This window comes from Vibrio sp. B181a, assembly GCF_030248375.1.
In the GTDB taxonomy this organism is placed as follows: Bacteria; Pseudomonadota; Gammaproteobacteria; order Enterobacterales; family Vibrionaceae; genus Vibrio; species Vibrio campbellii.
In genome coordinates this window covers 57,672-115,342 of record NZ_JAHGAD010000008.1, presented here as the reverse complement: position 1 = coordinate 115,342, position 57,671 = coordinate 57,672, and the positions used below count along the sequence as shown (strand labels likewise).

Here is a 57,671-nt window from a genome sequence, read left to right as displayed (position 1 = left end):
GATGAACAGCCATGTATTTTTTCTCCTGCCCGAAGTGACTTAATCACGAAGTCGCATAACTGACGCATAACCAAGATTAAGTGACGGATTCCATTTTTTTGCTGAGCTGCTCACGTTTTCATCGCTTTAGTTGTGTGGAGATTTTGGCTTTTTATGTATGCAGACTATTTTGTTAGTAGCATTTTATGTCGAACATTACCAATGAGAACGGAGTATTGTTTGGTAAATGTTAATGGTATTACGTGAATAATAGGGATACTGTCAATAGTGGCTTTATGCGTTAACTTAGAGCATTTTTCTGTTTTTATTGGTGCATAGCGCACAAAAGTGGTGTGTTATGAAAATGGTTAAATACTTGTTAATGCATTTTTATTCGATAATAGTGCGTGTAAATAATGTTTTTCCGGCGAAATATACTTTAATTGTTGCTTTTTTGTGTAATTTTTGCCAAATTGTCTCCGCATTAAGATTTCAGAGTATTATTCTGAATTTGAACGGATTCATTCAGGTGATGAATGGCGCTTTTGTTGCGCGATTCGATACCACAGACAAGGCAGTAGAGGTCTGAAATGTCACTATTAGAGGTGAAAAACCTTCGTATTGAATATCCATCCCGTCACGGTGTCCATGCGGCCGTGAAATCGCTTTCTTTTCATATTGATCGTGGCGAAATTGTGGGTGTTGTTGGCGAATCAGGTGCGGGTAAATCCACCGTTGGTAACGCCGTTATTGATTTGCTTAGCCCTCCGGGTCGTGTTGCCAGTGGCGATGTGTACCTTGATGGCGAAAAAATATCTGGTTTAACACCAGAAGCGATGCGTAAGGTTCGCGGCTCTAAGATTGGCTTTATCTTCCAAGACCCAATGACCTCGCTTAACCCTCTGTTTACGGTTGAGCAGCAACTAAAAGAGACCATCCACGCCAATATGAAGGTGTCGGATGAAGAGGCGTATCAACGCGCGCTTTCTCTTATGCAGCAGGTTGGTATTCCTCAACCTGAAAACCGTCTTAAACAGTACCCACACCAATTCTCTGGCGGTATGCGTCAGCGTGTGGTTATTGCTATCGCACTGGCTGGGGAGCCAGACCTGATCATTGCTGATGAGCCCACTACGGCACTCGACGTATCAATCCAAGACCAAATCCTAAACCTTATCCGTGAACTGTGTATCAAGAACAACGTAGGTTGTATGTTGGTGACGCACGACATGGGTGTGGTTTCAAACGTGACTGACCGTGTGGCAGTTATGTACCGCGGTGATTTGGTGGAGTTTGGTCCAACCGCTAAGGTGTTGGGCGATCCTGATCACCCATACACACGCAGCCTAATTTCAGCCGTTCCTCGTTCTGATGTAAAACTCGATCGCTTCCCGTTGGTCAGCTATATCGAAGAAGCGACAGAGCTACAAGAACTGGACATTAAGAACCACTGGCTAGGTCAAAGCCAAGATCAGCGTGAGTACACGGGCCCACTTTTGGACGTGAAGAACGTGAATCTGCGCTTTGTGACCAAAGATTCACTGTTTGAAAGCCGCCGTGAATACGTGCAGGCCTCGAACAATGTCAGCTTTGAAGTGCACGAAGGCGAGACGTTTGGCTTGGTGGGTGAATCTGGCTCAGGTAAATCGACCATCGCACGCGTGATTGCTGGCCTGTATGAACCAAACTCAGGGCAAGTCAGCTTTGAAGGCATTGACCTAACAGCGCTGAAATCAGAAAAAGAGCGTCGTCCACTGCGTCGTCAAATGCAGATGGTCTTCCAAAACCCATACACGTCAATGAACCCGCGTATGAAGATTTTTGACATCATCGCGGAGCCAATTCGTTTCCATAAACTGACCAAGAATGAAGCGGAAACGCGTCAGATTGTGAATGACCTACTTGATCACGTCGGTTTGGGCAAAATGGCGGGCGTGAAATACCCTCATGAATTCTCCGGTGGTCAGCGTCAGCGTATTTCTATTGCGCGAGCACTGGCGACACGCCCTCGACTACTGATTTGTGATGAACCGACATCAGCGTTGGATGTATCGGTACAGGCACAAATTCTGAACTTGCTAAAAGATCTGCAAAGTGAGCTCAACCTCACCATGCTGTTTATCAGCCACGACTTACCAGTTATTCGCCAAATGTGCGACCGAGTGGGTGTGATGCAGATGGGTACGCTACTGGAAGTGGCGCCAACTGAGCAGCTATTTACCGCTCCTCAGCATGAATACAGCAAGAAACTGATTTCTCTGATGCCTGAATTCACAGGTTTGAGAGAAGAAATCAAAACGGCATAAACCAAGTTTTTCGCTTGGCTGACCATCAAGGTCAACAAACTTTAGTCATAACAAAGACGTAAACACAACAAGGGATTCGAATTCCCGCATGAAGGAGTTATGCAAATGAAAACCATGAAAAGCAAATTAGCAGTGGCGCTAATGGCAGCGGGCCTAAGCTTTAACGCATTGGCAGCAGATATCAAAGTTGGCTACGCAGCTGACCCAGTATCGCTAGACCCGCATGAGCAGCTATCAGGCGGTACGCTGCAAATGTCACACATGGTATTTGATCCACTAGTTCGTTTCACACAAGACATGGACTTTGAACCTCGTCTAGCAGAAAGCTGGGAACGTGTGAACGATACAACGGTACGTTTCAAGCTACGCCAAGGTGTTAAGTTCCACTCTGGTAATGACATGACGGCAGACGACGTAGTATGGACTTTCGAACGTCTACAAAGCTCTCCAGATTTCAAAGCTATCTTCGACCCGTATGAAAAAATCGTGAAGGTTGACGACTATACAGTGGATCTCGTGACTAAAGGTCCTTACCCACTTGTGCTACAAACGGCGACTTACATCTTCCCAATGGACAGCAAGTTCTACTCTGGTAAGACAGAAGACGGCAAAGACAAGTCTGAGCTAGTGAAGCACGGTAACTCATTTGCATCGACTAACGTATCTGGCACGGGTCCATTCATTGTGACTTCACGTGAACAGGGCGTAAAAGTGGAATTCGAACGCTTTAAAGATTACTGGGACAAAGAGTCGAAAGGTAACGTTGATAAGCTAACGCTTGTACCAATCAAAGAAGACGCGACTCGTGTAGCTGCACTACTTTCTGGCGGCGTTGACATGATTCACCCTGTTGCGCCAAACGATCATAAACGTGTGAAAGATGCAGACGGTATCGACCTAGTAACGCTACCAGGTACCCGTATCATCACGTTCCAACTAAACCAAAACAGCAATGAAGCATTGAAAGATGTTCGCGTTCGCCAAGCGATTGTTCACGCAATCAATAATGAAGGCATCGTGAAGAAAATCATGAAAGGCTTTGCAACGGCAGCTGGTCAACAAAGCCCTTCAGGTTACGCGGGCCATGATGACAAGCTGGTTCCTCGCTACGATCTGAAAAAAGCGAAAGCGCTGATGAAAGAAGCGGGTTATGAAGATGGCCTAACGCTTACAATGATTGCGCCAAACAACCGTTACGTGAACGATGCGAAAGTCGCGCAAGCGGCGGCGGCAATGTTGTCTAAGATCGGCATCAAGGTTGATCTGAAGACGATGCCTAAAGCGCAATACTGGCCAGAGTTCGACAAATGTGCAGCAGACATGCTGATGATCGGTTGGCACTCAGATACAGAAGATTCTGCGAACTTCAACGAGTTCCTAACTATGACTCGTAACGAAGAAACGGGCCGTGGTCAGTACAACTGTGGTTACTACTCAAACCCAGAAATGGACAAAGTGGTTGAAGCAGCGAACGTAGAAACGGATCCAGCGAAACGTGCAGCAATGCTGAAAGGTGTAGAAGCAACGCTATACAACGACGCAGCATTCGTACCGCTACACTGGCAAAGTGAAGCGTGGGGCGCGAAGTCTAACGTGAAAGCGGCAGACATCGTTAACCCAATGGTAATGCCTTACTTCGGCGACCTAGTGGTTGAATAATCACGGTTAGTCGATTTTGAGGAGGGATGGATGTCCCTCCTCAACTTAAAGCACACGACTCAGTTTTGTTTCAGTCGGACTGAGTTGGTTTTACAGACTGAATTTTCTCTCTGAATAGAGATCTATGGATAGTTAAGGGGCAAGGAATGTTTTCGTTTCTGGTCAAGCGCCTGTTTCAGGCACTGATAGTGATGTTTGTGATCAGTTTGGTGGCGTTTGCCATTCAGGATAACCTGGGTGACCCGCTGCGTGAGCTTGTAGGTCAGTCGGTTTCAGAATCGGAGCGTCAAGCGCTGCGTGACGAACTGGGCCTGAACGATCCCTTTATCACAAAGTACACTCGCTTTGTGGGCAATGCGCTACAAGGTGATTTAGGTACATCTTACTTCTTCAAGCGACCTGCGGTTGAGGTGATTCTCGATAAGCTGGTGGCTACGCTAGAGCTCGTGTTTGGTGCGACGCTCATCATTATTGTTTTTTCTATACCACTTGGGGTGTATTCCGCGATCCACCCGAAGAGTATTTTTACGAAATTCGTCATGGCGATGAGTAGTGTCGGTATCTCGATTCCGGTGTTCTTAACCGCAATCATGCTGATGTATGTCTTCTCCATAGAACTCGGCTGGTTACCTTCCTACGGGCGGGGTGAGACCGCTAATGTGCTAGGTTGGGAATCTGGTTTCTTTACCATTGATGGTATCAAGCACCTTATCCTGCCGTGTATTGCGCTAGCGTCTATCATGCTGCCGTTGTTCATCCGTCTGGTACGTTCAGAAATGCTGGAAGTACTGAGCTCGGAATACATTAAGTTCGCCAAAGCAAAAGGCCTGAACTTACAAAAGATTTATTACCAACATGCACTTAAGAACACCATGCTACCTGTATTGACGGTCGGTGGTGTGCAGATTGGTACTATGGTGGCTTACACCATTCTTACTGAAACCGTGTTCCAATGGCCGGGCACTGGCTTCCTTTTCCTAGAGGCAATCAACCGTGTAGATACACCGCTGATCACTGCCTACGTTATCTTTGTTGGTCTGATCTTCGTGGTAACCAATACCATCGTTGACTTGCTGTACGGCATCATCAACCCAACTGTGAACCTAACTGGAAAAGGAGCTTAATCATGAGCCAATCAAATGTAACGCCAGCTCCTGCAGCCGCACCGTCAGCGTGGCAGCGTTTCAAAGAGTCGGATTTCTTGTATTACTTCAAGCGCGACAAAGTTGCGATGGCAAGTTTTACCGTCTTTATGATGTTCTTAGTGTTGGCGTTGGCTGCGCCAATTCTGGCACCGACAGATCCGTACGATCTGACGTCCATCGACATCATGGATTCTGAGTTGCCACCGTCTTGGATGGAAGATGGCGATGAGCGCTTTGTGTTAGGTACTGATGAGCAAGGTCGCGATATTTTATCGACCATTCTTTATGGCTCTCGCCTGTCTTTGACCATTGGCTTCCTTGCGGTTGGTCTTCAGTTGGTACTGGGCATCATCATTGGCTTGTCTGCAGGTTACTTTGGCGGCCGTATTGATAGCTTCTTGATGCGTTTTGCTGATGTGCAGTTGTCGTTCTCTACCATGATGGTGGCGATCATCGTCTCGGCAATCTTCAAAGCCAGCTTTGGCAGTGATTTCTACAGCCAATATGCAGTAGTCATGCTGGTGGTGATCATTGGTGTGGCAGAATGGCCGCAATACGCGCGTACTATTCGTGCTTCGGTATTGGCAGAGAAGAAGAAGGAATACGTCGAAGCGGCGCGTGTGATGGGCTTTAAAGCGCCTCGCATCATGTTCCGTCATATTCTGCCGAACTGTCTATCGCCAATTTTGGTTATCTCGACAGTACAGGTAGCGAACGCAATCATGTCGGAAGCGGCGCTGTCATTCCTAGGCTTAGGTCTACCAGTCGACCAGCCGTCACTGGGTGCCTTGATCAGCATCGGCTTTAACTACATCTTCTCTGGTGCTTGGTGGATTACTGCCTTCCCAGGTATCGTGCTAGTAACGCTGGTATTGGTGATTAACCTACTGGGTGACTGGCTACGTGATGTATTTAACCCGAAAATCTACAAAGGTTAATCATCAAATAAATTGGACTGCATAGGTTGTCAATTTAATAAATTTCTTCCTAAACTGAGAGCCGGATGCAATTCCGGCTCTTTTTTTGCTTATCAGTTTTTATGCATATTTTATTGACGCTTTGTCGCGATAATTTCATCACCTACTGTTTAGAGTGAAGCGTATGGAAATGAAAAAGGCACACTATTCCTCTCGTATCGTCCAATCCGGCTTGAGCCTTGGGTTGCTGGTGGCGTGCGCCCAATTTTCGAGTCCTGTATTGGCGGACGATTTTCTTTGTCAGGCCTCTCAAGCCAGCAACAAAGAGCTGCCAGTTCTAGAGCAATCTTGTCCGATCGGGAAAGGGCTGTGGGGAAAGAAAGTGCCGCAAGGAGGCAATGACTTCTTCTGGATCCAATGTGGTCTGTTGCCAAAGCCGATGTCTTTAGCCAAAGCCAAGCCGATCTACGGCAAAATCACCACCGATGTTTGGATGAAGCCAGAGCAAAAAGGCTATCGTTGTCTTATCGGTCCTTATACTGAATTTGCCAAAGCCTCGCAGGACTTGCAGCGAGTTAAAACTTTATCGACCTATAAAGAAGCGTTTATTCGTGTGGTTGGCAAAGGTACGTCAGAGCCAGTGAAGCAAACTAAGCCGATGCCGAAGCCTGCCGCGAAGGCAAAGCCTGTGACACCAGTTGCTCCAGTAGCCGCGACTCGCCCGAATACGGATGCTTTCAAAACTAAAGAGGCGCCAGCTAAGGCAGTACCGAAGCAAGCTTCTCAACCAGTGGCGAAACCTACCCAAGCGCCTAAGCCTGCTCAGCCTATTATCAGTAACGATACAGTGCAGGTACGATTGAAGACGATTCTGCAAGGTAAAACGTTTGTGGTGCCGTACTTGGTCGAGAACAACAACCAGTTCTATATGGAACATGGAAAGCCTTGGAACCGCTTAAACTATGCGAGCTCACAAAAGGTATGTCAGCAATTAAGTATGGAGTTGGCGAGTGTCTCGGAATTCAAAACGCTGCGTGCGTCTGGGGTGATGGAGAAAAATAACTGGCCGCTGCAGTTGCCATACTGGGGTAAGGATAAGAAGGGCTTGTTTGCCGACCGAGAACCGAATCAGCTCACGGGTACGTCATTACTCAATGTGATTTGTGTGAAGTAATGAAACGGATACAAAAGAGCCCCGCTTGAGCGGGGCTTTTCAGTAGCATCAAATAGAAAAGTTATTTGAGATTAGTTTCCCTGTGGCAATTAGAGCAGTAATACACTTCTTTGATGCCTTTGCATTTTTCCCAAAAGGTTCTGCGTCGGCGTTGTAAGTGAATATGATTGCAACAAGGTTTTGCTCGAATTAAACCGTATTTACTCATTAATCTTCAATTAAAGGCAGTGATTCCATCACTTTTTCTATTGCTTCTTGAGAGTGTGAGTACAGACCGAATTCTGGGGCTGATACCCAACCGTTTTGTTCAATGCTTGAGTTGATGCCGATGTAGAAATCGCCAAACTCGCGGTTTACATTACGGTGACGAGTTTTGTAATCAGACTCTGAGCCTGTTTCTTCTAGAATCAAAGTTTCGCGATTTGTTTCGCTATCTAGAGAGATAGTCCAGTTACCAGGAGTGTAGAAGCCTTCTGGTTTGATAGACTCATACTCGTAAACACCGTTAGCGTACTCAAACTTACCTGCAGCATAGAATAGTTCAGTTTCGTCTTGAGCAACGGTCTCGCTCTCTACCGTCATATCAAATTCAACCTTACCGTTTGCGACCTTTTCGCTCACTGGTAGTGCTTGTGCGAAAGGTGCATCGGTTGAATCAAACCAGAACAACTCATCACCATCGATTTTCACAAGGATTTGGTAGTCGCCTTGTGTGGTTTTGTTTTGGTATAGCATTTCATACTCAGAACCTTCATCGTCGTACAATTTTCCGTCTTTGAGCTCTACGTCCCAACAATCTTTGTTTTGGTAAGCCGCGTAGTTTGGTAGCTTGTCCAGTTTTGCCAAAATCGCGTATGGGTCGTACTCTGATTCCCAAGAGTTGCTTAGGTTATCACTGATGTTTGCCGAGTATTCTTCGCCTTGCTCATCATCGTTTGAACCCCAACACCATAGTAGGCCTTCGGCATCTTTCATCAGAATCGCATGGCCGATTTCGCCATCGTTACGTGCGAAGCTGCCCATTTTTGCCGCTTTGCCGTTAAAGTGGTCGATAGTGAAGCCTAGCGTTGGTACAACTGGCGGCGGTGTAGCGCCTTCTTTCACTTCTGGTAGTTTAAAGGTTACGCGAGCTTTGCCATCTTCGTTATCTTCTACGTTAACGGTAAAAGTTTGGCCTGCAGCGTAAGCTTTTTCTGGTGTACCTTCGATAGTGATGATTGCGTTGTCGTTTTCATCGATAGACAAGCCAGCGATAGAGATCGATTCCGCTGAATACTCTTCTAGTTGGCCATCTTCGTCTTTGAAAAGACCTGAAATGTCTAGAGTTTGCTCAAAAGCTTCACCTTGTTGTAGCTGCCAGCCATCAACGATACTTTGAAGGCGTTTTTGCTCTTCTTCAATGACGATTGGTGCTTGGTTTGCTGTTTCGATGTCCAGCTCAAATACAGTGCTTACAGTAGAAAGCGCTTTGCCTGCAGAGTCTTTATCTTCCGCTGTTAGGATGATTTCGAACTCACCTGCTTTGGTGACTTCAGCAGCTGGCAAAAGAATCAATTGGTTGCCTTCAATGCGAACTTCGATGCCAGTTCCACCTAGATTGTGAGACAGTTTAGGCGTCACCAGGTTTTGGTCTTTGTCTTTGAATAGACCTTCGATGTTCAGCTCTACACCATCGAAGCTCGCGCCTTTTACGATTTCAGGTAGGTTCTCTAGCTTCTCTTCGGCTGCTTCTTCAACGTCTTCGTTAACAACAAGCTTGTTGTTGACTACGGTTTCTGGCGCTAGGTTTTCGCTTTCTGGTGTGCTGTCAGTGATTACTGGGCGTAGGTTTGGATCATTGATATCTGCACCAGACTCCACCAGACGGTCTACTTCTTGATCAGCTGCTTGCGCGAATTCAGTCGCTTTTTTCTCGTAGTTCGCAGGGTTTTGCGCTTTAGATTCAGTCAGAATCTGAGCGGTTTTATGTAGTTCGGCACTTTTATCTACACCCGAAACGAAATCGCTGTATAGATCGATAGGTGCTTCTTCAGTACCACCAAGTGCTTGGTTTACTTTTGCTACTGCTTCTTCTTCCGTTAGCGCACTGTCGTTTGCCATTTCAATTGCAACAAGGTCAGTGATTGGTGAGATAACGTTAGAAGAGTTTGGTGCGCGGAAAACGAGTTCGTGTGCCATCGCTTGGCTTGGGTGATCCATATCTACAGTGTAAGTACCTGCGTAAGTTGGATCTAAAGCGATAAGCTGTTTCTGTTTTGCACCGTTTGGCGTGATAGTTTGCAGTGCCAGAGTACTCTCTGGTTTTGCTTTGATTTTAAGCTGACCTTTCTCATCGGTTAGGCCAAGGAATGTATCATTGGTGTCCCATTGACCATTGTTGTTCAGATCTTCAAATACCACAGCATTTTTGAAGTAGCCATCGAAGCCAGTGATCACTACACCAGAGTTGCCACCGTTTGAACCACCATCTGAACCACCACAACCTGTTAGCGCGATAGCCACTGACGCTGCTAGTAAACTCACCTTATTCATTGTTTTAATCCTTGTTTCGTTTCCGAATGAGAAAGTCGCTTTTTATCGTTTTATCTTTCAATCTCACTAGTGAGATTGAAAAAGCAGCGCATTTTGGATCGGTTCTGGAAGCGGCTTCAAGACACGAAAAGCCGCAAAAAAACCGTAAAAAAACTTTGAATATTTTTTGTGGCGTTGATTAGTGGTGTGAATGGCGGCTTGAGGTGGTTGCTATTTAATACAAATGCTTATTTTGACTCTTTGCTCATTTGTGAGTGGTTTTTGAACTAATAGGGTCGTAATAAATCATATTCATTTTCAACTCCTCTACGCTATTGGCGTATTGAGGAAGTGGGCGCAAGATGTAGCTATAAGCTTCACCCTGAAGAAAAACGTCATTGGCATGGTAGTCGTTGTTGAAATAGACATAAGCGTATGCCGACGGTTTAGGAGCAGTCGCGCAATAGGTATTGTTGGAGTAAGAAATTACATCGCTAAACATCCCTTCACCAGCGATGATTGAGGTGTCCCAAAACTGACAGAATTCATGAGCAAATAAGTCGCTATTAGACGCGACTATGTTGAGATCTGAGTCGAAACCGTCGTAATACTCATTACCTTGAGCGAAGCGTCGGTCAAAAATATAGTTACCAGCAAGCGCATGGCGGTAACCACCGGCAGTCGGAATAAGCAGATCAAATCGGGCGGATTGATACAGCTTCTCTCCTGTATTGACGTTCAAACGCTCTTCCATTGATCGTTTGTTCTTCTGCATGGTGTAGCTTTCGAAGCGATTATTGTCGAAAACAGTGATGAAGTAGTTTTCGGTTTCTTTGTGTACGCGTGAGGTGTAGACCTTTTTGGTGGTCCAGATTTGTTGTGAGTCGCTTGTTTGCACTATTAATGATTCATCGCTGATCTGATACTGACCGACTTTCTTTAATTCATGCTCTTCAGGGCAATGGGTTTTGTTGTTGGCAGCCGCATAGAAGACTTCTTCTTCGACAAACTTAAATGCCTCACAGTACACCACTTCATAGGCGTATTTTTTCCCACCAAGTAAGTTTGTGGTTTCCAGACGATACACAATGCCATCAATGAGAGGGTGCTCGGTATCATTTTGTTCTTCGATTACTGCTGGTAGCTCAAAGCGTGTTGTTACCCAAGCATGGTCTTCTGTGCCGTGGTGGTCATCGCGGGCAGATACCGCTAAGTAAGTGGTTTGGTCGAACGCTTTTGGTGCGCCTTGCAGCATGATTTGTCCTTGATTAAGGACACTTAACCCATTGGCGTTTTCCAACCAAATTCGGGTGGTGAGAAGGTCGCCTTCTGGATCTTCAAACAGCTGCTCCAACCCCAGCGAATAGTTGATCGGGTTGTTCTGTGCTAGCTCCCAACCAAAGATGATGGTTTGAAGCTGCTGTTCTACCGCAAGGTTGATGATCGGTTTGCCGTTGTCTGTCGAATCATGGTTTGGGTTGTTGCTAACGTAGGTTTGAGTCAGGCTTCCGGAGTAATTGACCACCGATGATCCAAAAGCATCTGGAACCTGTTCAGGGTGCTCTGACAAGGTTGATTCGAGAGCTTTTTCAAAGGCGAGATCGTTGCTCCGCTCTAGTGCTGACGAGGTTAAAGCTTGTTTTACTTCAATCAAAGAAGTGCGCTCACCATGAGCGGCGTCTTTCTTATCAGTACTATTTTGTGCAGGTTTGATATTAGCAGCGACAGCTGTCGTTTGTTCATCTGAAAGCCAATAGCTTGCCATCAAGCAGATACCAAGTGCGCCTGCAATCCAGTATTTTTTTGTCATGATGTTACGCGTGCGCCATTCTTGAGTGCAGCCAACTGCGTGAAAACTTTAAGTCTTTTTCAATCAAACTGGCGCTGCATTCCAGCAGTTCACAGATCTCTTGGTTTTTCATACCCATCAAGTACTTGAGCTTCAAAGCGTTAGACTGGCGCGGATAACGCACACTGAAGCTGTCGAGCGCTTTATCCATGATGATGAGTTGCTCGAAGCGATCTTCTTCCTCCTTCATCAAGGTGATGTGTTGGCGCTTCTGCGCTTGATGGGCGCGTGCGTTGTCGATCAAGATTTGGCGCATCACTTTGGCTGCCATTAAGAAGAAGTCGCGCTTGGTTTCAATCTCACTCATGTCGCAGTTAGACATTTTCAAATAAGCATCATGAATGAGCGCCGTGGTGCTGTTTACGCTGTCTGAAAGCACCTTGTTGTCGGTGCCGTATTTCTCTGCGTTGCGTTCACGTTCTTGCTGAGCAATCTTACGCAGCTGTAGGTAAGCGAATTGGTACAACTCACTTTCCGCTTTTTTATCGCCGGCTTGCCACTGCTGGATAATTTGCGTCAGGGTAGATTTAGAAGCCATGGCTATACGTCCTCACTTACTTTTACAAACTCAGAGATAGAATGGGTTTCGATACGATCAGAGCCATCGCGATTACGACTGATGTCTTGCTGGTAACGATACAAAATGCCTTGCTCCCACGTTTTGCCTGCTGGCAGGTATTCCCACGTGGTGTAGTTGATTTCTGAAGGGGCGGGTGACCAGCGAACCATCACGTTCATCTGTGCTAATTCGGCGTTTTCCTGATCGTTGTTGACCCACCACATGTCTAAGTATTCGTTAGTGACGTCTTGGGTGTATAGGCTGATATCTGTGGGGCATTTAACGGCATCGACAGGTAAACGCAACACTTGGTTATGGCGCATTAGAAGACACGATTGTTTCATCGAGTCTTGTAGGTATTGAGTTTGCTGCCACACGCCTTGGTAGGCAATTTGGTTATCAACTGAATCAGGATAGGTAAACCACAGCATTTCAGTGCGGTTATGGTGCTTAACGTGTTCATTTGGCCCCAAACCTTGCACTTTTTCCATCAACAGTTGGGTATTTGGATCGAAGTTGAGTGCGACCGAGCGATATTTCCAGTCGCCTTCATCATCATAATCTTCCAGCGAGAAGCCATTTAGGTCATTGCGGGTGCAACCTGTATCCGCGCAGCCGACAAAGCTCTCCCACTCTGAGAAATTTTCAATTGGTTCGATAATGTCTTCGGTGACGCTTTGATTGAGCGCTAAGAAACAGCCTTGGAAATAGTCCCCCACGCTTGGGTGCTGGATCAGATTTTCTTCAGTGATGGTGAAGTTAACCTCACCGATTGGTGGGCGATAGCGGGGATGGTGCTGATAACGGATATCAAACGCACAGGCGCGACCTTGCCAATCCTTCTTCTTGATGATGATGTTCTTAAAGCGCACATCACGAGGCTCAAAAATGATTTCATCTGAGGCAAAGTTCTTCTCGATATAGCGTTGGCTTTCATTGAGGTGTTCGACCGCTTCTTGTACCGAAACCCAATCCAAATTGAGTTGTTGTCTAGCGTCATCTAGAAAGTTGAGGTCGAGGCGCTTGAGTTGCGCTTGGAAAGTGGGGTCGGAGAGTACTTTATTAGCCAGTACAATCTCTTGGCGGTTTTCTGGTGTGCTATCGAGAGAGAGCAATAAGCGGGTCATGTTGATACTGCGACTTGGCTTGGTGGTCGCCATGGTTGGCGTGAGCACTTCTTGGCTCGACATCGTAGTGAGCAAGTAGCCTTTGTCGTCATTGCCGAGGAAGAAGCTGATGACATCGCCAGGGCGATACTGAAACGCGCCTTTATCGGTGTGGCCAGAAAGGTTGGAGCTGGTTTTGTAATACAGACCAGTCACCGGTGAATCGATGAAGAAACCTTGCTTTATGGTAGGCGTTGTTGCTTCTAACGAGGGAGTCGCAGAAGTTGAGCTCGCCCATGCTGGCGCTATCGCTAAAGCAGACAGCCAGATCGCAACGGAACGTGTGTGCATCTTAGTTTTTAAGCCTTTTTCTTGTTTAGCCTTACTGTTGAGTGCGGTCCTTTGGTGCACAATTTGGCTGACAACTTATTGATTTAGTGAGGTGCTTCTCTGGCACCGGCGTCATCATCGCCAACAACATTTTTTGTTTTATGTGTTTGGGAATATCTGGGTTAGACAGAATTCGCCTGCGTGTCAGCTCCATCATGGCACTGACGGACATTTGCTCGACGTTTTGCCCCTTGGCATGAAAGACAAGGCGCGTGACTTCGTACATGATGTCTTCTGCAATCTTCTTCTCTTGTTGCAGTTGTATGTTTTTTTGAATCAGCGTGTTACCAAATAGCAAGCCAGATAACACTAAGATTGCGGACAACACCGATGGCAGCGGTCGACGTTGTACTAAACGAAGCGTGCTGTACAGCGGCCAGTGCTTCTTTTGCTCAATTGGGCGTCGCTCCAAAATGCATTCAATATCTTGGCGCAGTGCGCGAACATTGAGGTAGCGCTGTTTCGCTTTGGTCCGCGTCGCGCGCCTTACCACCCAATAAATATCTGTCCACATTGGCTGATCAGGAAACATCAGCGCCAGAATCTTACCCAGTGAATACACATCACTTTGCTCAGTCAAAAATGCTCCGGCTTGTTGTTCTGGGCTGGCGTATTTCTCACTGAAGGCGATCAATGCTGGAGACGCATCATCACTGCTTGATTGCACCTTTTGTGTCAGGTTGAAATCGAGCAGTTTTGGTCGTTTATTGCGATCAATCAGGATGTTTTCTGGTTTGAGATCCGCATGTAGAACTTGATGCTGGTGGGCGTGTTCCATTGCCTGACAAATCTGCTTGAACAGCAACAACTTGTCGTCCTCTTCCATTGGCGTGAGCAACAAATAGGAGTCTAGAGTCTGACCAAAAACGCGCTCCATCACGATATAAACTGAATCGCCGTGCAAGCCGCCATCAAACACTTTGGCAATGTAAGGGTGGTTCAAACGAGCCAGAAGCTGGGCTTCATCAAACAGCGCGCGTTTGCCCAAAACATTACTGAGATTGGCTTGGATGAACTTGATCGCCAGGTCTTGTTCAAACGTCTCGTCAGCGCGCAATGCTGCATATACCACCCCCATGCCTCCACGACCTAACTCGTGGGTAAGACGGTACTTGCTGATCACTTCCCCCGTGAGATCGACCTCTTTTGTGGTCGCCAAGCTAGCACCGAAGCCGAGCAACTGTGTCAGTTGTTCTTCTTCACTTTCGCTGGCTAAAAGAGGGGCGACTTGGAGATACAGCTCAGGTTGACTCTGCTGCAATTCGTCGAGGTATTGCTGCTTCTGAGAGTCGTCCAGATCAAGCAGGTGATAGTAAATCTGGGTTTCGCTGGAGATTAACGGCACTGTGCTTCGTATCTTATTGTTTTAGGTACGGTATTTTATAAGAAACTCAATATTAATGTCATTTATTTATTAAGCTCTAAATCACAATGTTAGCATTGCAATTTGATGGTTATTTGAGCGTTAAGGTTATGGTTTTATTAATGATGTAGCAGATGGTTTTTACTGAGCTTGTCGGCGACGAGTCTATTAGTCATAATGTTACTAGTAACATTACTGATAAATTAGATATTTATGGCTCAGCAGAATAAGAAAGCAAGAACGACATTGCAGGATGTCGCAGACAAAGTTGGCGTAACAAAAATGACCGTCTCGCGTTACATGCGCAATCCAGACTCGGTGGCAGAAAAAACACGGGTGAAGATTGCCGCCGTGATTGAAGAGATGGGCTACATCGAAAACCGTGCACCGGCGATGTTGTCGAAGTCTTCCAGTAAAGCGATTGGTATTTTGTTACCTTCACTGTCCAACCAAATTTTTGCGTCTTTTGTTCAGGGCATTGAAACCGTCACTAAAGCCAATGGCTACGAAACGTTACTTGCGCACTTTAGTTATGACGAGCTGGAAGAAGAACGCAAAATTGCGTCGCTGCTTTCTTATCAAGTTGACGGCTTAATCCTAACCGAAAGTCACCATACTCAACGCACTTTGCAGATGATCAAGAACGCAGGTGTACCCGTGGTCGAAACCATGGAATTGCCAGAGCAGCCGATAGATATGGCGGTTGGTATGGATCACGAAGATGCTTCTTACAGCGTCGTAAAGCGCATGTTGGAATCGGGCAAGCGTACAATCGTTTACTTCGGTGCTCGTTTGGATACGCGTACTAAATTGCGTATGCAGGGCTACGATCGTGCAATGATAGAAGCAGGGTTGGAGCCAAAACACGTGCTAACGGGCGATCACTCAAGCTTCTCGCTGGCACATGATTTGTTGGAGCGCGCACTGGCAACCTACCCAGAACTTGATGGCGTATTTTGTACCAACGATGACATCGCGATTGGTACCTTGTTGAGTGCTCAGCAACGCGGCATCAAAGTACCCGATCAACTTGCGGTGGTGGGTTACAACGCATTAGACATCGGACAAACCATCAGCCCGAAACTGACCAGTGTGGATACACCGCGTTTCGAGATTGGTGAGAAAAGTGCCGAGCTATTGATTGCACGCCTTAAGGGTGAAGAGCAAGCTGAGACGGTCGTGAACATGGGCTATCAAATTACAGCAGGCGAGAGCGTCTAACTCACTCACGTTTATTTTTCATCATTCGTTTCTGATAAGGACACGGGCATGCCACATCAACTTGATGCGTTAGATCTTAATTTAATGCGCTTACTTAAAGCCGTGGTAGAAAATCGCAGCATCAAGTTGGCGGCGATGCAGCTTGGCATTTCGCAACCCAGCGCCAGTCGTGGGGTGATGAAACTCAAAGACGTGTTTGATGATCCGCTGTTTGTGCGTAAAGCTCATGGGGTAGAGCCATCCCCAATGGCGATTCGCTTAGCGGCGGAGTTTGATAACATGCTGTCTCCACTAGAAAAAGTAGTGCAGGAGTTTTCGGAATTCGACCCACTCGAATACCAAGGTCAGATTGCGATTGTGACTGACCCTTATTTGATGGACGAACAAGGTCAGCGTTTATTGCGCGGTTGCCATCAGGCGTTTCCTCAAGCCTCGTTTGCTTTCTCAAGCTGGAACATTTATTCCCAAGACGAGATGCTAGAGGGCGAGCATGACTACTGCATTCTCGACCAAGAAACCGAGTTGTCGAAAGACATCTACATGCGCCCTCTATTTGTTGAAAAGCGCGTGATTTTGGCTCGTAAAGACCATCCGACGTTGTCGCAAATCAGCAATGATTGGGATACAGTGTCGAAATTGCCACTGGTTTCTTTGCCTGCGCCAGCGTCTTACAACCCGCTGTGTACGGTGGAATCGGAATATCGCCGCATGGGTTATGAGCCCGTTGTGTTGCTTAAATCCTACAATTTACGTGTTGCTTGCCAAATGCTGCTTGAAACCGATGCCATCATGTATGCTAGCCAAAGTACTGCGCACTTGATGCACGAACTTGCGTCTTACCCAATGCCGATGGTCAACCGAGAGTTCAGTCAATTTGTTGTTTCGGGCGGTTATTTGCAGACCTACCGCAACCACCCATTGCACCGCCATTTGCACCAAGTAGTGCAGCAAACCCTCAATACGCCATTAACGTGATCGGATAAGCAAACTGTCCTTTAAGATATTCAAAAATGAATATCTCAATTACCTGTCTGTTTCGCTGAAGAAGGGCTAATCTGACTACAAATAGTCAGGAGAAGCGGCTCTTTTTATCTTATCAATTCTTTGAATGTCTGATTCTTAAAGGACATTCACCATTCTCCGTTATGCAGTTTTTTAATTTCTGGGGAGGATGAATCATGCTCATTGCACGTCTATTTTTATTGCTCGCCATCGTTGCCGAAGTTGCCGGTACCAGTACGATGTCGTTTATTGGTGAAAGTAATGCGTGGGAAGGCTATCTGGTGATGTACGTTCTGATCGCCATTTCCTATTACTTCTTGTCGAAAGCGGCAAAGAAAATCTCTATCGGTGTCGCGTACGCAACGTGGGAAGGTTTGGGTATCGCCTTGATTACCCTGGTTTCTATCGTTTTATTTGATGCCAACTTAAGTACGCAGCAGTTGCTTGGTTTGGCGCTGGCGGTGGTCGGTATTGTGTGTGTGACGCTCGGTGAATCACACGGTCAGCCTCAACAAAAAGATGAGTTGCCAAGCTCATCGAATGCGAGGTATTAATCATGAGCCAATTTTTTACTGTTTCATTTGGATTTGTTGTCATGGCGGCGTTGGTCGACATTATGGCGAACATGGCGCTGACTCGCTCTAAAGGCTTTAAGCACAGAGGGTGGGGCATCACTGCGATTGTTTTGGTGATGGCAGCGTTTACTTTGCTTGCTCAAGCGGTAAAAGAGATCGACCTTGCGATCGCATACGCCTCTTGGGGTGCAATAGGTATCTTAGGTACCGCGATTGGTGGCGCTTTGCTGTTCAAACAAAAGCTTAAGCCGATTGGCTGGTTTGGTATCTTTGTGGTGATTGCCGCGGTTGTGGTGATGAAGACAGCTTGATATTAGATTCCTGATCTCACCTAGGCTCGTCGGAATGACGGATTCATTTATTTAAAAAGAAAAGTGACCAACCCCAAAGCTCGTCATCCTGAACAGCGAGGGACGAGCGTGATTCAGAATCTACCAACAAAAAGTGCTGTGGCAGAGGTGTTTCCTCTCGCTTCACAGCACTTTGATATTAGATTCCTGATCTCGCCTAGGCTCGTCGGAATGACGGGGTCTTTCTTCCCGCCTTAAACAATAAAGCTTGCGCCTTCTTCTGCGCTCGAAACGCTCTGACGAATCACGCTAAAGAAACCACGACCCCAAGTCTGTTGCTTGGCTTCAGTATCCATCTCTAACAATTCACGACCCGCAACGTCGCTTAGGTTATTCAGCTCGCCAGTTTGGCAATCAACGCGGATGATGTCTCCATTGCGCACCAAGCCAATCGCGCCGCCACGAATTGCTTCTGGAGAAACGTGGATTGCTGATGGAATCTTACCGGATGCACCCGATAGTCGACCGTCTGTTACTAGCGCGACTTTAAAGCCCGCTTTCTGCACGTTGCCAAGAATTGGCATCAGTTTATGCAGCTCTGGCATGCCGTTCGCTGCAGGGCCGTTGTGCGTCACAACCACGATGCAATCTTGGTTTAGTTCACCGCGTTTGTATGCCGCTTCCACTTCGTGCTGGCATTGGAATACGAGCGCAGGCGCTTCGATGATGCGCTGATCTTCTTTCACCGCAGAGACTTTCACCACCGCTTTACCCAAGTTACCGTGAAGTACGCGAGTACCACCAGTATTTTGGAAAGCTTGCGTTGGCGCTGCAATCACTTCGCTGTCTTGGCTGCCACCACATGGAGTCCAAGTCAGTTTGCCATCGACTAAGCTTGGTAGCGTCATTTGGTCTTCGAATTCGCCGAATACCGGTTTCACGTCACGGTGAAGCAAGCCTGACTCGTCCAAACGATGTAATAGCGCAGGTACGCCGCCCGCTTCTTGGAACGCGTTCATGTCAGCTGGACCATTCGGGTAAACGCGCGCTAATAGTGGCACGACTTCAGATAGGTCACTGATGTCTTGCCATGCCAGAATCAAACCTGCTGCACGCGCCACCGCCAACATGTGGATGGTGTGGTTGGTGCTGCCGCCCGATGCCAACAGAGCAATAATACCGTTGATTAGGCTCTTTTCTGTAACAACTTCAGACAATGGGCGGAAGTTTGCTGAACCTGCATTCATTGCCGCGATTTTCAGAGCTGCATGATCGGTCAGCGCCTTACGTAGCTCAGTATGTGGGTGGATGAATGCTGAACCTGGCAGCATCAAACCCATTGCTTCAAACACAAGTTGGTTGGTGTTTGCGGTGCCGTAGAAGGTACACGTACCTGCTGAGTGGTAAGCACGACACTCCATATCAAGCAGTGCGTCTTTACCTACTTCGCCCGCCGCGTATTTTTGTCGAACGTCGACTTTCTCTTCATTGCTGATGCCCGTTGCCATCAAACCTGCTGGCACAAACGCCGTTGGTAGGTGTGCGTAAGACAGCGCGCCCATCAGTTGTCCCGGTGCGATTTTGTCGCAGATGCCCAGTAACAAGGTCGCATCGAATACGTTGTGGCTCAGTGAAAGTGCTGTCGATTGAGCAATTAAGTCACGAGAAAACAGTGACATGTCCATGCCCGCTTGACCTTGAGTCACGCCATCACACATTGCCGGAACACAGCCAGCAACTTGCGCAGTGTGACCGTAACCAGACAGCACTTGCTTGATTTGATCTGGGTAGTGTTGGTAAGGCTGGTGGGCACTCAGCATATCGTTGTAAGCACTGATCAGCGCCACATTCGAATGAGTGAAATCCAGAATGTTTTTCTTTTCTGAAGAACAAGATGCCGCAACGGCGTGAGCCAAGTTACCACAAGACAGACCGACACGACCTTTGCCAGCTTCGGCTTGGACTTCAGTGCGAGCAAGAAACGCTGCTCGCGCCTCTTGGCTGCGCTCAACTAAGCGCTGGGTAACGTCTAAGATTACTTGATGAGTCATGCCATTGCCTCGTCTTGCACTAGGATTAGCTCAGCGGCATTCGACACAACGTCTTCAATGGTTGCATCAATGCTGACGAAAATGGTGCGAGGCTCATCTTCTGGACGCTCTAGCGTTTCAAACTGGCTGTTGACCATGTTCTCTTTCATGAAGTGACCTTGGCGTGCACGCATGCGCTCAAGGATCAGTTCTTTGCTGCCGTCTAGGAAAAGGAAGGTCACGTTCTCGTTGCCTTCGCGGATTTGGTCACGATAAATCTTTTTTAGTGCCGAACAGACAATAATGCCGTGCTCGTTTTTGCTTTCTAAGCTATAAGCAGCGTCGCGGATACGTTCTAGCCAAGGTTTGCGGTCGTCGTCGTTCAGAGGTTGACCTGATGCCATCTTCTGAATGTTTGCTCGTGGGTGAAGATCATCACCATCAATGAATTTACGTCCCAGCTTTTTTGCCAAGTGCTCACCAATTGTGGTTTTGCCACTCGCACAAACGCCCATAACGACGACACTACTACCAGCCATAACTTATCCTCATAACAAATTTGCGCGTGATCTCAATTTTCGAATTCACTTTAAAATATGGGTTTATCTTATTCATGTTATCGGTAACATGTTACCGGTAACTCAAATAAATGTGAACCACAACACAAACAATAATTCTTAAAGGTGAACCCATGGAACAGCTAACCCAAGCTCCAGACCCTACGTTCCTACTAACGATTGCAGTCCTCGCGATTGCAGCGTTACTTGTATTGATTATTAAACTAAAAGTGCACGCTTTTGCTTCCCTAACTATGGTGAGTTTAGGTACAGCATTGGCGACTGGCGTTTCTTCTGACCAAGTTGTCCCAACTATGATGAGTGGCTTTGGTGGCACGTTGGCTTCAGTTGCATTGCTGGTTGGTCTTGGCGCAATGATCGGTAAGATTTTGGAAGTAACTGGCGGTGCGCAAGTGCTGGCAGATACTTTGATTGGACGCTTCGGTAAAGAGCGTGCACCATTTGCATTGGGTGTGGCTTCACTACTGTTCGGTTTCCCAATCTTCTTTGACGCTGGCCTAGTGGTCATGATGCCAATCATCCTAAGTGTGGCAGCACGCTTTGGTGGTTCGCCAATCAAATACGCACTACCAGCAGCGGGTGCGTTTGCAGTAATGCACGGCTTTGTTCCTCCGCACCCAGGTCCTGTTGCAGCAGCAGAATTCCTAGGTGCAAACATTGGTCTACTGCTTGTTGTTGGTATCCTAGTGGCTATCCCAACTTGGTACCTAGGCGCTTACCTATTTGGTCTGTACGCAGGCAAGAAATTCGATATCCCACTATCAAAAGCGTTCTTCAACGGTGAAACACAAGTTGATGAATCTAAGCTGCCAAAATTTGGCACAGTAATGACCATCCTAGTGCTGCCTGTACTGCTAATCTGTTTAGACACAGTACTGAACACGCTAGCGGTTGCGGGTGTGATTGATGGCAAAACAGCTCTGGTTGAGTTCCTACGTATGCTAGGTAAAACACCAGTAGCCCTTCTGATTACTCTGCTAGTGTCTCTTGCGGTATTCGCGAAAGACTATGGCATGGCAAAACTTGAGAAGCTGTGTGGCGACTCATTGGCTCCGATCTGTGGCGTTATCCTAGTAACAGGTGCGGGCGGCATGTTTGGTGGCGTACTGCGTGCAAGTGGTATCGGTGATGCACTAGCAGACGTTCTGACTGACACAGGTATGCCAGTGATCGTAGCAGCGTTTGTTATCTCTACCTGTCTGCGTGTTGCTCAAGGCTCAGCAACTGTAGCACTAACGACAACTGCAGCACTTATTGCGCCAGTAGTGGCGGTATCAACTGGTTTGAGCGAGCTAGACCTATGCTTTATCGTTATCGCGATTGCAGGTGGTGCAACAGTGCTTTCTCACTTCAACGACTCTGGTTTCTGGCTAGTATCTCGTCTACTAGAGATGGATGAGAAAACAACGCTAAAAACTTGGACGGTAATGGAAACTTTACTTGGTAGTATCGCGTTTATTATCGTAGCAACATTAAGCTTTATTCTTTAGAGGTTACCCATGACAACACTTGAACAACGATTAAGAGAAATCAAAATCGTCCCAGTTATCGCAATCAACGATGTAGCACACGCTCTGCCACTGGCAAAAGTGTTGGTAGAAAACGGTTTACCATGTGCGGAAGTGACATTCCGCACTGAAGCGGCGGCTGAGTCGATCCGCATCATGCGTGAAGCGTACCCAGAACTGCTGATCGGTGCTGGTACAGTACTGACAACAGAGCAAGTGGACATCGCAATTGAAGCGGGCGTGGACTTTATCGTGAGCCCTGGCTTCAACCCAACCACAGTGAAATACTGTCAGCAACGTAACGTGACAATTGTACCGGGTGTAAACAATCCAAGCTTGGTTGAGCAAGCGATGGAAATGGGTCTACGCACCCTGAAGTTCTTCCCTGCTGAGCCATCAGGTGGCGTAAACATGCTTAAAGCACTAACGGCGGTTTACCCAGTGGAATTCATGCCAACAGGTGGTGTAAGCCCTTCTAACGTGGAAGATTACCTAGCGCTCAAATCAGTTGTCGCTTGTGGCGGTACTTGGATGGTGCCAACCGCTATGATGGACAACGGCGATTGGGAAGGTATTGCTGAATTGGTTCGCGCAGTTAAGTAAAACGCGCAAACGGCTCCGAAATACCCCCGAACGTTTTAAAACGTGAATAGAAAAAGGGTCATCAAGTAATTGATGACCCTTTTTGTTTATCTGCTTAAATCAGCAAAGTGATTCACGCGTGATTAACGCATCGTCACGAACTCTTCAGAGCCCGTTGGGTGGATAGCCACAACAGAGTCGAAGTCTGCTTTGGTTGCGCCCATCTTCATTGCTACGCCGAAGCCTTGAATCATTTCATCAACGGTAAAGCCGATGCCGTGTAGGCCAACAACCGTTTCTTCTTCGCCAGCACATACTAGCTTCATCTTACATGGTTGACGGTGCTTAGTAACCGCTGTGTACATCGCAGTAAAGCCAGACGTGTAGACTTTGATGTTGTCTTTGCCGTACTTCTCTTCTGCTTCTTGAGTTGTTAGACCGATAGTGCCGATTGGTGGGTGGCTGAATACCACAGTTGGTACCAAATCGTAGTCCATTTTCGCGTTTGGTTTGTTGTTGAACAGACGCTCAGAAAGTTGACGACCCGCTTTAACAGCCACTGGTGTTAGCTCGATACCGCCTTCCATGATGTCACCTACACAGTAGATGCCTTTCACGTTCGTTTCTTGGTACTCGTCTACCTTGATGTAGCCACGATCGTTCGTTGCAACGCCAGTTGATGCTAGGTTGATAGCGTCAGTTGCTGGGTGACGACCGATTGCCCAGATTAGGGTATCAACGTTTTGGCTCTCACCGTTTTCTAGGTGCAGAGTTAGGCTTCCGTCTGCTTCTTTTACCACTTCTTTTGGAACAGAGTGGGTGTGCAGAGTTGGACCTTCTGCGTCCATCACTTCTACTAGCGTTTCGATGATCATTGGATCGAAGCTACGTAGTGGTGATTCTTTACGAACGAATAGGTGTGTTTCTGTGCCAAGTGCATGCAGTACGCCAGCGATTTCTACCGCGATGTAACCTGCACCGATCACTGCAACGCGTTTTGGTTGCTCAGCAAGCTCGAAGAAGCCGTTTGAATCGATGCCGTATTCTGCACCTGGGATGTTTGGAATCGTTGGACGACCACCCACTGCGATCAGGATGTGATCCGCTGTGTAGTGTTCACCGTTTACTTCAACCGTTTTCTCGTCAACGAACTTAGCAAAGCCTTTGATAACGTTTACTTTGTTGTTGCCAAGAACGCGGTCGTAAGATTGGTGGATACGACCAATGTAAGCCTGACGACTCTCAACCAGTTTGCTCCAGTCGAAACCTTTTACATCTACATCGAAGCCGTAGTCTTCTGCGTATAGGTTCATTGCTTCTGCAACTTGCGCGCCGTGCCACATCACTTTCTTAGGCACACAACCAACGTTTACACAGGTACCGCCAAGGTCTTGAGCTTCGATAAGCGCTACTTTAGCACCGTACATTGCCGCACGGTTTGCTGATGCGATACCGCCGCTGCCGCCGCCGATACAGATATAATCAAAATGAGTCGCCATTACTTTCTCCAAGAGCTTATTAATTTTGTCTGACAATAATTACATTGGGGTGGTGGGTGATGAACTCAACAGCCCAACGGAATTGTTGTTAATTCCATGTCCCTATCATAAATCGAGTCTAGCAATTTCCTAAATGGGAAAAAGTGACATTGCTTATGACAAATAGCGATGAAAGGGTAGCAAAGCGGAATAAGGCGCTATTCCGCTTAGTGTTTTTCATGCTCAGGGTAGGGGGAAATCATTAACCGCAGCAGCTTGATGTGCCACAGCCTGACTGGGCTTGCACGTCTTTGCCGTCCGCAAGATAAGTGTTGGTTAGGTAGAAATCACTAAACAGCTGCACGAAGTCTTCCGATACGGTCTTCTCTACCAATCCTGATTCTAGGATGTGCTTTTGCCATGCCTGCATTTTTGGTAGACCACAGAAGAAGTCGTAACCAGAGTGCGCTTTGACGATGGAAGCACGATGCAGAAGCGGCAACCAAGCCATGTCTACATTGCTTAGTTCATCGGATTTAAAGAACTTGGTTTCACCAGACAGTTGATTTTCTGCTTTTTGGAACGCTTTGATCAGCTTCTCTGCGCGCTCTTCAAAGGTTGCTTGGTCTTTGCTGCCCATGGTGCCGCACTGAGGCAAGTAGTGTTTTGAACCTAGGTAGCTCCATGCGCGATCCAGTGCACGTTGCTCGTTTGTCACGCCTTGCTCTAATGGACCGTATTCGTCTTCGATGTATTCGATGATCGCATCCGATTCAAACAGTGCCGTGCCTGATTCTGTCACCATCACAGGCACTTGACCGTTTGGTGAGATATCTAGGAACCATTGTGGCTTGTCTTTTAAGCTGATGTATTCAATCTCGTAAGGGATCTGTTTTGCTTCTAGTGCTGCGGTTACGCGTTGAACAAATGGGCAAATTTTAAAACTGATAACTTTAAGCATGGTCATTTCTCTCTATGTTTTAGCTTGTTTACATCCCTAAGACGCAGGCAAAAAAGAAAAGACGAAGCGAAGACGAAAATTTTTTAGAAAATAAATAAAAAAGCGCAACGAGGTCATCGTTACGCTTTAAGATTCTGAAATTCGGTGTTTTTTATTCTGGAACGATCCAGTCGACTTTCCAGTGACCTGTTGCTGGCGCGATCGCTTCTTGCAGGAATGGCAGAATTTCTTTCATCTGGCTTTCCAGTTTCCACGGTGGGTTAATCACGATCATGCCTGATGCCGTCATGCCACGCTCGTTGGTGTCAGGAGAGACGCCCAATTCGATTTGCAGGATTTTGCGAATGCCCAGTCCTTCCAAGCCTTCAATCATATCTTCGATATCACAGCGGTTTACCACTGGGTACCAAATCGCGTAGATGCCAGTTGCCCAACGCTTGTGGCTTTGGAAAATCGCTTGCACGACGTCGCGGTATTCTTTCGCTAGCTCGTATGGTGGGTCAATCAGCACCAAACCACGACGCTCTTGCGGTGGCAGGCTGCCTTTCAGGCGCTTGAAGCCATCTTCTTTGTAGATGCTCACTTGACGATCGCGGTGGAACTCTTGCTCTAGTAGCGGGTGATCGGCTGGGTGCAGCTCAGTCAGAACCATACGGTCTTGTGGGCGGATTTGCGCACGTGCAACGCGCGGTGAACCAGGGTAGTAACGCAGCTTCTCACCGTTGTTCAACGTTTTGATTGAATCGATGTAGCTTGCGATGTCTTCAGGAATATTTGGGTTGTCCCAAATGCGCGCGATGCCTTGTTTGTATTCGCCCGTTTTCTCAGACCATTCGTGAGTCAGATCGTAGCGTCCCACACCCGAGTGGGTATCGTGATAAACAAACGGCTTATCTTTCTGCTTTAGTGCATCAAGAATGAGGCTTTGAACGATGTGTTTTACCACGTCAGCATGGTTGCCAGCGTGGAAGCTGTGGCGGTAACTTAACAAATTAAACTCTCGAAACACTCTTTGACTGAGTGTGGTCTGTGATTTTCGCGATATGGCGGTATTATACTCAAGTAACTTAAAGAAGTAGAACTTCGATTCAAATCAGTATCACTGATAGGGATTCGCTATTGAAATTTCTTTAAGTCACCCATACTTAGTATGAGTAAACAAATTGAACCTAAGTGGGATTGCGCCGCTCCAATAGAGTGCCAAACCGAACTTAGGCATAACAAGACTCAAGGACAGAGTAAGCGCTCTTTGACCCATTCGGTCATTGCTGCATCGAGAAAGGGAACGGAAATCCCCCCATCCATGTTGTCGGCTTGCCTGTGCATTGAGTTCGCCTACAGTTTTGCAAATACCAATAGATTGTTTGCAAATGCGACTAGGCAAATACAGAGCCAAAACACAAAAGGAATTATTCATGTCTAATCCACTTCTTACGTTTACGGATCTTCCTCCGTTTTCGCAAATCAAACCAGAACACATTAAACCTGCAGTGGAGCAGGCGATTGCGGATTGTCGTGCCAAGATTGACGAGGTACTAAAAGACAACGCAAACCCAAGCTGGATCAGTGTGATCGCGCCTATTGAAGAAGCGGATGACCGCTTGAGCCGCATTTGGTCACCAGTGGGTCACATGAACTCAGTAGTGAACAGCGAAGAACTTCGCGAAGCTTACGAAAGCTGCCTACCAATCCTGTCTGAGTACGGTACTTGGGTTGGTCAGCACAAAGGTCTTTACGAAGCGTACAAAGCGATCAAAGCAAGCGAAGAGTACGCGACGCTAACGCGTGCACAGCAAAAGACCATTTCTGATTCTCTACGCGACTTCGAGCTTTCGGGCATCGGTCTACCATCAGATGAGCAACATCGCTACGGCGAAATCAGCAAGCGCATGTCTGAGCTGAGCTCAAAATTCTCTAACAATGTGCTGGATGCAACCATGGGTTGGACGAAGCACGTTGCCGACGAAAAAGACCTAGCGGGTATGCCAGAATCTGCACTTGCAGCGGCAAAAGCAGCAGCAGAAGCAAAAGAGCTGGATGGCTACCTAATCACGCTAGATATCCCGTCTTACCTACCGGTGATGACGTACTGTGATAACCAAGACCTACGTAAAGAAGTGTACGAAGCGTACGTAACGCGTGCTTCTGACCGAGGTCCAAACGCAGGTAAATGGGACAACTCAGAAATCATCACTGAGCAGCTAAAACTGCGTCATGAAATCTCTCGCATGTTGGGTTTTAACACTTACAGTGAGAAATCTCTGGCAACTAAAATGGCAGAGAATCCAGCGCAAGTTCTTGGCTTCTTGAACGATTTGGCAACCAAAGCGAAACCACAAGGTGAACGCGAAATCGAAGAGCTACGCCAGTTTGCGAATGCGGAATTTGGTGTCAGCGAGCTAAACGTATGGGACATCGCGTACTACAGCGAGAAGCAAAAGCAGCACTTATTCCAAATTTCGGATGAAGAACTGCGTCCTTACTTCCCTGAATCAAAAGCAGTAAGTGGTCTGTTTGAAGTGCTAAACCGCGTGTTTGGTATGACAGTGACAGAACGTGAAGGCGTGGATACTTGGCACGAATCAGTGCGTTTCTTCGATATCTTCGACGGCGAAGGTACACTGCGCGGCAGCTTCTACCTAGATCTATACGCACGCGAACACAAACGTGGCGGTGCGTGGATGGACGATTGCCGTGGTCGTCGCGTAACGCTATCAGGCGAGCTACAAACACCGGTTGCTTACCTAACGTGTAACTTCAACCGTCCAGTGGGTGATAAGCCTGCACTGTTTACGCACGATGAAGTTGTGACTCTGTTCCATGAGTTTGGTCACGGTATCCACCACATGCTGACGCAAGTAGAAACAGGCGCTGTATCGGGTATCAACGGTGTGCCTTGGGATGCGGTTGAGCTACCAAGTCAGTTCCTAGAAAACTGGTGCTGGGAAGAAGACGCGCTGGCGTTTATTTCTGGTCACTACGAGACTGGCGAGCCGCTACCAAAAGCGATGCTAGACAAAATGCTCGCAGCGAAGAACTTCCAGTCAGCGATGGGCATCCTACGTCAGCTAGAGTTTGGTTTGTTCGACTTCACTCTGCACACAGAATACGACCCAGAAGTGGGTGCTCGTGTGCTGGAAACCTTGGCAGAAGTGAAAGAGAAAGTGGCAGTTGTACCAGCGGTTGAGTGGGCGCGTTTCTCACACAGCTTTGGCCACATCTTTGCTGGTGGTTACAGCGCAGGTTACTACAGCTACCTATGGGCAGAAGTGCTGTCTTCAGATGCGTTCTCTCGCTTTGAAGAAGAAGGCATCTTCAACAAAGAAACCGGTCTGAGTTTCTTGAACAACATCCTAGAAATGGGTGGCAGTGAAGAACCAATGGAGCTGTTTAAGCGCTTCCGTGGTCGTGAGCCAGAAATCGATGCGCTACTGCGCCATTCTGGTATCGCAGCGTAATCTCGATTGAGAATGAAAATGGGCAGCCAAGTGGCTGCCCATTTTTTTGTTCTTAGATTCAACTTTTAGTATCTGATTCAGGGCATTATGGATTGACGCTGCGATTGATCGGGTTTTGCAGTGAAATCAGCGTTTCAGTGGATTGCACTTCGTCGATCGCTTGAAGCTTATCAATCAAGACAAATTGCAGCTCCTCAATCGATTTGCACATCAATTTGACGAATATGTTATACGCGCCTGTGGTGTAGTAAGCTTCTACCACTTCATCGAGGGCATTGAGCTTTTCTAGCGCTGAATGATAGTCACGCGCTGCATTCAAGTTGATGCCAATAAAGCAACATACGTCGTATCCTAGCTTTTTAGTATTGACGATTACCTCAGTACCTTCGATGATGTCCGCCGCTTTCATTTTCTCGATACGAACGTGGATGGTCGCTGGGCTGACATTAAATTGTTTTGCCATTTCCGCGTAAGGCTTACGCGCATCCGCCATCAGAGTTTTGAGAATAGCGCGATCGAGGTCGTCGAGTTTAGGCAGGCTCGCATTCATACAATTATTTCCGTTGGGTATGAGGTTTGGAGTTCATTTTATACTCACAGCGGACAGGATTCACAAGGTTTACGCAGGGATAACCGCGAGGTAGCTCTGAAGTCATGGAGTTGATGTGCCACTTTTTCTGTTTTTCATAGCGCTTATTTTCAGTGCTGTCGCTACGGCGCAAGAACAAAAAGTCCTCGTTGTTCACTCATACCACCAAGGTTTTTTTTGGACCGACTCTATTCAGCGTGGTTTCGCCCAGCAACTTGAGGGGCACCCGCTTGATATCCGTATTCTGTATCTCGACTCTAAGCGCAGTCAGAGCCAACAATTTTTCAATCAGCTGGAGTCCCTTTATCGCACCAAACTGAGTGAAGAGCATTTCGACGCGATCGTCGTCAGTGATAACAACGCGCTTGCTTTAATGCAGCGTCTGTCGGACGTGCTAGAAGATACTCCAGTCATTTTCAGTGGCATCAACAATTACGATTCCTCTTTGCATCGGGGATTGAAAGCCACAGGCGTGATTGAAGATGTCGACCTGCTTGCTAATCTTGCACTTATCGAACGATTACACCCCAAGCACAAACAGATTCTTGTCGTCAGTGACCATTCGGTAACGGGATCGGCACTTCGTGCCCAGATCGAGAATTTTCTCGATAATAACCCCATATATCGCGACAAAGTTCGCCACTTCGTTCCTGACAGTGTTGAAACACTAAAGCAAAAAGTGTCGAAAATGAACATCGATAACGTGGTGTTGTTCTGGACTTACTATCGAGATATCCATGGCAATATCGCGACCGATAAGGACTGGCGTGATATCAACCAAGCCTCCAATGCTCCTGTATTTATGGTGCATGATGTTGGACTAGGGCATGGCGCGGTTGGTGGCGTTATTCAAAGCGGTTACCGCCAAGGTTTTGAGGCGGGGAAGTTGCTGACGCAAGTCCTCGATAACCCAGCACAGCCTTTGCCTGCGGTGGTGAGTGCAGAATCGGATATCAAACTCGATTATCAATCGGTGGTGCGTTGGGGCTTAGGAGCAGAGCAAGAAGCTTCATCGGTGTTCTTCAATAAGCCGGCAGACTTTACTGAGCGGTACGCACGAGAAATCAAACTGTTTGGCAGTGTTTTGGTGGCGATGACCATCATTATTTTGCTGCTCAGCTACTATTTACAGCGAATTCGTCGCAGCGAGAGCATCGCCCGTGAAAGCCAAGCGATTTTAGAGTCGGTTTTTGATCAGAGTATGCAGTACATGGGCATTCTCGACCAACACGGTTTGCTCAAATCAGGTAACGATCGTCTGCAATCTTTATTTAATCGTCAGGAAATGCGTGTCGATCGTCCACTTTGGCACCACAAAAACTGGAGTGAGGAAGCGCGCCAATTACTCGCCAGCTATTTTCACTCTAGTCATCGCCAAGTGGCCACTTTTGAGGCTGAAATCTGGAGCAAGGAACACGGTGCCATGGTGCTGGAAGTGTCTCTCAAACCGTTTTCACAACAAGTGGCGAACCAAGAGCAATATCTATTTGAAGCTCGCGATATCACCAGCCGTAAAGCGATGGAAGACAAGCTCTATCATCGCGAATCAAGTCTGCGTAATTACTATGAGCAGCAGCCTGTGATGATGGTGACGCTCGATAGCAATAACCGCGTGCAAGAGGTGAATCGTTTTGCACAGCAGCTTTTAGGGTATCAACCGTTGGATATGCTAGGGCAATACTTATGTTCATTCTATTGTGATGAAAAAGCACTCTACCCGCGCCAAGTTTTGTTGCAGCCACAGCAGGTGATGAACGGGGTTTGGCGTCGAGAAATCGAATATCGTCACGCCGATGGTTATAGCGTATGGGTACGTGAAAACATTCGCCCATTAAGAGATTCCGACCAATTGTTGATCGTTGGGGAAGATATCACCGAAACAAAGAAACTCGCCAAGCAGCTCGAATATCAAGCGCGCTATGACTTACTGACCGATACCTACAATCGCAACTACTTCGAGCTAGAGCTGCAAACGGCGCTGAGAGAAGTAGAAAGCCACCGTCGAGTGCATGCGATGTTGTACCTCGATCTTGATCAACTCAAAGTACTCAACGACACCGTGGGCCACGATGCGGGTGATGCCGCGATCCAGTTCTGTGCCAGCATGTTAGAGGAAGTCTTGCCGTACAATGCGGTATTGGCGCGCATGGGCGGTGATGAATTTGCGGTGTTGTTGAAAGACTGCGATGAGCACGGCGCGATTAACATTGCTAAGCAGATCATCACTACGTTGGGTGAGCAGATTTTCCGTTGGGAAGACACGCAACTGTTTATGAGCTGCTCGGTGGGCGTTCGCATCATCGACCATACGGCAGAAACGCCACAAATGGTGCATGCTCAGGCGGACTCGGCTTGCCATGCGGCTAAAGAGCAGGGGCGTAACCGCTATAACTTGTTTAGCTTGGACAACGAAGAGTTGCGACACCGCCAGTTGGAGATGCAAAGCGTTAATTTGGTGCATGAGGCGCTATCGAGTAAGCGTCTTGAACTGTTTGCTCAGCGTATTTTGAATTTGAGTGGTGAAGGTTCACCATTGTGTTTTGAGATTCTGGTGCGTATTCGCGATGCTCAAGGCAACTACTTATCCCCCGGCGTCTTTGTCCCTGCCGCTGAGCGTTACAACATTGCTCACTGGATTGATAAACAAGTGATCAGCCAAACTTTAGAGTGGTTTGAAGCGCGTCCAGAAGTCGTGGAGCAGCTCGGTCGCTGTGCGATTAACTTGTCTGGTCAATCAATGGGTAACCAAGAGTTTATCGACTTCCTGCTAGAGCGTTTGCAGTCGTCTTCGATTCCTTGTGAAAAAATCTGTTTAGAAATCACTGAAACGGCAGCGATGAGCAACATCGATCAAGCGCTCGACTTCTTCACTCGTGTTAAAGCGCTGGGATGCTTGATTGCGTTGGACGATTTTGGCTCCGGTTTATCGTCTTTTGGCTACTTAAAGAAACTTCCTGTCGATATCGTGAAAATTGATGGCCTTTTCGTGCGAGATATCAACGTAAACGAGATGGATCGCGTGATGGTGCGGTCGATTAACGATTTAGCCAAGCAAATGGGTAAAGTCACGGTGGCAGAGTTTGTTGAGAATGACCAAGTTAGAGCGTGTTTGGTCGATCTTGGCGTCGACTATGGCCAAGGTTATGGCATCGGTCATCCTAAGCCTCTGGCTGAGCTAGTCAACGAACTCCAACAACTTGAGCCGAAGAGTAGAAAGTCATCTAACTTATCCCCAGCCTAGCAATTAGAGGTGGGTTGGGTATACACTCAGCGGCAGTTAAACCGATTTTTACTGGAGCCTCCTTTTGCAACTGCAATTGATTTGTGAAGACCCATCTCAACAGTCTCACCTTGATGAACTCGCTGCGCGTTGGCAGCTCTCTCATACTGACGACAGTGACTTTGCCCTAGTCCTAACGACTGAGCGCTTAGAGCTGCGTAAAGTGGACGAGCCAAAACTGGGTGCGATCTTTGTTGATTTGATTGGTGGCGCAGTCGGGCATCGTCGCAAGTTCGGTGGCGGTAAAGGTCAGGCGATTGCGAAAGCCGCGGGTTTGAACAAAGGCGCAACCCCAACCGTACTGGATGGCACCGCGGGTTTAGGGCGTGATGCGTTCGTATTGGCGTCGCTAGGCTGTAAAGTGCAAATGGTAGAGCGTCATCCGGTGGTCGCTGCATTGTTGGATGACGGCTTGGCACGTGCGAAACACGATCCAGAAATCGGGACTTGGGTATCAGAGCGCATGTCTTTGATTCACGCTTCTAGCCATGATGCACTGGAGCAATTAGCGCAAGATAAAGATTTTATCCAGCCCGATGTGGTGTACCTCGATCCAATGTACCCGCACCCTGAAAACAAAAAGAAATCGGCATTAGTGAAGAAAGAGATGCGCGTCTTCCAATCTTTGGTTGGTGCAGATCTTGATGCAGATGGTTTGCTGGCTCCAGCAATGGCATTGGCGAGTAAGCGTGTAGTGGTCAAGCGTCCAGATTACGCAGACTGGCTTGATGATCAAAAGCCAAGCATGGCAATCGAAACCAAAAAGAACCGTTTCGATGTGTATGTGAAGGCATCAATGGCGTAGCTCGCCTAAACGCCTGACGACAAAAGCTTCTCCTCACAGCGCCTGATTTGGCGCTGTGTTTGTATCTGGCGTTTACTCCGCTTATTGATACTTTTCTCTTGCTAATTCGGCACACTGACTGTATATCTAACTAAGAATTATTATTATTACACTTGTGTGATGTCGTAGAGTAAGACCGTCGAGAATTGGGAAGCTGGAGTAGTAGCATGGCGAAACGATTATGTAAGATGAGCCGCAAACAGATTGCTGAAAGTCTGGGTGATATTCACCGTCTAGTGGTGGCGCCTAGGTTTGTCTGTCGTTCTTGTGCCCGTTCTTCTGCCTCGAAAGATACCTTGTGTAAGCCTGCTGCGATTCCTCCTCAAAAATGCCAAGACAAGCCGCTGTCCGAGCAACAGGCTTGTGGTTTGTTGGTGGAAGCACTGCCAACCTCGTCCTTTACTCAAGATTCGCCAATTATTATGGCGCCAGAACAAAGCGCAGAGAAAGCCGCGATCGTGAAGCGTGTAGTGGAACGAGTGAAAGAGAAAAAACTGGCAGCAAAAGTCGCAGCCGTAACCTCAACAACTAAGCTAGAGGCGCCAGCAATGTTTGATTTATCAGATAAGAAAGCGCTGAAGAAGGCGAAAAAAGCGGTTAAGAAACATTATAAACAGCAGAAAAAGTTGCTTAAGTTAGCCAAAAAGCAGCAAAAATTGCTAAAACGCCAACGCAAGCTTGAAGCGCGAAATGCCAAACTAGAGGTGCTGCTACCAACGCCACCTAATGCGTTGATGAACACAAGCTCGCAAGCCAAAGTGCATTAATCAAATCAACAAAAAACGCTCTCCAGTTGGAGAGCGTTTTTGTTTTTAGGGGCTGAGTTTGGCTACTTGTTGGCGTAACTCATCTCTACGCGTTTTTTCACCCAAGTCTCGTTAATCCACAGCGACAGCATGATGATTGCGCCGCCAATAGCAAGTCGCATCACATCAACATCGCGGTTCCAAATCACGATATTCACAATCAAGCCGGCAGGGACGAGCGCGTTGTTCATTACCGCAAGTGCGCCAGCATTCACCATGGTTGCGCCTTTGTTCCACGCAAAATAACCAAAACCCGATGCGATCAAACCAAGGTAAGTTAGAATGCCCCATTGCGTTGCTGTGGTTGGCATCTTATCTAAGTTCCCCATCAAAGCAAAAGCAACGGTTGCCACACACAGTGCACCTAAGTAGAAGTAACCAAATACTGTGTGCTGTGGCAGCTCAACCGATTCGGTTTCCATAATGTACTTGTAGCCGACCTGACCGATGGCAAAACACAGGTTCGCCCCTTGTACGACCAAAAAGCCCATCAAGAAGTTTTCATTGATGCCAGCAAACTTAATCCACGCCGCTCCCAGCACTGCGATTGCCGCCGTAACCAAATACCAAGGCGAGAATCGACGTTTTAAGAAGTCATAAATCAAGGTGACGTAAATAGGGGTAAATACGGTGAACAGCAGCACTTCTGGTACAGAAAGAAGTAAGAAAGACTGGTAGTAGAAGCAATACATTAAGCCGAGTTGGAAGCCACCCACGATCATCAATTTCGCGATCAGCGATTTGCTTACGCCACGGAATTTTAAGAAAGGAATGAAGACCAAGCTTGCCAGCGCAACGCGCATGAAAACGGAAAACCAAGAATCGACCTGACCGGCAAGGTAAACGCCGATCAGGCTAAATGAGAATGCCCAAAGTAGGGTAACTGCGGATAGATAAGCCATGGATGAGAATCTTTATCAACAACAAATGTGCCCGCAGTCTAACCAAGTTTTAAGGTCGAGCCAACGCAAATCAGTCTTTTAGCGGTACGACCAGCATGTCGACAGGTGAGCAGTTAATAAGCTGACGCGTCGAAGAAAGAATCTTGCTCCAGAAATCTTGGTGATGACCACAAACCACCAAATCAATGTTGTAGTCCTGAATGGTATCGCAAAGCTCGTTACTCAAATCACCGCTACCGACTAACGTATGCGTGATTGGGTACTCTGCGTATTCTTCAAAATTCGCTAATTGTGTACGAGACGCTTCCATCGCTTGGTGCTGCGCCTCCGCCATGTTGATGTCGATAAGCCCGGTGTAAAGCTCGGCGTAATTCACATCGATATGAATGAAAGAGACTTTCGCATCCAGAGGTTTAGCCAGCGATACGGCTTTCTTAATCAACACTTTACTGTCGTCTGAGAGGTCGACTGCCACAAGTATGTGTTTGTAACTCATATTGCTATCTCCTTGATAAGGTCATAGTGTCAGATTAGCACTAAGTGTCAGAAAATTTTGCTGAAGTGATCTCATATCAATATCGTAGGTACAAAGTCTTGCCTCAGTAATCATGTTATAGTGGTGCAAAACGCATGCATATAAATAGGAGTTAACATGCTGTCTCAAACTATGGTTGAACAATTGAATGAGCAAATTAACCTAGAATTTTTCTCATCCAATCTATACTTACAAATGAGTGCTTGGTGTGAAGACAAAGGTTTTGAAGGTGCGGCTGAATTTTTACGCGCTCACGCCGTAGAAGAAATGGAGCACATGCAACGTCTTTTCACTTACGTGAGCGAAACTGGCTCAATGCCAATCCTAGGTGCAATTGAAGCACCAAAGCATGACTTTGCGAGCCTGGGCGATGTTTTCCGTGAAACCTACGAACATGAGCAAATGATCACGGAAAAAATCAATAAATTGGCACATGGTGCATTTACAAGCCAAGACTACTCTACGTTTAACTTCCTACAGTGGTACGTGGCTGAACAGCACGAAGAAGAGAAGTTGTTTAAAGGGATTTTAGATAAGATCGAATTGGTTGGTGAAGATGGTAAGGCACTGTTCTTCATCGATAAAGATCTAGCACAAATGGCGAAAGAAGGTTCATCTTCAATTATGGATGCTCCGGCTGCATAACGCGTTCTCAACGCGCTAAGTAGCGGGTTAAGGGCGAAGCATTGATCGTCTTTATCTCTTGAGCATCATTGAAGATGTAGGGAGGAAAAGATGATCAGTGGAGACACAATCTTATTTGCGCTAATGGTGGTAACAGGGCTCAATATGGTCCGTTATCTCACCGCTCTTCGTTCTCTTATACACATCATGCGTGAAGCGCATCCTTTGCTTTATCAGCAAGTGGATGGCAATGGATTCTTCACCACCCATGGTAACGTCACCAAACAGGTGCGGTTGTACCATTACATTAAGAGTAAAGAATACCACCATCACCACGATGAGCTCTTTACTGGCAAGTGTGAAAGGGTGCGTGGGTTATTCATTTTATCGACCGCTTTACTTGGTGTAACCCTACTGGCAGCCTTCATTTTATAGGCCAGTAAGCAATGCTTGGAATTTAAGCGCTTTTCCCTCTCGACTTTTGTCGATAGAATAGCGCCCGTAGAAAGCAAGGATGTGCATTACGCACATCCTTTTTTATTTTTGGATTTACCAATCTAAATAAGTAATTGAGCGTTACCCATGAGTAAGAAATTTGATGTTGTTGTAATCGGCGCAGGTGCGGCGGGTTTGATGTGTGCAGCAGAAGCAGGCAAACGCGGACGCAGTGTGCTCGTGCTGGATCATGCGAAAAAGCCAGGACGTAAAATCCTTATCTCAGGTGGTGGTCGTTGTAACTTCACTAACTACGACGTCTCAGCGAGCAACTACTTATGCCAAAACCCACATTTCGTGAAATCGGCATTGTCTCAGTACACCAACTGGGACTTTATCTCGATGGTCAGCAAGCATGGCATCGAGTTTGAAGAGCGCGATCACGGACAGCTGTTCTGTGTTGATGCATTTACCGCAAAAGACATCGTTAAGATGCTACTAGCAGAATGCGACATGCCAAATATCCAACAACGCTACCAATGCGATGTACATTCGATCGAGAAAACCGATGCGGGCTTCCGTCTGCATGCGGGTACTGAAAACATCGAATGTGAATCTTTGGTGGTGGCTACCGGCGGTCTGTCGATGCCTAAATTGGGCGCGACGCCATTCGGCTACAAGATTGCTGAGCAGTTCGAGCTTCCAGTAATTACCACTACGGCAGGTCTGGTGCCATTTACGCTGCACAAAGAAGACAAAGAAGATTTTGCTGAGCTATCGGGCATTGCGATCCCTGCGGAAATCACCGCGCAAGACGGCACCATGTTCAAAGAAGCGCTGCTGTTTACTCACCGTGGCTTGTCTGGTCCATCGGTGTTACAGATCTCTTCATTCTGGCGAGCGGGTCAAAAGGTGACGATTAACCTCGTACCAAACGACGATATCGCCGAACTGCTAGAACGCAGCCGCGAGAAGCACCCGAACCAATCTCTAAAGAACACGCTAGCAAAAGTGCTACCAAAGCGTTTGGTTGAAGTGCTGATTGAACGTAAAGAATTGGCAGACAAACCACTTAAGCAGTTCAACCAGAAAGAGATGGCAACCATCGTTGAGCGTCTGGAAAACTGGGCGGTTGCACCAAATGGCACAGAAGGCTATCGCACCGCAGAAGTGACCTTAGGCGGCGTAGATACCGATCACCTGTCTTCAAAAACCATGGAATGTAAGAACATCAAAGGTCTGTACTTTATCGGTGAAGTGATGGACGTAACCGGCTGGTTAGGTGGCTATAACTTCCAATGGTGTTGGTCGAGCGGCTTTGTCGCTGGGCAGTGGGTGTAAACAAAATTTTCTGTAGGCTGAGCATTATCTAAGCTCAGCCTATCCTTCACTTCAAAACACCATATAGTCTCGTGGGCATGTTGCTTTGGTCGGAAACTCTTTCTCTGAGTTATGCAGCTGTACATCGATGTGTGATATCAACGCCCGGCTATTTTCTATCTCATATTCAATATTGAACGTGATGGGCTCATCGTTCGAGTTTTTGCCATTCACGCTAAGGCAGCTATAGTCGTTGAAATGCACCTCATAGACACTGCTTGTTGACCTCATCAACTGTTTGAACAGTAACTGCTCTTTTGTTGTTGGAGAGCTTACCTCGATACCTGTGAGTGCCTCCTTCGAGAAATACTGCCAATAAGTCTCTGAGATATTTTCCTCTGATGCGTTTGCCAAATAGTTAGCATAGGTTGCGAGTAATGAGGGCGGGGGTGATTGGGCGTGCGCAGTGGTAAAGACCATGACACTAAGCACGAGTAATATTGAGTTCTTCATTTTTTGCTTCTTCCCCTTCGCATCTCAACAAGCCTGTGCAGTTTGGGCTTGGATGTCGAATTAATCAGAAGAAGTTTCGAGAAAGCCCAGATAAAACATGCTGATGTTTTATCCGAGCAGATTACTTTTGAGAGCGATCTCTAACTAAAGTATTTCTCGCAACAGCGATGGACTCATAATGACGACCATCGCTGCTGTTCAATACCATATTTGACTTTACCGAAAGCTAAGTGCTTATGATGCTTTGCTTGCTGGTGGGGCGCTTAGTTCTACACAACGGCCTCGATATAAAATCTCACTGTTTGGGTCGCGATTAGCGGTCACTAACAGTTCAGAACTGTTTTTAAGCGTTTGCCACTCAGTTGGCGACATATAGCGGACGTTATTTACATTTTCTAGGCTATCAATGAGTTTGAGCTCACCGGTATTTCCATCTCTCATCCACACCATTGCTCTATCCATGGGTACTTTCGCCATCGCACGGTTTCTCTGCATGCGGATGCTTGATTGCCCGGGCTTTTCTCCTTGATAGGCGACCAAAGCAAAATGGTCTTTTTGGCTCTCAGAAGACATCATGGCTAAGTAACTAATAGGGCGCACTTGTGCGATCTCTGTTGGTTGCGAGGTTGGTGATACAAAAGGTTGTAGCGACAATCCTAGGAGTAGAGAAAAAGCCATGCTAATAGGGAGCCACCACCAACGCATAGTCTGAGTCTGCTTCGGTGGTTTGATTGTTTGGGATGCGATGTTTTTCCATACTTGGCGTGGCGGAGGTTTCAAGTTGCCTTCAGAATGTGCCATATCGACTGCTGGAGTTAAGCTAGATAAATGCTGATGCCAAAGGTCGATGTGTTCCCACCAAGTGGGATCTGATCGCATGAGGGTTTCCAATCTCTTTCGTACGAGTGGCGTTAATGTTCCCAGAACGTATTCGCCGGCGAGTTTATCTCTTAGCTCTTGATTTTGATAACGTGCGTTTTTTAATGGGTTAGGCATCGTTTTAGCTCCTGTAAACCTCGGCGAATCCACGATTTCACTGTGCCAAGTGGAGTGCTCACATGGTGGACGATCTCTTGATGACTCATCCCGTGCTGATAGGCCAAGATAATCGCATTCCTTTTTTCTTCAGCGAGCGAGTTTAGGCAGTATGATAAGTTGGCTCCTGAGTCAGATGTTACTTCGAGAGCGACCTCTTCGGGGGGCTTTACCAGTTGTTCTTCCCCTCGATTGTTCCGCTTTCTAATTTCATCTATAGCGAGGTTTCTCATACTTTGGCATAACCAAGCCCAAGGGTGATTTACTGGATATTGCTGGTTGTTGTGCCAGAGCTTTACGAACCCCTCTTGAAGTATATCTGCTGCAACGTGTTCGTCTCTAACGACGCCGAGGATAACGTTGAAAAGCCGGGTACTGGTCAACTGGTATAGCGCTTCGAACGCAGCTTGGTCTCGAAGCGCTACTTGGGAAAGCAGTAAACCTATCTTATGTTTATCGGTGTTCACGCTTTCCTCATTATTGTTCTACAATGTGCCAGACTTGTTTTACGCCATTCCCGCTAGTGTCGCCGGGCTTTTGGTCTTTTATCCAACGATAAAGCGGTTTGTTGTGATATGTCCATTGATATGAGTCGTCGTTGCGCTGAGTCACACCAAATCCTCCCGTCAGCTTTAGATTTGCTATCCCCTTTTGAGTTATCTCTGTATCCACAAGAGCAGGTGGCCACTTAGAGGCGCAATCATCGTAGCAAACGGATTGGTTTGGCTTATCTTTATCAAAGGTATAGAGAGTCTTATTATGGCTATCGACCAGATAACGTTGCTTACCATCATTGTACAGTCTGATGGTGACATCATCCGCTCGGGCTAGTGGCCAAACGCCTTTGATGCCCGCACCTGTGATCTCTCCTTTCTGAGAGTCTTTAAGCCAGCGATAAAGTGGTTTTCCGTTCAAAGCCCATTGTTTGTTGCCGTCTTCTCTTGTTATTTGGCTGAAGCCTGCTTGCGTACCGAAGTGCTTGCTGGATTGTGCGGTTACAAGAACAGGCGGCCATAACTTCTCACATTGGTCAGTACATACAGATTTCCCAACTGGATCTTTGCTAAAGGTATAAAGTGATTTGCCTGAGGCATCGGTGTATACCTCTCCAACTGACGTAGTTATTGTTGGTGCAGCAAAACTAGTTGAGGTGACCAGTAATGCTGAAAATAATAGTTTTTTCACAGTCGTTTTCCTTATTAACGAGTCCAACCTTCGCGAGTGAAAAAGGTTTCTCCCTCACTGCTGTTAACGAAATCAATGAAAGCTTGAGTTTGTGGATCTGCACCTTTTGCCTTTGCTAGGGTGAGATCTCGGTAGATGCGTCTTTCTGGCTCAATTTCTACATAGTCGACTTTATCGGCATGGTTGAGCGGCCAGTGAATCCAAGTGATCCACGCATCAGCCTTTTGTTGTTGAAAAGCTTTGAAACTTGCTCCGCTGCCTTTGGCGTAAGCAATGATTTTTTTGCGAAAGTTCTGTACGTCAGCCAGTGAACCCGTGCGTCCTGCGACATCTTCCCAAACGCCTGTACCGGAAGTGTTGTAAACCCCTAGACCTTCAGTCACGACTATTCGCGCTGGTTTTTCGAGTAGGTCTTTAAACCCGTTGATATTTTTTGGGTTCCCCTTTGGGACCGCAATCACTGCACGGCGCAAGTACACTGGCTCAACATCTTGATCGGTAATAAAGGGGTAGGTTTCAACAAAAGCGCTCATGGATTGTTCTGCGGATCCAAAGATTAAGTCAGCATTTTTCTGTGCATCTTTCGTCCACTTTGATTCAGGCCCAGCGATCACGTTTACCGTCACCTTACTTTTTTTACTGAAAGCTTCTGCGGCATGACGGAGAGCGGTGTCGGGGCCTCCTGGGCCATAGACATTGATTTCTCCATCGTTTGGTTTATGGATAATGCTTGGGTCGAGCAGTGGTGACGCAAGTGTTGAAGTACTAGTGAGCAGAGCGGTCAATCCTGCCGCGATTATGTGATATTTCATGTTTTCTCCTAACCATTAATGTAAACAAGCGGATAAGAGACGAGAGAAACAGTCGATTGGATGCGGGTAAGTAAAAAATTTTTGTATAACTAAAAATGGGCGCGTTGTTCTGGGAAGTAACCATTTGTAGAGAAAGTGAAAGACCGAATCAGTGCTCGGTCTTTTTTTATTTAAACAACTTCTCGGCGCGAACTGGGGCGCTAAAGCGGAAGCCTTGTCCGTAGATGCAGCCGCGCTCGAATAAGTATTGGGCTTGCTCGTCGGTTTCGATGCCTTCAGCAACCACTTTTAACGAAAGGGTTTGTCCCATAGCTATGATGGCGTTCACGATCGCATTGCTGTCGGTATTGCTTGGAACATCGCTTACGAAAGAGCGGTCGATCTTCAATTTGTTGATTGGCAAACCTTTGAGGTAAGACAGTGACGAGTAACCGGTGCCAAAGTCATCAAGAGAGATTTCAATGCCCATCTCGCGCAGTAAATTCAGCGATGCGATGGCTTGTTGTGGATCGATCAGTAGGAAGCTTTCGGTGATTTCAAGCTCTAGGCGGTGCGCCGGGAATTCGGTTTGTTTCAGAATAGCTCCAAGTTTGCTGATGAAGTCTGATTGTTGTAGCTGAAGAGCCGATACATTCACCGCGAGCTTGCCAAATTCAATGCCGTTATCCAGCCATGTGCGACCTTGCAAACAAGCTTGCTCCAAGACCCATTTACCAATGCTTTGAATCAAGCCGGTTTTCTCTGCAATCGGGATAAAGTCCGCTGGAGAAATCATCCCAAGATCGGGATGCTGCCAACGCAGTAAGGCCTCTACGCCAACCAGTTCGTTGGCACTTAAGTTGTATTGCGGTTGGTATGCTAAATGAAGTTGGTTTTTTTCAATCGCCTCATGCAGAGCAGACTGCATACGCACGTGAGATACGGATTTATCGGTCAAATCTGGTGAGTAGAATGCGTAGCCGTTACGACCGTTTTTCTTCGCCAAGTACATGGCGGTATCGGCATTCTTGAGCAAGGTTTCGCTGTCTTGTCCGTCTTGAGGATAACGTGCCACGCCTACGCTGGTGGAGATACGTAAAGATTCGTTCTTACTGACTTCAAAAGGACGGTTGAACAGGCAGAGTATGTCCTCAATGGTGTCGATCAGCTGCGAATCCGACTCGATATTCGGCAATATAATCACAAACTCATCGCCACCAATACGTGCTACATGAGCGCGTAAGTGCAACACATCTTGCAGACGTTCAGCGAGCTTAGTCAGGAGCTGGTCGCCACAGAAGTGCCCCATACTGTCGTTGATGTGTTTGAAGTGGTCTATATCGAGGAACAGGGTCGCAAACGCGTGTTGATGTTGCTGACCACTCTCGATGTGCTGTTCGAGCAAGCTGATCAAATGGGTACGGTTAGGCAGGTTGGTCAATGGATCGTAAAAGGCCATGCGTTGCAGTTTTTCTTCATGAGCTTTACGTACCGAGATGTCCTCGAACACACAGATGTAGTTAATCAGATGGTTTTTATCGTCCATCACCGCGCTGATGGTGGCGAGCTGCGGGTAAATGCTGCCATCTTTTTTACGGTTGATGAATTCGCCTTTCCACTGACCTTTGCTTTCTAACTGACGCCACAACTGTTGATAAAACTTGCTGTCATGGTGCCCAGAGCGCAGGATGTTGGGGTTCTTACCGATCACTTCTTCGGCTGTGTAGCCAGTGATGTGGGTGAAGGCGCTGTTCACATCGAGGATATTGGCTTTACGGTCGGTGATCACCATCCCTTCGTGGGAGTTATCGAAGATTTTCGACGCCAATGACAACTGAGTTTCCACCATCTTTCGACGAGTGACGTTACGTGTCATGCCTAAAATGCCGACGAGCTCACCAGTTTGGCTGCGGATTGGCGATTTGATGGTTTCCAACCAGGTTGGGTTGTTGTTGTCATCAATGAGAGTGCATTCTTCGACGGTATTTTGGCTGCCAGTAGCAATGACCAACTGGTCGGTATCAATGAACTTCTTCGCTCGACGACTGCTAAACAACTCGAAGTCATTCTTGCCAACAATGTCACTGCCCGTCATTTGCCAAGAGTCTTCAACGCTGCGGTTGGTCATCGCATAACGACCATCGGTACTTTTTATCCACGTGTGGTCTTCTAAGCAGTCGATGAACTCTTGCAGTGATGGCAGTAACTCTGGCAATTGAACATCGTGGCGCTTCTGCTCTTTATGATAAGTCTGAGCAACATCAAAGCCGATGCGTCCCGCTAATGCGCTTAACCACCCAGAAATAACAGTATTTTGCTCAGTTGGATGAACCAAGGCGAGCGCAGCAAATAGCTCACCACTCGGCAGCCATACCGGGCAGTAACTCAAGGTTTGGCTTTGAAAAGGCGTTTGTTCAACAACGAGTTGAGGATAGGTAAAGCATTCAGTGGCAGGATCGAGAATCGCAACGACTTCACGATTATGCTGCGGCGATGTCGCCACCTCACTCAAACGCCATTGGCGAGTATAGCTGAACGTATAAAGCTGACCGTGCGCCTGTGTGGCATCACAGAATTGTTGCAGAGCCTGTTTCCAGTCAGTCATCAATGCAGGGGAGATAGCGAAGCGAAACATAATTAATAAAGCATCCTGAAACGCCCTTGGATTTGAATGTTGAACATCTGACTAGACGTAAATATCGGGCTTTGGCTATATCGTATCCAAAGCCCAGACAAATCCAAGCAAGGAACACTTCATTAATCGGGTAAACTGTTAGCTAGCTCTCTTTTTTATAAATCGCGTCTCATTTTTGCAATGGTTTCGGGCGATGTTACTGAGCGTTGTTTGCCTGTTTTTGCTGCTTGCCAAACTTCACTTGTTGAATGACCAAGCCGCTGATGATCAGCACCAAGCCAATCAAAGTGGATGGGTGAATCTCTTCGCCAATGATAGTAGAAAGCAGCATGAGTGAGATGAATGGTGAAGCAAAAATCAGATTGCTGATGCGCGCTGTGTTCTCGGTTAACTTCAGTGCAGATAGCCATAACACGAAGGTTACGCCCATCTCAAACAGACCAACATAGGTCACTGCCGCCCAACCTTTCGCGGTGATCTGGCTCCAATTTGCGCCTTCGTAAATGCTTAAGCCAATCGCAAAGGGAATCGCCACCAGAAAGCCCAATAGTACACCTACTACAGGGTCGGCTTTGTTTTTGGTGTTGAGAATCCAGTAACTTGCCCATAGTAATGTAGAAAGCAGCGCTAGTCCGACACCAAGTGGGCTTTCGAACTCCATCCCCAACACATTGCCTTTGGTGGCAATCACGATAACGCCCAAGTAACTAAAACCACAAGCAATCCAGTCTTTGCTGCGGATCTTCTGACCTAAGAAAACCGCTGCCATTAAGGTGAGTGTGATCGCCCAGCTGTAGTTGATTGCCTGCGCTTGAGAGGCTGGCAGTAAGTCGTAGGCTTTAAACAGAATAAGGTAGTACGCTAGCGGGTTAATCAGCCCAAGTAGTAAGTAGTACCAAGGGTTGGAAAGGAATGTTGAGCTGAGCTGATTCAACTTCCCCTGTACACCACATACCATGATGAGTGCGATGGCCGAGACAATACTCGCCATGGTCAGCATCTGAATCGGTGTGAATTCCGCCAAAGTCAATTTAAATGCGGTCGCTACTGTTGACCAAAGTAATACCGCTGATAGCCCAAATCCTAGGGCGCGACGCTCGTTCATGATGCCTCTGTGTGATGATGTACCGCTCATTGCTGTTGGTTTGAGCTAGTGTGAGAATGTTGTACGGAGCGCCTAGTGTATGCGAGGATTTTTCATCCAACAAACTGGACATTTATCCAGTATGTAAATACCATTATTAGAGATAAAAAACACAGGCTAACTCGCTATTATGCAATGGATTCTTGAGCATCAATCTCTCATTCTGTCTTCTCTTTTTACCGCGACCATCAGCGGTGTTGCAGTGGGTTGGTGGGTCAAACAACGCTTTGCCACGCAAACTCAGTTGCTCGAACAACAACTCTCTTCTGAAAAACAGCTTCATCAACAACAACTTGAGCAAGTGAAGCAAAACCTCTCCGATGCGCAGCAGGAATTGGATGAGCTCGATGATGAACGCGATAAAGCGGCATTCGAGGTGCGCCAAACTCATGGTAAATTGATGGCGGCGATGGAAAAACTGCGCTATTTCGAAGCCGTGAAGCAAGAGCGTCAGCAGTACTTTGATGAGCTAGGTCAGATGCGTGAACACAAATCGCGCCTTGAAACTCAGCTTCGTGAACAGCAAGCGCGCCACGAGCAAATCAACCAAGCCAATGCGGAAAAACTGCAAATTCTTGAGCAAGCAGAAACGCGTTTGAAGCAGCAATTTGAGCACTTAGCGAATCAGTTGTTTGAAGAGAAAACTGCCAAAGTCGACATGCAAAACCGCCAGAGTTTGGAAGGTTTGCTGTCTCCACTTAAAGAGCAACTGGAAGGGTTCAAAAAACAAGTTAACGACAGCTTTAGCCAAGAAGCCAAAGAGCGTCACACCTTGGTGCATGAGTTGAAGAACCTGCAACGCTTGAACGAGCACATGACCAGAGAAGCGATCAATCTGACTCAAGCGCTGAAAGGTGACAACAAACAGCAGGGCAACTGGGGTGAAGTGGTTCTGGCTCGTGTCTTGGCTGAATCTGGCTTACGTGAAGGGCACGAGTATCAAACTCAGGTGAGCTTGCAAAACGAAGCCGGCAAACGCTATCAACCGGATGTGATTGTTCACTTACCGCAAAACAAACAAGTGGTGGTCGATTCGAAAATGGCGTTAGTGGCGTACGAGCGCTACTTCAACGCAGAGAACGACATTCAACGAGAGCAGGCGCTGAGCGATCACCTAGCCGCGCTGCGCGCGCACATCAAAGGCTTGAGTCTTAAGGATTACCACCAGTTAAAAGGCATACAGAGCTTAGATTATGTGTTGATGTTTATTCCGGTAGAGCCGGCATTCCAAGTTGCGATTCAAGCTGACCCAAGCTTGGTTAAAGATGCGATGGAACAAAACATTATTTTGGTCAGCCCTACCACTTTGCTGGTGGCGCTACGTACGATAGATAATTTATGGCGTAACGAGCGTCAAAACGAAAACGCCCAATTAATCGCGGAACGAGCGGCGAAGCTGTACGACAAACTACGCTTGTTCATTGATGACATGGAAGGGCTGGGCGGCGCATTAGACAAAGCCAACCAAACGTACCAAGGGGCAATGAATAAACTAGCGACAGGGCGTGGCAACGTGATTCGTCAAGCGGAAAGCTTTAAGCAACTTGGTGTTGAGGTAAAACGTCCTATTTCTCCTGACCTTGCTCAGTTGGCGCAGACGGAGTCATTTTCGGAAAATGCTTCTTTAGTAGAAAGACATCCGGCTGAGGATAAAGTAAACTAATCGCCCGCAGTACAGTGGGCGAATATATTTGTCAGCAACCGCCCCGAAGTGAGAAAGTGCTGCCCAAGAGGAATCAGAATGACGGACACAAGTGTGCAATCAAATACAGCGTTAGATAACGACACTACCCACTTTGGTTTTACCACAGTGGCAAAAGACGAAAAAGTGACCAAAGTTGCCGAAGTTTTTCACTCAGTGGCAGCGAAATACGACATCATGAATGACTTGATGTCCGGCGGCGTTCACCGCCTTTGGAAGCGATTCACTATTGATTGCAGTGGCGCTCGTCCAGGTCAACGTGTTCTTGACCTAGGTGGTGGTACTGGTGACCTGACGGCGAAATTCTCGCGCATTGTTGGCGACCAAGGTCACGTGATCCTAGCGGACATCAACAACTCAATGCTGAATGTAGGTCGTGACAAACTGCGCGACAACGGCATTGTAGGTAACGTGCATTACGTTCAAGCGAACGCAGAAGAACTGCCATTCCCAGATGATTACTTCGACGTGATCACTATCAGCTTCTGTCTACGTAACGTAACTGATAAAGACAAAGCGCTGCGCTCTATGTTCCGTGTGTTGAAGCCAGGTGGTCGTCTGTTGGTGCTTGAGTTCTCAAAACCAATTCTAGAGCCGCTATCAAAAGTGTACGACGCGTACTCTTTCCACCTATTGCCGAAAATGGGTGAGCTAGTGGCAAATGACGCAGACAGCTACCGTTACCTAGCAGAATCTATCCGCATGCACCCAGACCAAGACACGCTGGAAGGCATGATGAAAGAAGCGGGCTTCGAAAACACCAAATACTACAACCTAACGGGTGGTATTGTGGCGCTGCACCGCGGCTACAAATTCTAAGGATAAGCGGTATGCCATTTGAACCTCTTATCACCGCCGTTATTGAAACGACGCTAAATACGCTGATTAAAGACGATCCTGAATTGGGTCGTCGTTTGTCACGTCTTAAAGGTCAGGTGATTCAAATTCATCTGAAAGAAATCAATAAGACGCTGACGTTCATCTTCAGCCAGCAAATTGATGTTTTGGGCAACTACGAAGGTCAACCAGATTGTTATCTGTCACTGAATCTAAGCGTACTGCCTGAGTTGCGCGATCAAGCCAACATCACTCGCCTTATCAAACAAGACAAACTTGAACTTGAAGGTGACATCCAATTGGCACAGAAATTCTCTCAATTGATGGTGGATTGCAAACCCGATATCGAAGAGTGGCTGTCTCGCGTGACGGGGGATGTCGTGGCACATACTTTTGTGCAAGGCACCAAAAACGTCGGCGGTTTCTTTGCCTCTCAAGCAGAAAAACACCAACGCCATCTTGCTCAAGTAGTAACAGAAGAGTGGAAGCTGGCGCCAGCACCGCTAGAAATTGCCCACTTCTGTGACCAAGTGGACGACGTACGCAGCCAAGCCTCTCGCGTTGAAGCGCGCCTAAACGCATTACTAAACAAATTCGATTCGGATAAGCCTGCGCTGGAGAACTCATGACGCCAGCAGAAATAAAACGCTTATACCAAATCATTAAAGTTCAGCTGGAATACGGCTTGGATGAGTTGCTGCCTGATCATCAATTGACCAAAGCGCCGCTTTTGATGCGCAAAAGCCTATTCTGGATTAAGAACAAGCACCCAGAGAAACCGCTGGGTGAGCGCCTTCGTCTCGCTCTGCAAGAACTTGGTCCGGTTTGGATTAAGTTCGGTCAGATGATGTCGACTCGCCGTGACCTTTTCCCTCCGCATATCGCTGATCCTCTTGCGCTTTTGCAAGACCAAGTAGCGCCATTTGATGGGCAGTTAGCGAAAGAACAAATGGAACTCGCTCTGGGCGGTCCATTAGAAAACTGGTTTACTGAATTTGATATCAAACCGTTAGCGTCTGCGTCGATTGCTCAGGTGCATACCGCGCGTTTAAAAGACACTAACCAAGAAGTGGTATTAAAGGTCATCCGTCCAGATATTCGTCCGGTCATTGATTCAGATCTAAAACTGATGCACCGAATGGCGCGTATAGTCGCCGGAGCGATGCCTGAAGCACGTCGTTTAAAACCGGTCGAAGTGGTTCGCGAGTACGAAAAAACCTTACTTGATGAACTCGATCTGCGTCGTGAAGCGGCGAACGCGATTCAACTGCGTCGCAACTTCGAAGGCAGCGAAGAGCTTTACGTACCAGAAGTTTTTCCTGACTTTAGTAATGAAACTGTCATGGTTTCTGAGCGAATATATGGCATCCAAGTCTCTGATATTGAAGGCTTGGAAGCGAATGGCACCAATATGAAATTGCTCGCGGAACGCGGCGTGAGTGTGTTCTTCACTCAGGTGTTCCGAGACAGCTTTTTCCATGCCGACATGCACCCGGGCAACGTGTTCGTTAAGCCGGAGCATCCAGAGAACCCAATGTGGATTGGGCTGGATTGCGGGATCGTTGGTACACTTAATAGTGAAGACAAACGCTATCTGGCGGAAAACTTCCTCGCTTTCTTCAATCGTGACTACCGCCGCGTAGCGGAATTGCACGTTGATTCGGGCTGGGTACCTGCTGATACCAATGTCGATGAATTTGAATTTGCGATTCGCATTGTGTGTGAGCCAATCTTTGCCAAGCCACTGTGTGAGATCTCTTTCGGTCACGTATTGTTGAACCTATTCAACACAGCGCGTCGATTCAATATGGAAGTGCAGCCGCAGCTTGTATTGCTACAAAAAACGCTGTTGTACGTCGAAGGTCTGGGCCGCCAGTTGTACCCGCAACTTGATTTGTGGGAGACCGCGAAGCCTTTCCTTGAAGAATGGATGATGAACCAAGTTGGTCCGCAAGCTTTAGTGAATGCCATTAAAGACCGCGCGCCGTTTTGGGCAGAAAAGTTACCGGAACTGCCGGAGCTGCTTTACGATAGCCTGAGACAAGGTAAAGCCATGAATCAACGTATGGATCAGCTTTATCAAGGTTACCGTCACAGCAAGCGTCAGCAGGCGACAGGAAAGTTTTTATTTGGCGTTGGAGCCACTTTAGTCGTATGCTCGGCAATATTGGTGGATAACGCTTATGAGCAGCTATCGATCGCTAGCGGTATCGCAGGGGTCACATTTTGGCTGCTTAGTTGGCGAGCTTATCGTCGATAGACGTTAAACTCTTGAAATAATTTTGTTTAAAGACCCGAGGTAAAAAGAATGGGTGGTATCAGTGTTTGGCAACTTCTAATCATTGCTGTAATTGTTGTATTGCTATTCGGAACTAAGAAACTACGCGGTATCGGTGGCGATCTGGGTGGTGCCGTTAAGGGCTTCAAAAAAGCAATGAGCGAAGATGAGCCTGCGAAGAAAGACGACAAAGACGCAGACTTCGAGCCAAAAAGTCTAGAAGAGCAGCAAAAGAAAGAAGCAGCTCCTGAATCGAAAAAAGACAAAGAGCAGGCGTAAAACGTGTTTGATATCGGTTTTTGGGAACTGGTATTAATATCTGTTGTTGGTCTGGTTGTTCTTGGTCCCGAGCGTTTGCCACATGCCATCCGCAGTGTCTCTCGTTTTGTCGGTGCAGCGAAGAGTATGGCAAACAGCGTCAAAGACGAGTTGTCACACGAGCTGAAAGTTCAAGAACTGCAAGAAAACTTGCGCAAAGCTGAGCAAATGGGGATGGATGATCTGTCTCCTGAGCTAAAATCTTCGGTCGAAGAATTGAAGAAAGCGGCGCAATCTGTAAACCGCCCTTACGCGGAGCCAACCAAATCAGAAGCGGAGCCTAAACAAGAGGCACCTGCGACTGAAACCGTTGAGAAAGCGGAAGAGATTAAGGTTACAGCGGCAGATAAGAAAGCCGAATAGTCTCATTAGGAGGAGCTACTAGTGATTGGTAGCTCCTTTTTGATCAGGTTTTAAAAAAGAGGTTTGCCATGTCTACCGTCGAGCAGACACAACCTTTAATTAGTCATTTATTAGAACTTCGCAACCGACTGCTTAAAGCCATTGCTGCAGTATTGGTGGTGTTTGTTGGACTAATTTACTTCTCTAACCACATCTATGAGTTTGTCTCAGCTCCTTTGGTAGAGCGTCTACCTGAAGGTGCCACGATGATTGCAACCGATGTGGCTTCACCGTTTTTCACGCCTTTGAAGCTAACCTTGATTGCTTCGGTGTTTATTGCGGTGCCGTTTATCTTGTACCAAGTGTGGGCATTTGTTGCACCGGGTTTATACAAGCATGAACGTCGATTGATCATGCCATTGCTGTTTTCTAGCTCACTGTTGTTCTACTGCGGTGTGGCGTTTGCTTACTTCGTGGTATTCCCACTGGTGTTTGGCTTCTTTACCGCCATCTCTCTTGGTGGGGTAGAGTTCGCAACCGACATCTCGAGTTACCTCGACTTTGTACTGGCGCTGTTTATGGCGTTTGGTATCGCGTTTGAAGTGCCTGTAGCTATTATCTTGCTATGTTGGACTGGCGCAACCACACCACAAGATTTGAAAGAGAAGCGTCCATACATCATCGTGTGTGCGTTTATTGTCGGTATGCTATTGACGCCGCCAGACATGATCTCGCAGACCCTACTGGCAATTCCTATGTGTTTGCTGTTTGAGGTGGGTTTGTTCTTCGCGCGTTTCTACACACGTAAAGACGACGAACAAGAAGAAGTGGAAGAGTAATTCCAAACTTCAATATTGAAAAAGCGGCGTACAGCCGCTTTTTTGTTTAACTTCAATCATCACCTGATTCGTCTGATGTGCCCGCATCGAGAACAGACATACACTTCTTTAATTCCCAGTAGTTTCTCCCACCAATGACGCTGCCGGCGTTGCAAGTAAATTCCATGGTTACACACAAGTGTCCCTACTTTTGTTGTTTATTTGGTATGACCTTAAGTAATGCTGCTCTCTATGTTAAATGCTCTCTCGATATGAAATTCAATAGCTTATAGGTCAAATTAATACGGCAAAATTGAGAGGAATAAAATTCTGATTAAGTGTAGGAAGAGAATGTTGAAATTGCGGAGGGAGGATTAAATCGAGGGAAAGTGAAGCAATTTCAACTGTGTAACGACTTGTGACTTGTCGAGTTAACGATGAGGGGAAAGGCGACCCATAAAGAGTCGCCTTATTGCGGTTGGATTGGACTGAGCCAATTATCTCAGCTTAAGGACGTGGCCGCATTTAGAGCAGACATACACTTCCTTAATGCCTAAGATTTTTTCAAAAAAAGTTCGTTGCCGACGTTGTAAATAGATTCCGTGTTCACACATTTTATGACTTCCATATTCATTTTTATGAGTATGCGTCAACAAGTATAGGCAGAGATTTTGTCTTGTTTTTGAGATTGGAAAACTTGTTAAACGTTCATCTTAACGTATGCGATGTTTATAAAAAATTTTGTGTAAATGTTTTGTTTGTCAGTAACTTGAGTTACAAATTTGAACTGCCATCTCATTATGGTTTCACTTTAATGATATGTCCGCATTTAGTGCAAATGTAGATCTCTTTAATGCCTATCAGTCTTTGCAGTAGCGTGCGCTTTTGACGTTTTAGGTAAATACCATGCTGGCAAGTATTCATAGGTTGCCCACTGTGTTGAATGTGTGGGCAATATTTTAGGAAGGACAAGTGTTACATCTCAATAGCACATTATTTATACTTTCAAATATAATGCCATGAAATATAAGAAGTTGTTTGATTGTAACTTATATAAGTGCGGGTACTAGCTTAGGTTAAACAATGCCTCAGCGTTTTTGGTTGTAATAGCATCAATTGCTTCAACGCTCTCTCCGCGTAATTCCGCTACTCGCGCTGCTACCAAAGAAGTGTAAGCCGGTTCGTTGCGTTTACCACGATGCGGTACCGGTGCAAGGTAAGGGCAGTCTGTTTCTAGGATCACCCAATTCATGTCCAGATGCGGGATAACCTTATCCATACCACCATTTTTAAATGTAGAGACACCACCCAGACCTAAGTGGAAGCCTAGCTCATTGATTGCTTGCGCTTCTTCTACGCTGCCACCAAAACAGTGGAATACACCACGCAAGCTGCCGTCTTGTTCTTGACTAAGTAAGGTCAGCGTTTCTTCAATTGAGTCACGTGTGTGGATAACGACAGGTAAATTCATCTCTTTTGCCCAGTTTAACTGAGTCACAAACGCCATCTCTTGTTCTGCTCGGAAGGTTTTATCCCAGTACAGATCGATACCGATTTCACCCACTGCAATGAAGTTGTGCTTTTCAAACCAGCCACGAATGATTGCTAGTGTTTGCTCGACATTGCCATCTACGTAACATGGATGCAAACCCATCATAGAACGACAAATCTCAGGATAAGCCGCCTCGGTTTTTAGCATCGGCTCAATAGATTCAAGATCGATGTTCGGCAGCAGAATTTTATCAATGCCTTGTTCTAAAGCGCGCTTCACCACCTCGTCGCGGTCGTTATCAAATTCGCTAGCGTAAATATGAGCGTGAGTATCGATCATGGTTGGTCTCTATGGGTTATCGGTGCATGGAATTAGTGAGAAGTATACTTGAGTGTGAGTGCTGGGTCATTTTCGGTTTTTTTCATGCCGTTTTTCTATATTGCTGCTCGCAAGGTGCATCAAGAGTGATATGATTTTGCCACCAGATGATTTGATCATCGTAACCTTCCAGACAAGGAGAAAGTGGTGTCTGTATCAATTCAAGGTCCATTCCCTGCACGCCGTATGCGTCGTATGCGTAAGCACGATTTTAGTCGTCGTCTGATGGCTGAAAACCAAGTTTCAGTAAACGATTTGATTTACCCAATGTTCATCCTGATGGGCAAAGATCGTCGTGAAAGTGTTGAATCGATGCCGGGTGTAGAACGTTTGTCGATTGATTTAATGCTAGAAGAAGCACAATACCTAGCAAACTTAGGCGTACCAGCAATCGCGCTTTTCCCTGTCGTAAACCAAGACGCTAAAAGCTTATGTGCTGCTGAAGCTTACAACCCAGAAGGTTTGGTTCAGCGCGCAGTACGTGCATTAAAAGAGCACGTGCCTCAAATCGGCGTGATCACAGATGTGGCGCTCGACCCATTCACTACACATGGCCAAGATGGCATCATCGATGAAGATGGCTATGTAATGAATGATGAGACAACTGAAGTACTTGTAAAACAAGCGCTGTCTCATGCAGAAGCGGGTGCAGATGTGGTTGCACCATCAGACATGATGGATGGTCGTATTGGTAAAATCCGTGAAGCACTAGAAGAAGCGGGCCACATCCATACTCAGATCATGGCTTACTCTGCGAAGTACGCATCAAACTACTACGGTCCATTCCGTGACGCAGTTGGTTCATCAGCGAACCTAAAAGGCGGCAACAAGAAAAACTACCAAATGGATCCTGCGAACACGGATGAAGCGCTACATGAAGTGGCTCTCGACATCAATGAAGGCGCGGATATGGTCATGGTTAAGCCAGGGATGCCTTACCTTGATGTGGTTCGCCGCGTGAAGACTGAGCTTCAAGTTCCAACCTTCGCTTACCAAGTTTCTGGTGAATACGCGATGCACAAAGCGGCCATCATGAATGGTTGGTTGAAAGAGCGTGAGACTGTGATGGAATCGCTTCTTTGCTTTAAGCGCGCAGGTGCTGATGGCATCCTGACTTACTTCGCGAAAGATGTAGCAGAATGGCTAGCGGAAGAAAACGCACAAACTGCAGAGCACTTAGTGAAAGCGCAAGAAGCGACAGACGAGTAATTATCGCTCAATGAGAAAAGCCAGACCGACAATTGTTGTCGGTCTGAATATACCCAAGTACCCTCAAGACGGAATACAAACGGCTTGAAGTTACTTGGGTATATTTATTTCTGGAGAGTAAGACAATGACAATGCTGATTCGTGAAGGCACGCTGGAAGAAGCGATCCAAGTGGTGGCTCGTGTTACTGAGTTTGCACGTGGTGAGACGGTTGAATCTATGGCGGAGCGCCTTGGAGAGAAAAAGAGCCTAATCTTAGTGGCTGAGAAAGCTGGGACGATCCTTGGTTTTAAAATTGGCTACGAATTAGATGATTACACCTTCTACAGCTGGTTTGGTGGCGTTGCACCAGAAGCGCGCAATGAAGGTGTGGCGCAGATGTTGTTGGAAGCACAAGAAGACTGGGTCGCTGAGCATGGTTATAAAACGTTAAAAGTAAAATCGCGCAACCAATTTCCTGCCATGCTTCGTCTATTGCTAAGAAATGACTACATCATTGAAAAATTTGAAGAAAAGTCGAATTTGCGTGAGTCTCGAGTCCACTTCATTAAAGCGCTATAAAAAATAAATGAGATTTTTTCTCATTTAGTTGTTGACTGTTAAATGAGAATCATTATTATTAAACCTGTCTTAGGGAATGAGGAAAGTTCACAAGGACGTTGAATTGCTAATTAACTGCAGTTTATTAACTGAGTGTTGAGAAGGTGATGAAACAATTTTCCCAGAACTTGCACGAATTCTTTTTGACACGACATTGCTCACATTGCTTCCAGTGTAATTTATAGCTTCTTGGTTAAGCTGCCATACAAATGGAAATAGCTTCACCACTTCTGCTAGGCGACCCAATTGGGTCGCTTTTTTCTTTTCTGAGATTTCTAATTGACGCCTCTATTGGCAACTTTTCCACATGACATGATCATTTTAGGATCGTTGATCTTCTCGCCTGTTGGTATTTATTTTTAATAAAAACAAGTATTTATTGTTGTGTTTTGTTGGTTTTATTTCCGTTGGATAACCAGTGGATAATTTCTATAAACAGAGTTATCCACAAGAGAGTGCAAATTTCGTGAATAATATCGGAAAATTTCCGCGACCTCGATCGAGCGAACAAGATAGATTCAGCTTAGCAGTCATGGCATTCTAAGCAGATCTATTAAGTACTGATTTGGATACAGACAATTATGGCAAGTATTCCTGAAAATCCGTTGATTCTGATCGACGGCTCTTCTTATCTATATCGCGCTTTTCACGCTTACCCAGGCACGATGAGTAACGGTGAAATTCCAACTAACGCAGTTTACGGTGTAGTAAACATGTTACGCAGCATGATGCGTCAGTTTGCTTCTGATCGTATCGCAGTAGTTTTCGATGCGAAGGGTAAAACCTTCCGTGACGATATGTACCCGGAATACAAAGCGAATCGTCCACCAATGCCGGATGATCTTCGTTGCCAGATTGAACCTCTGCATAACGTTATTCGTGCGATGGGCCTGCCATTGATCTGTATTCCAGGTGTAGAAGCCGATGACGTGATTGGTACTCTGGCTTATCAAGCATCGCAGCAAGGCATGCCTGTTTTGATCAGTACTGGCGATAAAGATATGGCGCAGCTGGTGGATGACAACGTTACCTTGATCAACACCATGACCAACGTCGTGATGGATCGTGAAGGTGTGGTTGAGAAGTTTGGTATCCCACCAGAATTGATCATCGACTACCTAGCGTTGATGGGCGATAAAGTCGATAACATTCCTGGCGTTCCGGGTGTGGGTGATAAAACCGCAACGGCTTTGCTACAAGGCATTGGCGGTCTGACAAAGCTGTATGAAAACCTCGATGATATTGCAGCGCTTGGCTTCCGTGGTTCAAAAACCATGGCGAAGAAGCTAGTCGATAACAAAGACAACGCAATGCTGTCTTACGAGCTTGCGACCATCAAGCTGGATGTGGAACTGGAAGAGACGCCAGAATCATTGCTAAAAGCAGAACCAAGCACCGATGAGCTGATCAAACTGTACGGTCAGTTGACGTTCAAGTCTTGGTTGAACGAGCTATTAGAAGGCGGTACAGGTGTGGTTGAAGCGGATGAATCAACTGGCGCAGCGCGTGGTGGTTCTGCTGCATCTAAAGCTGATATGGATACTTCAGCGGTAAAAATAGACCGTAGCCAATACGAAACCATCCTAGATGAAGCTTCATTCAATGCTTGGTTAGACAAACTAAAAGCATCGGAGTTATTCGCGTTTGATACCGAAACTGACAGCCTAGATTACATGGTGGCAAACTTGGTTGGTTTGTCATTTGCAACTGACGAAGGCATTGCTGCTTATGTACCAGTGGCCCACGACTACCTAGATGCGCCGCAGCAGCTGGATCGTGATTGGGTACTGGCACAGCTAAAGCCGATTCTTGAAGATGAGGCTCAGGCGAAAGTTGGTCAAAACCTAAAATACGATGCATCTGTGTTGGCTCGCTACGGCATTGAGATGAAAGGCATCAAGCACGACACCATGTTGGCGTCTTATGTCTACAACAGTGTAGGTGGCAAACATGATATGGACAGCTTGGCACTGCGCTTCTTGCAGCACAGCTGCATTTCATTCGAGCAAATTGCAGGTAAAGGTAAGAACCAACTGACCTTCAACCAAATCGATCTGGATGAAGCTTCACCATATGCTGCGGAAGATGCAGACGTGACACTTCGTCTGCATAACCGTTTGTTTGCTAACATCGAACAAGATGACAAGCTAAAAACCGTATACGAAGAAATCGAAATGCCACTCGTGCCCGTGCTGTCTCGCATAGAGCGTACTGGTGTGTTGATTGATGACATGAAGCTTAGTGCGCAATCTGTAGAAATTGCTGCACGTCTGGATGAGCTTGAGCAAAAGGCGTACGAGATTGCAGAACAAGAGTTCAACATGAACTCACCAAAGCAACTGCAAGCGCTTCTGTTTGAGAAAATGGGTCTGCCAGTCATCAAGAAGACACCATCAGGCACACCTTCTACCAATGAAGA

Annotated in this window: 49 protein-coding genes (1 of these 49 only partly in view); 28 read left to right on the top strand and 21 right to left on the bottom strand. The window is 46.8% G+C overall.

Annotated elements, in window-relative coordinates; genetic code table 11:
- The first annotated feature begins 569 nt into the window (after positions 1–569).
- From KIO97_RS03820 to KIO97_RS03800, 5 genes are all read left to right on the top strand, one after another.
- Entirely contained in the window at positions 570–2,285 is a 1,716-nt protein-coding gene (locus KIO97_RS03820; protein WP_005533491.1) for an ABC transporter ATP-binding protein, read from the top strand.
- A 105-nt stretch (positions 2,286–2,390) separates the two neighbouring features.
- On the top strand, positions 2,391–3,944 hold the full coding sequence (locus KIO97_RS03815) for an ABC transporter substrate-binding protein (RefSeq protein WP_285381053.1): 1,554 nt from the start codon (positions 2,391–2,393) through the stop codon (positions 3,942–3,944).
- A 146-nt stretch (positions 3,945–4,090) separates the two neighbouring features.
- Positions 4,091–5,068 (top strand): ABC transporter permease, encoded by a 978-nt coding sequence (locus KIO97_RS03810; protein ID WP_038890162.1) that lies wholly within the window; start codon positions 4,091–4,093, stop codon positions 5,066–5,068.
- A gap of 2 nt (positions 5,069–5,070) precedes the next feature.
- Positions 5,071–6,027: an ABC transporter permease gene (locus KIO97_RS03805; protein WP_005533496.1), complete on the top strand. Its 957-nt coding sequence runs from the start codon at positions 5,071–5,073 to the stop codon at positions 6,025–6,027.
- A gap of 163 nt (positions 6,028–6,190) precedes the next feature.
- The gene (locus tag KIO97_RS03800; RefSeq protein ID WP_285381050.1) at positions 6,191–7,180 is read left to right on the top strand and encodes an SPOR domain-containing protein; all 990 of its coding nucleotides are present in this window, start codon (positions 6,191–6,193) and stop codon (positions 7,178–7,180) included.
- A 207-nt stretch (positions 7,181–7,387) separates the two neighbouring features.
- Here the strand turns inward: KIO97_RS03800 and KIO97_RS03795 are convergent, their stop codons facing one another.
- The 5 genes from KIO97_RS03795 to KIO97_RS03775 form a co-directional block, all read right to left on the bottom strand.
- Entirely contained in the window at positions 7,388–9,712 is a 2,325-nt protein-coding gene (locus KIO97_RS03795; protein WP_285381049.1) for an acid phosphatase, read from the bottom strand.
- A 244-nt stretch (positions 9,713–9,956) separates the two neighbouring features.
- Positions 9,957–11,501, bottom strand: coding sequence for a hypothetical protein (locus tag KIO97_RS03790; protein WP_122018600.1), 1,545 nt, complete (start codon positions 11,499–11,501; stop codon positions 9,957–9,959).
- Between the two features lie 4 nt (positions 11,502–11,505).
- Complete coding sequence (locus KIO97_RS03785) at positions 11,506–12,078, bottom strand: sigma-70 family RNA polymerase sigma factor (protein WP_045368333.1); 573 nt, start codon at positions 12,076–12,078, stop codon at positions 11,506–11,508.
- Between the two features lie 2 nt (positions 12,079–12,080).
- Positions 12,081–13,556 (bottom strand): chromosome partitioning protein ParA, encoded by a 1,476-nt coding sequence (locus KIO97_RS03780; protein ID WP_285381048.1) that lies wholly within the window; start codon positions 13,554–13,556, stop codon positions 12,081–12,083.
- Between the two features lie 31 nt (positions 13,557–13,587).
- Positions 13,588–14,940 (bottom strand): serine/threonine-protein kinase, encoded by a 1,353-nt coding sequence (locus KIO97_RS03775; RefSeq protein ID WP_285381047.1) that lies wholly within the window; start codon positions 14,938–14,940, stop codon positions 13,588–13,590.
- A 231-nt stretch (positions 14,941–15,171) separates the two neighbouring features.
- Here KIO97_RS03775 and KIO97_RS03770 point away from each other — a divergent pair, with 231 nt between their 5' ends.
- From KIO97_RS03770 to KIO97_RS03755, 4 genes are all read left to right on the top strand, one after another.
- The gene (locus tag KIO97_RS03770) at positions 15,172–16,179 is read left to right on the top strand and encodes a LacI family DNA-binding transcriptional regulator (protein ID WP_029789280.1); all 1,008 of its coding nucleotides are present in this window, start codon (positions 15,172–15,174) and stop codon (positions 16,177–16,179) included.
- A gap of 48 nt (positions 16,180–16,227) precedes the next feature.
- Entirely contained in the window at positions 16,228–17,154 is a 927-nt protein-coding gene (locus KIO97_RS03765; protein ID WP_005430035.1) for a LysR family transcriptional regulator, read from the top strand.
- A gap of 203 nt (positions 17,155–17,357) precedes the next feature.
- Entirely contained in the window at positions 17,358–17,735 is a 378-nt protein-coding gene (locus KIO97_RS03760) for an SMR family transporter (RefSeq protein WP_047480093.1), read from the top strand.
- A gap of 2 nt (positions 17,736–17,737) precedes the next feature.
- Entirely contained in the window at positions 17,738–18,067 is a 330-nt protein-coding gene (locus tag KIO97_RS03755; protein WP_005434604.1) for an SMR family transporter, read from the top strand.
- Between the two features lie 233 nt (positions 18,068–18,300).
- Here the strand turns inward: KIO97_RS03755 and edd are convergent, their stop codons facing one another.
- Positions 18,301–20,097 carry a phosphogluconate dehydratase gene (gene edd / locus KIO97_RS03750; RefSeq protein ID WP_285381044.1) on the bottom strand — a complete coding sequence of 599 codons (1,797 nt, stop codon included), beginning with the start codon at positions 20,095–20,097 and terminating at the stop codon, positions 18,301–18,303.
- Entirely contained in the window at positions 20,094–20,615 is a 522-nt protein-coding gene (locus KIO97_RS03745; protein ID WP_045413949.1) for a gluconokinase, read from the bottom strand. The genes edd and KIO97_RS03745 overlap by 4 nt, the downstream gene beginning before the upstream one ends.
- 152 nt (positions 20,616–20,767) lie before the next feature.
- On the opposite strand from KIO97_RS03745, the gene KIO97_RS03740 reads away from it, so the two are divergent.
- Both KIO97_RS03740 and KIO97_RS03735 read left to right on the top strand, forming a co-directional pair.
- Positions 20,768–22,144, top strand: coding sequence for a GntP family permease (locus tag KIO97_RS03740; RefSeq protein ID WP_285381042.1), 1,377 nt, complete (start codon positions 20,768–20,770; stop codon positions 22,142–22,144).
- 9 nt (positions 22,145–22,153) lie between these two features.
- Positions 22,154–22,765, top strand: a complete 612-nt coding sequence (locus KIO97_RS03735; RefSeq protein WP_005430025.1) for a bifunctional 4-hydroxy-2-oxoglutarate aldolase/2-dehydro-3-deoxy-phosphogluconate aldolase — start codon at positions 22,154–22,156, stop codon at positions 22,763–22,765.
- 122 nt (positions 22,766–22,887) lie between these two features.
- On the opposite strand, the gene gorA is transcribed toward KIO97_RS03735, so the two are convergent.
- The 3 genes from gorA to KIO97_RS03720 form a co-directional block, all read right to left on the bottom strand.
- A complete protein-coding gene (gene gorA / locus KIO97_RS03730; RefSeq protein WP_005429991.1) occupies positions 22,888–24,243 on the bottom strand; it encodes a glutathione-disulfide reductase in 1,356 nt (451 codons plus the stop codon).
- Positions 24,244–24,484: 241 nt separating this feature from the next.
- A complete protein-coding gene (locus KIO97_RS03725; RefSeq protein WP_050905773.1) occupies positions 24,485–25,183 on the bottom strand; it encodes a glutathione S-transferase family protein in 699 nt (232 codons plus the stop codon).
- 151 nt (positions 25,184–25,334) lie between these two features.
- The gene (locus tag KIO97_RS03720) at positions 25,335–26,174 is read right to left on the bottom strand and encodes a 23S rRNA (adenine(2030)-N(6))-methyltransferase RlmJ (RefSeq protein WP_005533522.1); all 840 of its coding nucleotides are present in this window, start codon (positions 26,172–26,174) and stop codon (positions 25,335–25,337) included.
- A 424-nt stretch (positions 26,175–26,598) separates the two neighbouring features.
- On the opposite strand from KIO97_RS03720, the gene prlC reads away from it, so the two are divergent.
- Complete coding sequence (gene prlC, locus KIO97_RS03715) at positions 26,599–28,641, top strand: oligopeptidase A (protein WP_285381038.1); 2,043 nt, start codon at positions 26,599–26,601, stop codon at positions 28,639–28,641.
- An 85-nt stretch (positions 28,642–28,726) separates the two neighbouring features.
- Here the strand turns inward: prlC and asnC are convergent, their stop codons facing one another.
- Positions 28,727–29,191 (bottom strand): transcriptional regulator AsnC, encoded by a 465-nt coding sequence (asnC, locus tag KIO97_RS03710; RefSeq protein ID WP_005430014.1) that lies wholly within the window; start codon positions 29,189–29,191, stop codon positions 28,727–28,729.
- Between the two features lie 115 nt (positions 29,192–29,306).
- Here asnC and KIO97_RS03705 point away from each other — a divergent pair, with 115 nt between their 5' ends.
- The 3 genes from KIO97_RS03705 (at position 29,307) to KIO97_RS03695 (ending at position 34,121) form a co-directional block, all read left to right on the top strand.
- A complete protein-coding gene (locus KIO97_RS03705; RefSeq protein WP_285381036.1) occupies positions 29,307–32,471 on the top strand; it encodes an EAL domain-containing protein in 3,165 nt (1,054 codons plus the stop codon).
- A gap of 64 nt (positions 32,472–32,535) precedes the next feature.
- Complete coding sequence (locus tag KIO97_RS03700) at positions 32,536–33,315, top strand: class I SAM-dependent methyltransferase (RefSeq protein ID WP_051118973.1); 780 nt, start codon at positions 32,536–32,538, stop codon at positions 33,313–33,315.
- 206 nt (positions 33,316–33,521) lie between these two features.
- A complete protein-coding gene (locus KIO97_RS03695) occupies positions 33,522–34,121 on the top strand; it encodes a hypothetical protein (protein WP_285381032.1) in 600 nt (199 codons plus the stop codon).
- Between the two features lie 62 nt (positions 34,122–34,183).
- On the opposite strand, the gene KIO97_RS03690 is transcribed toward KIO97_RS03695, so the two are convergent.
- The gene (locus KIO97_RS03690; protein WP_285381030.1) at positions 34,184–35,062 is read right to left on the bottom strand and encodes a carboxylate/amino acid/amine transporter; all 879 of its coding nucleotides are present in this window, start codon (positions 35,060–35,062) and stop codon (positions 34,184–34,186) included.
- Positions 35,063–35,132: 70 nt separating this feature from the next.
- Positions 35,133–35,558: a universal stress protein UspA gene (uspA, locus tag KIO97_RS03685; RefSeq protein ID WP_005430021.1), complete on the bottom strand. Its 426-nt coding sequence runs from the start codon at positions 35,556–35,558 to the stop codon at positions 35,133–35,135.
- Between the two features lie 156 nt (positions 35,559–35,714).
- Here uspA and ftnA point away from each other — a divergent pair, with 156 nt between their 5' ends.
- From ftnA to KIO97_RS03670, 3 genes are all read left to right on the top strand, one after another.
- Complete coding sequence (gene ftnA / locus KIO97_RS03680) at positions 35,715–36,242, top strand: non-heme ferritin (protein WP_005429998.1); 528 nt, start codon at positions 35,715–35,717, stop codon at positions 36,240–36,242.
- Between the two features lie 90 nt (positions 36,243–36,332).
- Positions 36,333–36,656, top strand: coding sequence for a universal stress protein UspB (gene uspB, locus KIO97_RS03675; protein WP_047480113.1), 324 nt, complete (start codon positions 36,333–36,335; stop codon positions 36,654–36,656).
- 147 nt (positions 36,657–36,803) lie between these two features.
- Positions 36,804–37,997 carry an NAD(P)/FAD-dependent oxidoreductase gene (locus KIO97_RS03670; RefSeq protein ID WP_039975947.1) on the top strand — a complete coding sequence of 398 codons (1,194 nt, stop codon included), beginning with the start codon at positions 36,804–36,806 and terminating at the stop codon, positions 37,995–37,997.
- A 51-nt stretch (positions 37,998–38,048) separates the two neighbouring features.
- On the opposite strand, the gene KIO97_RS03665 is transcribed toward KIO97_RS03670, so the two are convergent.
- The 7 genes from KIO97_RS03665 to KIO97_RS03635 all read right to left on the bottom strand — a co-directional run bounded on the left by KIO97_RS03665 (position 38,049) and on the right by KIO97_RS03635 (position 45,240).
- Entirely contained in the window at positions 38,049–38,489 is a 441-nt protein-coding gene (locus tag KIO97_RS03665) for a hypothetical protein (protein WP_285381026.1), read from the bottom strand.
- A gap of 234 nt (positions 38,490–38,723) precedes the next feature.
- Entirely contained in the window at positions 38,724–39,485 is a 762-nt protein-coding gene (locus KIO97_RS03660) for a hypothetical protein (protein ID WP_285381025.1), read from the bottom strand.
- Positions 39,470–39,991 carry a sigma-70 family RNA polymerase sigma factor gene (locus tag KIO97_RS03655; RefSeq protein WP_285381023.1) on the bottom strand — a complete coding sequence of 174 codons (522 nt, stop codon included), beginning with the start codon at positions 39,989–39,991 and terminating at the stop codon, positions 39,470–39,472. The genes KIO97_RS03660 and KIO97_RS03655 overlap by 16 nt, the downstream gene beginning before the upstream one ends.
- A 10-nt stretch (positions 39,992–40,001) precedes the next feature.
- Positions 40,002–40,709, bottom strand: coding sequence for a hypothetical protein (locus KIO97_RS03650; RefSeq protein ID WP_105025671.1), 708 nt, complete (start codon positions 40,707–40,709; stop codon positions 40,002–40,004).
- Positions 40,710–40,723: 14 nt separating this feature from the next.
- The gene (locus tag KIO97_RS03645) at positions 40,724–41,521 is read right to left on the bottom strand and encodes a substrate-binding domain-containing protein (protein WP_285381020.1); all 798 of its coding nucleotides are present in this window, start codon (positions 41,519–41,521) and stop codon (positions 40,724–40,726) included.
- Between the two features lie 166 nt (positions 41,522–41,687).
- Positions 41,688–44,135 carry an EAL domain-containing protein gene (locus tag KIO97_RS03640; protein ID WP_285381018.1) on the bottom strand — a complete coding sequence of 816 codons (2,448 nt, stop codon included), beginning with the start codon at positions 44,133–44,135 and terminating at the stop codon, positions 41,688–41,690.
- 196 nt (positions 44,136–44,331) lie between these two features.
- Positions 44,332–45,240 (bottom strand): DMT family transporter, encoded by a 909-nt coding sequence (locus KIO97_RS03635; RefSeq protein ID WP_038890191.1) that lies wholly within the window; start codon positions 45,238–45,240, stop codon positions 44,332–44,334.
- A gap of 169 nt (positions 45,241–45,409) precedes the next feature.
- On the opposite strand from KIO97_RS03635, the gene rmuC reads away from it, so the two are divergent.
- The 7 genes from rmuC (at position 45,410) to tatC (ending at position 51,595) form a co-directional block, all read left to right on the top strand.
- A complete protein-coding gene (rmuC, locus tag KIO97_RS03630; protein ID WP_285381016.1) occupies positions 45,410–46,942 on the top strand; it encodes a DNA recombination protein RmuC in 1,533 nt (510 codons plus the stop codon).
- A gap of 78 nt (positions 46,943–47,020) precedes the next feature.
- Complete coding sequence (gene ubiE, locus KIO97_RS03625; protein ID WP_005429980.1) at positions 47,021–47,800, top strand: bifunctional demethylmenaquinone methyltransferase/2-methoxy-6-polyprenyl-1,4-benzoquinol methylase UbiE; 780 nt, start codon at positions 47,021–47,023, stop codon at positions 47,798–47,800.
- Between the two features lie 11 nt (positions 47,801–47,811).
- Positions 47,812–48,447, top strand: a complete 636-nt coding sequence (locus KIO97_RS03620; protein ID WP_005448553.1) for an SCP2 domain-containing protein — start codon at positions 47,812–47,814, stop codon at positions 48,445–48,447.
- Positions 48,444–50,078, top strand: coding sequence for a ubiquinone biosynthesis regulatory protein kinase UbiB (gene ubiB / locus KIO97_RS03615; protein ID WP_038890193.1), 1,635 nt, complete (start codon positions 48,444–48,446; stop codon positions 50,076–50,078). Before KIO97_RS03620 ends, ubiB begins: the two co-directional genes overlap by 4 nt.
- Positions 50,079–50,126: 48 nt before the next feature.
- Positions 50,127–50,375: a Sec-independent protein translocase subunit TatA gene (tatA, locus tag KIO97_RS03610; protein ID WP_005429959.1), complete on the top strand. Its 249-nt coding sequence runs from the start codon at positions 50,127–50,129 to the stop codon at positions 50,373–50,375.
- A 3-nt stretch (positions 50,376–50,378) separates the two neighbouring features.
- Positions 50,379–50,777, top strand: coding sequence for a Sec-independent protein translocase protein TatB (gene tatB / locus KIO97_RS03605; protein WP_005430029.1), 399 nt, complete (start codon positions 50,379–50,381; stop codon positions 50,775–50,777).
- A 68-nt stretch (positions 50,778–50,845) separates the two neighbouring features.
- Positions 50,846–51,595, top strand: coding sequence for a twin-arginine translocase subunit TatC (gene tatC / locus KIO97_RS03600; RefSeq protein WP_005429982.1), 750 nt, complete (start codon positions 50,846–50,848; stop codon positions 51,593–51,595).
- Positions 51,596–52,640: 1,045 nt separating this feature from the next.
- Here tatC and KIO97_RS03595 read toward each other — a convergent pair.
- Positions 52,641–53,405, bottom strand: a complete 765-nt coding sequence (locus tag KIO97_RS03595) for a TatD family hydrolase (RefSeq protein ID WP_045456023.1) — start codon at positions 53,403–53,405, stop codon at positions 52,641–52,643.
- A gap of 186 nt (positions 53,406–53,591) precedes the next feature.
- Between KIO97_RS03595 and hemB the strand changes: the two genes are divergently transcribed.
- The 3 genes from hemB to polA all read left to right on the top strand — a co-directional run.
- The gene (hemB, locus tag KIO97_RS03590; RefSeq protein ID WP_005429984.1) at positions 53,592–54,653 is read left to right on the top strand and encodes a porphobilinogen synthase; all 1,062 of its coding nucleotides are present in this window, start codon (positions 53,592–53,594) and stop codon (positions 54,651–54,653) included.
- A gap of 125 nt (positions 54,654–54,778) precedes the next feature.
- Positions 54,779–55,213, top strand: a complete 435-nt coding sequence (locus KIO97_RS03585; RefSeq protein WP_285381012.1) for a GNAT family N-acetyltransferase — start codon at positions 54,779–54,781, stop codon at positions 55,211–55,213.
- A 620-nt stretch (positions 55,214–55,833) separates the two neighbouring features.
- On the top strand, positions 55,834–57,671 hold the 5' portion of the coding sequence (polA, locus tag KIO97_RS03580; protein WP_005429962.1) for a DNA polymerase I. Its footprint extends 955 nt past the window's final position; 1,838 of the gene's 2,793 nt are visible here — the first part of the coding sequence; the start codon lies at positions 55,834–55,836; its stop codon lies beyond the right edge, outside the window.

Bases quoted from the DNA above. Each gene is read 5' to 3' on its own strand.
- KIO97_RS03800 (WP_285381050.1), top strand. From the start codon at position 6,191: ATGGAAATGAAAAAGGCACACTATTCCTCTCGTATCGTCCAATCCGGC.
- KIO97_RS03595 (WP_045456023.1), bottom strand. From the start codon at position 53,405: ATGATCGATACTCACGCTCATATTTACGCTAGCGAATTTGATAACGAC.
- KIO97_RS03805 (WP_005533496.1), top strand. From the start codon at position 5,071: ATGAGCCAATCAAATGTAACGCCAGCTCCTGCAGCCGCACCGTCAGCG.
- KIO97_RS03660 (WP_285381025.1), bottom strand. From the start codon at position 39,485: ATGCCTAACCCATTAAAAAACGCACGTTATCAAAATCAAGAGCTAAGA.
- KIO97_RS03725 (WP_050905773.1), bottom strand. From the start codon at position 25,183: ATGCTTAAAGTTATCAGTTTTAAAATTTGCCCATTTGTTCAACGCGTA.
- KIO97_RS03690 (WP_285381030.1), bottom strand. From the start codon at position 35,062: ATGGCTTATCTATCCGCAGTTACCCTACTTTGGGCATTCTCATTTAGC.
- KIO97_RS03780 (WP_285381048.1), bottom strand. From the start codon at position 13,556: ATGCACACACGTTCCGTTGCGATCTGGCTGTCTGCTTTAGCGATAGCG.
- ubiB (WP_038890193.1), top strand. From the start codon at position 48,444: ATGACGCCAGCAGAAATAAAACGCTTATACCAAATCATTAAAGTTCAG.
- KIO97_RS03670 (WP_039975947.1), top strand. From the start codon at position 36,804: ATGAGTAAGAAATTTGATGTTGTTGTAATCGGCGCAGGTGCGGCGGGT.
- KIO97_RS03620 (WP_005448553.1), top strand. From the start codon at position 47,812: ATGCCATTTGAACCTCTTATCACCGCCGTTATTGAAACGACGCTAAAT.
- tatC (WP_005429982.1), top strand. From the start codon at position 50,846: ATGTCTACCGTCGAGCAGACACAACCTTTAATTAGTCATTTATTAGAA.
- asnC (WP_005430014.1), bottom strand. From the start codon at position 29,191: ATGAATGCGAGCCTGCCTAAACTCGACGACCTCGATCGCGCTATTCTC.
- KIO97_RS03820 (WP_005533491.1), top strand. From the start codon at position 570: ATGTCACTATTAGAGGTGAAAAACCTTCGTATTGAATATCCATCCCGT.
- edd (WP_285381044.1), bottom strand. From the start codon at position 20,097: ATGACTCATCAAGTAATCTTAGACGTTACCCAGCGCTTAGTTGAGCGC.
- KIO97_RS03810 (WP_038890162.1), top strand. From the start codon at position 4,091: ATGTTTTCGTTTCTGGTCAAGCGCCTGTTTCAGGCACTGATAGTGATG.
- rmuC (WP_285381016.1), top strand. From the start codon at position 45,410: ATGCAATGGATTCTTGAGCATCAATCTCTCATTCTGTCTTCTCTTTTT.
- KIO97_RS03790 (WP_122018600.1), bottom strand. From the start codon at position 11,501: ATGACAAAAAAATACTGGATTGCAGGCGCACTTGGTATCTGCTTGATG.
- KIO97_RS03765 (WP_005430035.1), top strand. From the start codon at position 16,228: ATGCCACATCAACTTGATGCGTTAGATCTTAATTTAATGCGCTTACTT.
- KIO97_RS03760 (WP_047480093.1), top strand. From the start codon at position 17,358: ATGCTCATTGCACGTCTATTTTTATTGCTCGCCATCGTTGCCGAAGTT.
- KIO97_RS03735 (WP_005430025.1), top strand. From the start codon at position 22,154: ATGACAACACTTGAACAACGATTAAGAGAAATCAAAATCGTCCCAGTT.
- KIO97_RS03770 (WP_029789280.1), top strand. From the start codon at position 15,172: ATGGCTCAGCAGAATAAGAAAGCAAGAACGACATTGCAGGATGTCGCA.
- gorA (WP_005429991.1), bottom strand. From the start codon at position 24,243: ATGGCGACTCATTTTGATTATATCTGTATCGGCGGCGGCAGCGGCGGT.
- tatA (WP_005429959.1), top strand. From the start codon at position 50,127: ATGGGTGGTATCAGTGTTTGGCAACTTCTAATCATTGCTGTAATTGTT.
- KIO97_RS03695 (WP_285381032.1), top strand. From the start codon at position 33,522: ATGGCGAAACGATTATGTAAGATGAGCCGCAAACAGATTGCTGAAAGT.
- uspB (WP_047480113.1), top strand. From the start codon at position 36,333: ATGATCAGTGGAGACACAATCTTATTTGCGCTAATGGTGGTAACAGGG.
- KIO97_RS03785 (WP_045368333.1), bottom strand. From the start codon at position 12,078: ATGGCTTCTAAATCTACCCTGACGCAAATTATCCAGCAGTGGCAAGCC.
- KIO97_RS03635 (WP_038890191.1), bottom strand. From the start codon at position 45,240: ATGAACGAGCGTCGCGCCCTAGGATTTGGGCTATCAGCGGTATTACTT.
- KIO97_RS03745 (WP_045413949.1), bottom strand. From the start codon at position 20,615: ATGGCTGGTAGTAGTGTCGTCGTTATGGGCGTTTGTGCGAGTGGCAAA.
- KIO97_RS03665 (WP_285381026.1), bottom strand. From the start codon at position 38,489: ATGAAGAACTCAATATTACTCGTGCTTAGTGTCATGGTCTTTACCACT.
- KIO97_RS03795 (WP_285381049.1), bottom strand. From the start codon at position 9,712: ATGAATAAGGTGAGTTTACTAGCAGCGTCAGTGGCTATCGCGCTAACA.
- ftnA (WP_005429998.1), top strand. From the start codon at position 35,715: ATGCTGTCTCAAACTATGGTTGAACAATTGAATGAGCAAATTAACCTA.
- KIO97_RS03815 (WP_285381053.1), top strand. From the start codon at position 2,391: ATGAAAACCATGAAAAGCAAATTAGCAGTGGCGCTAATGGCAGCGGGC.
- uspA (WP_005430021.1), bottom strand. From the start codon at position 35,558: ATGAGTTACAAACACATACTTGTGGCAGTCGACCTCTCAGACGACAGT.
- KIO97_RS03755 (WP_005434604.1), top strand. From the start codon at position 17,738: ATGAGCCAATTTTTTACTGTTTCATTTGGATTTGTTGTCATGGCGGCG.
- KIO97_RS03585 (WP_285381012.1), top strand. From the start codon at position 54,779: ATGACAATGCTGATTCGTGAAGGCACGCTGGAAGAAGCGATCCAAGTG.
- ubiE (WP_005429980.1), top strand. From the start codon at position 47,021: ATGACGGACACAAGTGTGCAATCAAATACAGCGTTAGATAACGACACT.
- prlC (WP_285381038.1), top strand. From the start codon at position 26,599: ATGTCTAATCCACTTCTTACGTTTACGGATCTTCCTCCGTTTTCGCAA.
- KIO97_RS03645 (WP_285381020.1), bottom strand. From the start codon at position 41,521: ATGAAATATCACATAATCGCGGCAGGATTGACCGCTCTGCTCACTAGT.
- KIO97_RS03640 (WP_285381018.1), bottom strand. From the start codon at position 44,135: ATGTTTCGCTTCGCTATCTCCCCTGCATTGATGACTGACTGGAAACAG.
- KIO97_RS03740 (WP_285381042.1), top strand. From the start codon at position 20,768: ATGGAACAGCTAACCCAAGCTCCAGACCCTACGTTCCTACTAACGATT.